Origin of the sequence: Streptomyces sp. NPDC059371, from assembly GCF_042751995.1 — a bacterium.
Lineage (GTDB): Bacteria > Actinomycetota > Actinomycetes > Streptomycetales > Streptomycetaceae > Streptomyces.
On the sequence record NZ_JBHYXD010000050.1, the window covers coordinates 1 to 56,952 of the forward strand.

49 protein-coding genes, 1 tRNA gene and 3 pseudogenes (1 of these 53 only partly in view) are annotated in these 56,952 nt (G+C 70.6%); 26 read left to right on the forward strand and 27 right to left on the reverse strand.

Going from position 1 to position 56,952, the window contains the following annotated elements:
* Window positions 1-110: 110 nt before the first annotated feature.
* Window positions 111-482 (forward strand): annotated as a pseudogene (locus ACFXGX_RS25415) (methylated-DNA--[protein]-cysteine S-methyltransferase); the annotation flags it as partial.
* A 56-nt stretch (window positions 483-538) separates the two neighbouring features.
* On the opposite strand, the gene ACFXGX_RS25420 reads toward ACFXGX_RS25415, so the two are convergent.
* Complete coding sequence (locus ACFXGX_RS25420; protein ID WP_384795250.1) at window positions 539-901, reverse strand: cupin domain-containing protein; 363 nt, start codon at window positions 899-901, stop codon at window positions 539-541.
* 315 nt (window positions 902-1,216) lie between these two features.
* Here ACFXGX_RS25420 and ACFXGX_RS25425 point away from each other — a divergent pair, with 315 nt between their 5' ends.
* Window positions 1,217-2,122: a pseudouridine-5'-phosphate glycosidase gene (locus tag ACFXGX_RS25425; RefSeq protein ID WP_384795252.1), complete on the forward strand. Its 906-nt coding sequence runs from the start codon at window positions 1,217-1,219 to the stop codon at window positions 2,120-2,122.
* 71 nt (window positions 2,123-2,193) lie between these two features.
* Entirely contained in the window at window positions 2,194-3,117 is a 924-nt protein-coding gene (locus ACFXGX_RS25430; protein ID WP_384795336.1) for a carbohydrate kinase family protein, read from the forward strand.
* A 66-nt stretch (window positions 3,118-3,183) separates the two neighbouring features.
* Here the strand turns inward: ACFXGX_RS25430 and ACFXGX_RS25435 are convergent, their stop codons facing one another.
* Entirely contained in the window at window positions 3,184-3,978 is a 795-nt protein-coding gene (locus tag ACFXGX_RS25435; RefSeq protein WP_384795254.1) for a class I SAM-dependent methyltransferase, read from the reverse strand.
* A gap of 223 nt (window positions 3,979-4,201) precedes the next feature.
* Here ACFXGX_RS25435 and ACFXGX_RS25440 point away from each other — a divergent pair, with 223 nt between their 5' ends.
* Window positions 4,202-5,329, forward strand: a complete 1,128-nt coding sequence (locus ACFXGX_RS25440) for a magnesium and cobalt transport protein CorA (protein ID WP_355765321.1) — start codon at window positions 4,202-4,204, stop codon at window positions 5,327-5,329.
* Between the two features lie 32 nt (window positions 5,330-5,361).
* On the opposite strand, the gene ACFXGX_RS25445 is transcribed toward ACFXGX_RS25440, so the two are convergent.
* Window positions 5,362-5,802, reverse strand: coding sequence for a CBS domain-containing protein (locus tag ACFXGX_RS25445; protein WP_384795256.1), 441 nt, complete (start codon window positions 5,800-5,802; stop codon window positions 5,362-5,364).
* A 122-nt stretch (window positions 5,803-5,924) separates the two neighbouring features.
* Window positions 5,925-6,566: a uridine kinase gene (locus tag ACFXGX_RS25450; RefSeq protein WP_384795258.1), complete on the reverse strand. Its 642-nt coding sequence runs from the start codon at window positions 6,564-6,566 to the stop codon at window positions 5,925-5,927.
* A 141-nt stretch (window positions 6,567-6,707) separates the two neighbouring features.
* Between ACFXGX_RS25450 and ACFXGX_RS25455 the strand changes: the two genes are divergently transcribed.
* From ACFXGX_RS25455 to ACFXGX_RS25465, 3 genes are all read left to right on the forward strand, one after another.
* Entirely contained in the window at window positions 6,708-7,403 is a 696-nt protein-coding gene (locus tag ACFXGX_RS25455) for a DUF2293 domain-containing protein (RefSeq protein ID WP_384795260.1), read from the forward strand.
* A 284-nt stretch (window positions 7,404-7,687) separates the two neighbouring features.
* Entirely contained in the window at window positions 7,688-8,161 is a 474-nt protein-coding gene (locus ACFXGX_RS25460) for a DUF1772 domain-containing protein (RefSeq protein WP_384795262.1), read from the forward strand.
* Between the two features lie 190 nt (window positions 8,162-8,351).
* Window positions 8,352-9,845, forward strand: coding sequence for a glutamate synthase subunit beta (locus ACFXGX_RS25465; RefSeq protein ID WP_384795264.1), 1,494 nt, complete (start codon window positions 8,352-8,354; stop codon window positions 9,843-9,845).
* Window positions 9,846-9,952: 107 nt separating this feature from the next.
* Here ACFXGX_RS25465 and ACFXGX_RS25470 read toward each other — a convergent pair whose 3' ends face one another.
* Both ACFXGX_RS25470 and ACFXGX_RS25475 read right to left on the reverse strand, forming a co-directional pair.
* Window positions 9,953-10,231: a DUF397 domain-containing protein gene (locus tag ACFXGX_RS25470; protein ID WP_355765303.1), complete on the reverse strand. Its 279-nt coding sequence runs from the start codon at window positions 10,229-10,231 to the stop codon at window positions 9,953-9,955.
* The gene (locus tag ACFXGX_RS25475) at window positions 10,232-11,092 is read right to left on the reverse strand and encodes a helix-turn-helix transcriptional regulator (protein WP_384795266.1); all 861 of its coding nucleotides are present in this window, start codon (window positions 11,090-11,092) and stop codon (window positions 10,232-10,234) included. It abuts the gene before it with no gap.
* A 260-nt stretch (window positions 11,093-11,352) separates the two neighbouring features.
* Between ACFXGX_RS25475 and ACFXGX_RS25480 the strand changes: the two genes are divergently transcribed.
* Window positions 11,353-12,042, forward strand: coding sequence for an ATP-binding protein (locus tag ACFXGX_RS25480; RefSeq protein WP_384795268.1), 690 nt, complete (start codon window positions 11,353-11,355; stop codon window positions 12,040-12,042).
* A complete protein-coding gene (locus tag ACFXGX_RS25485) occupies window positions 12,039-12,485 on the forward strand; it encodes a hypothetical protein (RefSeq protein ID WP_384795270.1) in 447 nt (148 codons plus the stop codon). Before ACFXGX_RS25480 ends, ACFXGX_RS25485 begins: the two co-directional genes overlap by 4 nt.
* Window positions 12,486-12,561: 76 nt before the next feature.
* On the opposite strand, the gene ACFXGX_RS25490 is transcribed toward ACFXGX_RS25485, so the two are convergent.
* The 3 genes from ACFXGX_RS25490 to ACFXGX_RS25500 all read right to left on the reverse strand — a co-directional run bounded on the left by ACFXGX_RS25490 (window position 12,562) and on the right by ACFXGX_RS25500 (window position 16,222).
* The gene (locus tag ACFXGX_RS25490; protein ID WP_384795272.1) at window positions 12,562-12,735 is read right to left on the reverse strand and encodes a hypothetical protein; all 174 of its coding nucleotides are present in this window, start codon (window positions 12,733-12,735) and stop codon (window positions 12,562-12,564) included.
* Window positions 12,736-12,868: 133 nt separating this feature from the next.
* Entirely contained in the window at window positions 12,869-14,755 is a 1,887-nt protein-coding gene (locus tag ACFXGX_RS25495) for an FUSC family protein (protein ID WP_384795274.1), read from the reverse strand.
* A 729-nt stretch (window positions 14,756-15,484) separates the two neighbouring features.
* Window positions 15,485-16,222: a hypothetical protein gene (locus ACFXGX_RS25500; RefSeq protein WP_355767892.1), complete on the reverse strand. Its 738-nt coding sequence runs from the start codon at window positions 16,220-16,222 to the stop codon at window positions 15,485-15,487.
* A gap of 237 nt (window positions 16,223-16,459) precedes the next feature.
* On the opposite strand from ACFXGX_RS25500, the gene ACFXGX_RS25505 reads away from it, so the two are divergent.
* A complete protein-coding gene (locus ACFXGX_RS25505; protein ID WP_384795276.1) occupies window positions 16,460-16,897 on the forward strand; it encodes a RidA family protein in 438 nt (145 codons plus the stop codon).
* Window positions 16,898-16,911: 14 nt separating this feature from the next.
* On the opposite strand, the gene ACFXGX_RS25510 is transcribed toward ACFXGX_RS25505, so the two are convergent.
* From ACFXGX_RS25510 to ACFXGX_RS25520, 3 genes are all read right to left on the reverse strand, one after another.
* Window positions 16,912-17,790 carry a uracil-DNA glycosylase gene (locus ACFXGX_RS25510; RefSeq protein ID WP_384795278.1) on the reverse strand — a complete coding sequence of 293 codons (879 nt, stop codon included), beginning with the start codon at window positions 17,788-17,790 and terminating at the stop codon, window positions 16,912-16,914.
* A 64-nt stretch (window positions 17,791-17,854) separates the two neighbouring features.
* Window positions 17,855-19,387, reverse strand: a complete 1,533-nt coding sequence (locus ACFXGX_RS25515; RefSeq protein WP_384795280.1) for a YfcC family protein — start codon at window positions 19,385-19,387, stop codon at window positions 17,855-17,857.
* Window positions 19,388-19,406: 19 nt separating this feature from the next.
* Complete coding sequence (locus tag ACFXGX_RS25520; protein ID WP_384795282.1) at window positions 19,407-20,765, reverse strand: M20/M25/M40 family metallo-hydrolase; 1,359 nt, start codon at window positions 20,763-20,765, stop codon at window positions 19,407-19,409.
* A 135-nt stretch (window positions 20,766-20,900) separates the two neighbouring features.
* Here ACFXGX_RS25520 and ACFXGX_RS25525 point away from each other — a divergent pair, with 135 nt between their 5' ends.
* Window positions 20,901-21,746 (forward strand): RNA-binding S4 domain-containing protein, encoded by an 846-nt coding sequence (locus ACFXGX_RS25525; RefSeq protein ID WP_384795284.1) that lies wholly within the window; start codon window positions 20,901-20,903, stop codon window positions 21,744-21,746.
* A gap of 170 nt (window positions 21,747-21,916) precedes the next feature.
* Here ACFXGX_RS25525 and ACFXGX_RS25530 read toward each other — a convergent pair whose 3' ends face one another.
* From ACFXGX_RS25530 to ACFXGX_RS25540, 3 genes are all read right to left on the reverse strand, one after another.
* Window positions 21,917-22,366 carry a DoxX family protein gene (locus ACFXGX_RS25530; protein WP_384795286.1) on the reverse strand — a complete coding sequence of 150 codons (450 nt, stop codon included), beginning with the start codon at window positions 22,364-22,366 and terminating at the stop codon, window positions 21,917-21,919.
* Window positions 22,367-22,493: 127 nt separating this feature from the next.
* Complete coding sequence (locus tag ACFXGX_RS25535) at window positions 22,494-23,171, reverse strand: class I SAM-dependent methyltransferase (RefSeq protein ID WP_384795288.1); 678 nt, start codon at window positions 23,169-23,171, stop codon at window positions 22,494-22,496.
* A gap of 117 nt (window positions 23,172-23,288) precedes the next feature.
* Window positions 23,289-24,275 carry an acyltransferase domain-containing protein gene (locus tag ACFXGX_RS25540; RefSeq protein ID WP_384795290.1) on the reverse strand — a complete coding sequence of 329 codons (987 nt, stop codon included), beginning with the start codon at window positions 24,273-24,275 and terminating at the stop codon, window positions 23,289-23,291.
* Between the two features lie 96 nt (window positions 24,276-24,371).
* Here ACFXGX_RS25540 and ACFXGX_RS25545 point away from each other — a divergent pair, with 96 nt between their 5' ends.
* Window positions 24,372-24,683, forward strand: coding sequence for a DUF6343 family protein (locus tag ACFXGX_RS25545; protein ID WP_384795292.1), 312 nt, complete (start codon window positions 24,372-24,374; stop codon window positions 24,681-24,683).
* A gap of 68 nt (window positions 24,684-24,751) precedes the next feature.
* Here ACFXGX_RS25545 and ACFXGX_RS25550 read toward each other — a convergent pair whose 3' ends face one another.
* The 4 genes from ACFXGX_RS25550 to rpsA all read right to left on the reverse strand — a co-directional run bounded on the left by ACFXGX_RS25550 (window position 24,752) and on the right by rpsA (window position 28,609).
* On the reverse strand, window positions 24,752-25,132 hold the full coding sequence (locus ACFXGX_RS25550; protein WP_355767867.1) for a tetratricopeptide repeat protein: 381 nt from the start codon (window positions 25,130-25,132) through the stop codon (window positions 24,752-24,754).
* Between the two features lie 50 nt (window positions 25,133-25,182).
* The gene (gene coaE / locus ACFXGX_RS25555; RefSeq protein WP_384795294.1) at window positions 25,183-25,791 is read right to left on the reverse strand and encodes a dephospho-CoA kinase; all 609 of its coding nucleotides are present in this window, start codon (window positions 25,789-25,791) and stop codon (window positions 25,183-25,185) included.
* Window positions 25,792-25,869: 78 nt separating this feature from the next.
* Complete coding sequence (locus ACFXGX_RS25560) at window positions 25,870-26,808, reverse strand: PAC2 family protein (protein ID WP_384795296.1); 939 nt, start codon at window positions 26,806-26,808, stop codon at window positions 25,870-25,872.
* Window positions 26,809-27,100: 292 nt separating this feature from the next.
* Entirely contained in the window at window positions 27,101-28,609 is a 1,509-nt protein-coding gene (rpsA, locus tag ACFXGX_RS25565; protein ID WP_384795298.1) for a 30S ribosomal protein S1, read from the reverse strand.
* 319 nt (window positions 28,610-28,928) lie between these two features.
* Here rpsA and ACFXGX_RS25570 point away from each other — a divergent pair, with 319 nt between their 5' ends.
* Entirely contained in the window at window positions 28,929-29,789 is an 861-nt protein-coding gene (locus ACFXGX_RS25570; protein ID WP_384795300.1) for a class I SAM-dependent methyltransferase, read from the forward strand.
* A gap of 36 nt (window positions 29,790-29,825) precedes the next feature.
* A complete protein-coding gene (locus tag ACFXGX_RS25575; protein ID WP_384795302.1) occupies window positions 29,826-32,615 on the forward strand; it encodes an ATP-dependent RNA helicase in 2,790 nt (929 codons plus the stop codon).
* Here the strand turns inward: ACFXGX_RS25575 and ACFXGX_RS25580 are convergent.
* The 3 genes from ACFXGX_RS25580 to ACFXGX_RS25590 all read right to left on the reverse strand — a co-directional run bounded on the left by ACFXGX_RS25580 (window position 32,605) and on the right by ACFXGX_RS25590 (window position 35,653).
* Window positions 32,605-33,597: a DUF3068 domain-containing protein gene (locus tag ACFXGX_RS25580; protein WP_384795304.1), complete on the reverse strand. Its 993-nt coding sequence runs from the start codon at window positions 33,595-33,597 to the stop codon at window positions 32,605-32,607. The genes ACFXGX_RS25575 and ACFXGX_RS25580 overlap by 11 nt on opposite strands.
* A 25-nt stretch (window positions 33,598-33,622) precedes the next feature.
* Window positions 33,623-33,757: an SPW_0924 family protein gene (locus ACFXGX_RS25585; RefSeq protein WP_361695378.1), complete on the reverse strand. Its 135-nt coding sequence runs from the start codon at window positions 33,755-33,757 to the stop codon at window positions 33,623-33,625.
* 165 nt (window positions 33,758-33,922) lie between these two features.
* Window positions 33,923-35,653, reverse strand: a complete 1,731-nt coding sequence (locus ACFXGX_RS25590) for a lytic transglycosylase domain-containing protein (RefSeq protein WP_384795307.1) — start codon at window positions 35,651-35,653, stop codon at window positions 33,923-33,925.
* 240 nt (window positions 35,654-35,893) lie between these two features.
* Here ACFXGX_RS25590 and ACFXGX_RS25595 point away from each other — a divergent pair, with 240 nt between their 5' ends.
* A complete protein-coding gene (locus ACFXGX_RS25595; protein WP_384795309.1) occupies window positions 35,894-36,748 on the forward strand; it encodes a DUF4184 family protein in 855 nt (284 codons plus the stop codon).
* Here the strand turns inward: ACFXGX_RS25595 and ACFXGX_RS25600 are convergent.
* Together ACFXGX_RS25600 and polA are read right to left on the reverse strand one after the other, a co-directional pair.
* Window positions 36,669-37,394: a hypothetical protein gene (locus ACFXGX_RS25600; RefSeq protein ID WP_384795311.1), complete on the reverse strand. Its 726-nt coding sequence runs from the start codon at window positions 37,392-37,394 to the stop codon at window positions 36,669-36,671. The two genes, ACFXGX_RS25595 and ACFXGX_RS25600, sit on opposite strands and share 80 nt — an antisense overlap.
* A 254-nt stretch (window positions 37,395-37,648) precedes the next feature.
* Window positions 37,649-40,375, reverse strand: coding sequence for a DNA polymerase I (polA, locus tag ACFXGX_RS25605; protein ID WP_384795313.1), 2,727 nt, complete (start codon window positions 40,373-40,375; stop codon window positions 37,649-37,651).
* A 170-nt stretch (window positions 40,376-40,545) separates the two neighbouring features.
* Here polA and ACFXGX_RS25610 point away from each other — a divergent pair, with 170 nt between their 5' ends.
* The 7 genes from ACFXGX_RS25610 to ACFXGX_RS25640 all read left to right on the forward strand — a co-directional run bounded on the left by ACFXGX_RS25610 (window position 40,546) and on the right by ACFXGX_RS25640 (window position 50,611).
* Window positions 40,546-42,825, forward strand: coding sequence for an FdhF/YdeP family oxidoreductase (locus tag ACFXGX_RS25610; RefSeq protein WP_384795315.1), 2,280 nt, complete (start codon window positions 40,546-40,548; stop codon window positions 42,823-42,825).
* 62 nt (window positions 42,826-42,887) lie between these two features.
* Window positions 42,888-43,349 carry a hotdog fold thioesterase gene (locus ACFXGX_RS25615; RefSeq protein WP_329299091.1) on the forward strand — a complete coding sequence of 154 codons (462 nt, stop codon included), beginning with the start codon at window positions 42,888-42,890 and terminating at the stop codon, window positions 43,347-43,349.
* Window positions 43,350-44,658: 1,309 nt separating this feature from the next.
* On the forward strand, window positions 44,659-45,864 hold the full coding sequence (locus ACFXGX_RS25620; protein ID WP_384795338.1) for a branched-chain amino acid ABC transporter substrate-binding protein: 1,206 nt from the start codon (window positions 44,659-44,661) through the stop codon (window positions 45,862-45,864).
* A gap of 196 nt (window positions 45,865-46,060) precedes the next feature.
* Window positions 46,061-46,993: a branched-chain amino acid ABC transporter permease gene (locus ACFXGX_RS25625; protein ID WP_384795317.1), complete on the forward strand. Its 933-nt coding sequence runs from the start codon at window positions 46,061-46,063 to the stop codon at window positions 46,991-46,993.
* Between the two features lie 5 nt (window positions 46,994-46,998).
* Window positions 46,999-48,780 (forward strand): branched-chain amino acid ABC transporter permease, encoded by a 1,782-nt coding sequence (locus ACFXGX_RS25630; protein ID WP_384795340.1) that lies wholly within the window; start codon window positions 46,999-47,001, stop codon window positions 48,778-48,780.
* A 5-nt stretch (window positions 48,781-48,785) separates the two neighbouring features.
* Window positions 48,786-49,898 (forward strand): ABC transporter ATP-binding protein, encoded by a 1,113-nt coding sequence (locus ACFXGX_RS25635; RefSeq protein WP_384795319.1) that lies wholly within the window; start codon window positions 48,786-48,788, stop codon window positions 49,896-49,898.
* The gene (locus ACFXGX_RS25640; RefSeq protein ID WP_355768140.1) at window positions 49,895-50,611 is read left to right on the forward strand and encodes an ABC transporter ATP-binding protein; all 717 of its coding nucleotides are present in this window, start codon (window positions 49,895-49,897) and stop codon (window positions 50,609-50,611) included. Before ACFXGX_RS25635 ends, ACFXGX_RS25640 begins: the two co-directional genes overlap by 4 nt.
* A 102-nt stretch (window positions 50,612-50,713) precedes the next feature.
* On the opposite strand, the gene ACFXGX_RS25645 is transcribed toward ACFXGX_RS25640, so the two are convergent.
* Window positions 50,714-51,370, reverse strand: coding sequence for an ANTAR domain-containing response regulator (locus ACFXGX_RS25645; protein ID WP_037624717.1), 657 nt, complete (start codon window positions 51,368-51,370; stop codon window positions 50,714-50,716).
* A 101-nt stretch (window positions 51,371-51,471) separates the two neighbouring features.
* Here ACFXGX_RS25645 and ACFXGX_RS25650 point away from each other — a divergent pair.
* Window positions 51,472-51,555: transfer RNA gene (locus ACFXGX_RS25650), tRNA-Leu, on the forward strand.
* Between the two features lie 87 nt (window positions 51,556-51,642).
* Window positions 51,643-52,431 (forward strand): transposase, encoded by a 789-nt coding sequence (locus ACFXGX_RS25655; RefSeq protein ID WP_384795322.1) that lies wholly within the window; start codon window positions 51,643-51,645, stop codon window positions 52,429-52,431.
* Window positions 52,432-52,483: 52 nt separating this feature from the next.
* Here ACFXGX_RS25655 and pyk read toward each other — a convergent pair whose 3' ends face one another.
* A complete protein-coding gene (pyk, locus tag ACFXGX_RS25660; protein ID WP_384795324.1) occupies window positions 52,484-53,920 on the reverse strand; it encodes a pyruvate kinase in 1,437 nt (478 codons plus the stop codon).
* Window positions 53,921-54,229: 309 nt separating this feature from the next.
* Window positions 54,230-54,337 (reverse strand): annotated as a pseudogene (locus tag ACFXGX_RS25665) (IS5/IS1182 family transposase); the annotation flags it as partial.
* Between the two features lie 764 nt (window positions 54,338-55,101).
* On the opposite strand from ACFXGX_RS25665, the pseudogene ACFXGX_RS25670 reads away from it, so the two are divergent.
* Window positions 55,102-56,123, forward strand: a pseudogene (locus ACFXGX_RS25670) (glycoside hydrolase domain-containing protein); the annotation flags it as partial.
* Window positions 56,124-56,544: 421 nt separating this feature from the next.
* A protein-coding gene (locus ACFXGX_RS25675) for a hypothetical protein (protein WP_384795326.1) crosses the window boundary here: on the forward strand, window positions 56,545-56,952 show its 5' portion. The gene runs 207 nt beyond the window's last position; 408 of the gene's 615 nt are visible here — the first part of the coding sequence; its start codon is at window positions 56,545-56,547; its stop codon lies beyond the right edge, outside the window.

Here is a 56,952-nt window from a genome sequence, read left to right on the forward strand (position 1 = left end):
CGACAGCGACACACCCGCGCTCTCCTCCTGTGTGAGTCCCGGCCCCCCCGCGCGCGACACACGGGCCGCCCCCGCGGCGGGGGCGGGGGGGGGGGGCGCGCGGGCCCCCGGCGCCCGGGTCCCCGTTGCTGGCCGAGGCGATACGTCAGGTGGAGGCCTACTTCGCGGGCGAGCGGCAGGCTTTCGACCTGCCGCTCGACTGGTCGCTGATCTCGGGGTTCAACCGCCAGGTGCTGCGCGAGCTGAACTCCGGCGTCCCGTTCGGATCCGTCGTGGCCTACGGCGACCTGGCCGGGCGGGTCGGCGCGCCCGGGGCGGCCCAGGCCGTGGGGGTGGCCATGGGCTCGAACCCGCTGCCGGTCGTGGTCCCCTGCCACCGGGTGGTCGAGAGCGACGGCGGCATCGGCGGTTTCGGGGGCGGTCTGGAGACCAAGCGAAAGCTGCTGGCCCTCGAAGGCGTCCTCCCGGAGCCGCTGTTCTGAGGCCGTGACGGGAGCCGGCGGCCGTGCGTGCGGTGGCGTGACCGGTCCGGCGATCGTCAAAGACTGATGTGGTACGCCTTGCGCAGCGTCTCGTGGACGGTCCACGTGGTGCGGTCGCCCTCGCGCAGGAACGCCGCGTCGCCGGGGCCCACCTCGATGACGTCACCGCCCTCCACCTCGATGGTGGCGCGCCCGCTGACGACGACGAAGAGTTCGTCGGCCTCGGTGTCGGTCACTACTCCGGGCGTGATCTGCCAGATGCCCCGCACCTGCTTGCCGTCGGCGGACTCCCACAGCACCTTGCCCGTCACGACGGGGTCCCCGGAGACGATCTGGGCCGGGTCCAGCGGCTCGGGATCGAGCTCGGCGTCGGGAATGTGGACGGCGAACGACGGCGTGGCCTGGGGGTACATGGTCATGAGCGGACACCCTAAGGGCTCGTCCTCCACCCGGGGCACCGAGGGTCCCCACGCCGGCCATGCCGAAGCCACGTCGGGAATGTCCCACCGCGCACGATGCCCGGACCGCGCTGCCGACAGCAGACTCCGCCGTACGAACAGCTCCCGGCATCTGACAGGAGCTCCCACGCGCACGGAGTGCCCCTTCTCGTACCGAGTTGTCCCTCCCGCCCCAGAGCTGGTGGCGTATGCCGCAGGTGGCGAGGGTTTGGCCGGGCGCGCCGCTCGCCAGAGATCCAGGGAGGGGAACGTCGACCGACGACAGGAGGCAGGCGCGTGATCGTGACGTCCGAAGAGGTGCGGGAGGCGCTCGACGCCCACCGGCCGGTGGTGGCCCTGGAGTCCACGATCATCGCCCACGGGCTGCCGCGCCCACGCAATCTGCAGGTCGCCCTCGAACTGGAGGAGGTCGTCCGCGAGGAGGGCGCCGTCCCCGCGACGATCGCCGTGCTCGACGGCCGGCCGCACGTCGGCCTGGACAAGGGGCAGCTCGAACGGGTCGCGAACGAGGACGGCATCCGCAAGCTGGGTCACCGTGATCTGCCGCTCGCGGTGGCTTCGGGGGCCAGCGGGGCGACGACGGTGTCCGCGACCGCGCTGCTGGCGGCCCGCGCGGGGGTGCGGGTGTTCGCGACGGGAGGGCTCGGCGGTGTGCACCGGGAGTGGACGGTGACCCAGGACGAGTCCGCCGACCTGGGCCTGTTGGCACGCACCCGGATCACGGTGGTGTGCGCCGGCGTCAAGTCGATCCTGGACGTGCCCGCGACACTGCAGCGCCTGGAGACGCTGGGCGTGGCGGTGGCCGGGTACGGCACGGACCGCTTCCCCGGCTTCTACCTGTCCGACTCGGGGCACCCCGTGGACTGGACCCTCGACTCCCCAGAGCAGGTCGCGGAGGTGATGCGGGCCCAGGACGCACTGCACACCCCCGACTCGTCGCTCGTCGTCGCGAACCCCGTCCCCGAGGAGGAGCAGCTCGATCCCGCGCTGCACGCGCGCGTGCTCGCCGAGGCGCTGCGCGCGTGCGAGTCCGAGGGTGTGACCGGACAGGCGGTGACACCGTTCCTGCTCGCCTATCTGGTTCAGCACACGGACGGTGCCTCGCTCGCCGCCAATCTGGCGGCGGTTCGCGGCAACGTGCGCCTCGCGGGACGGATCGCGGCGGCCTGGGCGGGGACGTGAGCGACCCGGACCGGCGTGCCGAGGCCGGCGGGGCCGAGGCGGCCGACCGGGGCGGTCTCGCCGGGGGCGCCCTGCTCGTCGTCGGGGACGTGGTCACGGATGTCGTCGCCCGGCATCGGGGCCCGCTGGCGGCCGGCACCGACACGGCCGCCACCGTCCGGACCGTACCCGGCGGCGCGGGCGCCAACGTCGCCTGCTGGGCCGTGCACGAGGGCTGCGCCGACGTACGGCTGCTCGGCCGGGTGGGCCTCGACGCAGCGGAGTGGCACGAACGCGAACTCACGGCGAGTGGCGTACAGCCCCTGCTGGTGACCGATCCGGAGGCACCCACCGGGACGGTGATCTGCCTGGTGGACGGTGGCGCGTCGGCGGAGCGTACGTTCCTCACGGACAGCGGGGCGTCGCTGCGGCTGGGACCGGACGACTGGTCGCCCGCGCTGCTCGACGGGGTCGCGAGGCTGCATCTGTCGGGCTATCTGTTCTTCTCCGGACCGAGCCGGGCGCTGGTGTCGGTGGTGCTGGAGTCGGCACGCGCGCGCGGTGTGACGGTGAGCCTGGATCCGGCGTCGGCGGGATTCCTCACCGAGCTGGGCGTGGACCGCTTTTTCAGCCTGTGCGCGGGCGTCGACGTCCTGCTGCCCAGCCGTGACGAGGCGTGTCTGCTGACCGGGCTGCCCGATCCGGCCGACGCGGCCGCCAAACTGAGCCGCCATTTCCCCCTGGTCGTCGCCAAGCTGGGCAGTGACGGCGCCCTGGTCGCCCGTTCCGGATCCGTCCGGGCCCACGTCCCGGCGCTTCGGGCGACGCCGCGGGACACGACGGGCGCCGGCGACGCGTTCACCGGCGCGTTCCTCGCCGCACTGCTCGGGGGCGCCGGCCCCGAAGAAGCGGCGAGGGCGGGGTGCGCGGCCGGGGCCAGGGCCGTGGAACGGATCGGAGGAAGACCGCCCGCGGCGATTACCCGCCGGGGCGAGGGAGAGTCGCGGGCCCACTGAACGCCTCAGCCACGTGACGACGTGCGCGGAGGGACCGACCAGGTGCCCTGTCCCTCACGCCCCCGGTCAGTTCTTGCGCCCCCAGGCCGAGATCATCGGCGCGGTCGCCAGGTCCATGGACCCGGTGGCGACGTTCACGAGGTGCTGCTCGATCTCCTCCTGGGTGGCCAGGCCTGCGGTCACGAGCTGGTCGCGGATCTGCCGGACCGTGGCGTCCTCCAGCGCCGTGCACGCGGGTGAGGCGACGGGAAAGTACGCGTCGGCCTCGACGCCCCGCAGGCCCGCGTCCCGGAGCAGCCGCGGAAGCTTGCGCCCGTAGGCGAGGTCGGCACCGCGCTCCGCGAGCAGTTTGCGGAAGCCCTGGCGCAGCCGGTTCGCGAGCCGCTGTTCGGGACCGTACTCCTCGGGGCAGAGCAGCGGCTGGAGGGCGGGATCGGCGTCTTCGACGAGGAGCCTGCCGCCGGGCCGCAGGGACTTGATCATCGACTGCAACGCACGCTCCCGGTCCGGCACATGGACCAGTACGAGCCGGGCGTGCACGAGGTCGAAGCCCTCCCCCGGCGGTTCCTCGGCACCCACGTCGTGGACACGGACCTCGACGGGCGAGCGTGCCACGGAAGCCGCCCACGAGGTGTCGATGTCGGTCGCGACGATCTTCCCCGTCGGCCCCACCTTCTTGGCGAGCCAGGACACCACGGATGTGCCGCCCGCCCCGACCTCCCAGCAGCGCCAGCCGGATCCGACGCCGAAGCGCTCCATGTGCCGGAACGTCGTGGGATCGAAGAGAGCGGCGAGGGCCTCGAAACGCCGGCCCGCCTCCGTCTGCTGGTTGTCGAGGAGATACCCGTCGGCTCGCGTCATGCGGAGATCATCCCAGTTGCCCCGCCCATCGCGGATGGTCGACGCTCCCGTCGTCGGCACGGAGGTCGTGCGGGGGTCAAACCCGCCACGTCCGGCCGAGCCGCCAGTACAGCGGAACGGAACGCTCCGTTCCCACAGCCTTTTCCGGTGTCCGACCAGGCCTGGCAGACTGGCCCGCCAGGCGCAAAGTGCGGCCCGAGGAGATCCACGCGAGGAGATCCAGATGTCCATGGCAGGGAATTTGCGGAAGGTGACGGCTCTCGGCGCGGTCGACGGCCTCCGCAGAGTGGCGCGGCTGACACGGCGGAGCCGTCGTGTCGACCTGAGTCACCCCGCCCGGTCGCCGCTGGGTTCCTCGGTGGTGAACTGCGTGGCGTACCGGGACGGCGTGCGGCTCCCCGAGAGCAGCGATCTGGTCGACACCGTGCGGCGGATCCGCAAGCGCGACGACGGATTCGTCTGGCTCGGGCTGCACGAACCGACCGACGTGGAGTTCGCGGGCATCGCAGAACTCTTCGACCTGCATCCGCTGGCCGTCGAGGACGCGGTCGAGGCGCATCAGCGTCCGAAACTGGAGTGGTACGGCGACACGCTGTTCGCGGTGTTCAAAACGGTCTGCTACGTGGAGCACAAGGAGCTGACGGCCACCAGCGAGGTGGTGAACACCGGCGAGATCATGGTGTTCGTCGGTCCGGACTTCGTGATCACCGTGCGGCACGGACGGCACGGATCCCTGGGCCCGCTGCGCGAGGAGCTGGAGTCCGACACGCAGCAGTTGTCCAAGGGGCCGGCCGCGGTCCTGCACGCGATCGCGGACCATGTGGTCGACGAATTCGTGAGCGTCACGGACTCGGTCCAGGCGGACATCGACCAGGTCGAGGCCGACGTGTTCGCCGAGAACGGCGCACGCGCCGACGCGGGCCGCATCTACCAGCTCAAGCGGGAACTTCTCGAACTGAAGCGGGCCGTGATCCCGCTCGCCAGGCCCGTCCAGGAGCTGGCGACCCGGCCGACGCGCGTGCTCGCGCCGGAGATACAGGCGTACTTCCGTGACGTCTCCGACCATCTCCTACGGGTCACCGAGCAGATAGCCGCCTTCGACGAACTGCTCAACTCGATCCTGCAGGCGCATCTCGCGCAGGTGACGGTGGCGCAGAACGAGGACATGCGGAAGATCACGGCATGGGCGGCGGTCATCGCCGTCCCCACCATGGTCTGCGGCGTCTACGGGATGAACTTCGACAACATGCCCGAACTGCACTGGAGGTTCGGCTACCCCATCGTCATCGGCGCCATATCCATCGGCTGTCTCGTCCTGTACCGAGGGTTCCGGCGCAACGGCTGGCTCTGACGCGATCCTCGCCCGGCACGCCCGGCGGCCGGTCAGCCCGTCGCGCTGCCCGAGCCGCCCCTCGCGTAGACACTCTCGACCCAGGCGGCGAGTTGTTCGTCGCTGAGGTGCTGGGCGAGGTCGGCCTCGCTGATCATGCCGACCAGTCGTTTGTCCTCGATCACCGGAAGCCGGCGGATCTGGTGCCCCTTCATCTCCTGGAGCACTTCGCCGACATCGGCGCCGGCGTCGATCCAGCGCGGTGTGCCCTGGGCCATCTCGCCCGCGGTGATGTGCGCGGGATCATGGCCCATGGCCACGCAGCCGACGACGATGTCGCGGTCCGTGAGAATGCCGCAGAGGCGTTCGTCCTGGTCGCTGATGGGCAGCGCGCCCACGTTGAGCTCGCGCATGAGCTGGGCCGCGCGGTCCAGGGTCTCGTGGGCGGGGATCCACTGCGCACCCCGGTGCATGATGTCTCCGGCGGTGGTCATGAGGTACCTCCTGATGCCGGACGGCCGGCGCGGCGCGGAACGCACCGCTAGTCCCGGCGCCCTTCATTCTTGCCGCGCCCCATGAGCCACGCACCCGGAGATCCGTGGATCGGGGCCCCCAGTCAGCCGTTCCAGGCCGGGTGGCGGGGGTCGTCAGCCCGTACGAGGAGGTCGGCGGCGGTGTCCGGACCCACCTCGCTCTCGTAGCGGGAGAACGCGGGGAGGGTCCAGTGCTCCGCCTCGGGAGTACGGCGGCGGAGGGCGCCGGGAGACAGGAGTACGTGGACGCTGAGGTCGAACGGGAACCAGTGGCGCAGGAGGAGGGGGCCGTGGAGCAACAGGATTCCACCGGGAGGGAGTTGGACGTACGGGCTGCGGGTGGCCCGGTCGGTGGCGGGGTCGCGGAGGTCGGGCAGGACCCTGCCGTCGCCGCCGGGTTCGAGGGGACCGAAGACCTCGCGCCACAGAGCGCCGGTGTCGAACCAGCCGTCGTAATAGGCGTCGACGTCCTGGTGACCGTATTCGAGCCGGAGCGAGGCGGGGCGCAGGAAGCCGTGCGCGTCGACGACCAGCGCGGGACGGCCGCGTATCCGCAGCGCCTCGAAGACGCGCTGCGCGAGTTCGCCGGGGCGGGCGGCCGGTGCTCCGTCGAAGGCGACGCGGGGCCAGGGGCTGCCGTCCTGCGGCTTCAGGTCGAGCAGACGGTCCGCGAGGTGGTCGCCGAGCCGTTCCCAGGTGATCGCTTCGAGTCGCACAGGACCCATGATGCCGCGCGCGTGGAGGGACCCGGGCGGTGCGTCGGGCCGCGGGCGGGCGCCGGGGGCATCGGGCCGCCGTCGTGTGGGTCGCGTGGGGGCATCGCCCGACGACGTAGATGTGGCGCCGGTCCGGGGAAGGAACCGCGTATGGCACCGATCGCTGACCCCCCGCGCCGGAACGGACTTCTCGTCGTCCAACCGCTCAGGAAGCGGCACTGCGTCGAGTGCCGGAGCGGGCCGCTCCCGCTGCTGGTGCTGGAGGAGGGGGCGCCTCGGTGCCTGGACTGCGCGGATCTCGGACACCTGGTGTTCCTGCCGCGCGGCGACACCGCGCTGACGCGCAGATCTCGGGAGAGCGGCACGCTGTCGGCCGTGGTGGTGCGGTTCAACCGGCGGCGCGGGCGCTATGAGCGGCAGGGTGTCATGGTCGAGGAGGCGGCGCTCGCCCTGGCCGAGGAGCGGTGCCTGGCGGACGCGGAGGCGCGGCGGCGGCGCCGGGCACGGGACGCGCGGCGCCGGGAGGCGGAGGACGTCCGGTTCACGGAGGCGTTCGCGCGGGAGATATCCCGGCTGTTCCCGGCCTGTCCTGCCGACCGGGCACAGGCGATCGCCGCACACGCCTCGGTGCGCGGCAGCGGGCGCGTCGGACGGAGCTCGGCGGGCCGCGCGCTGTCCGAGGCGGCGGTGACCGCGGCGGTCCGCGCGTCGGTTCGGCACACGGAGACTCCGTACGACCAACTGCTGATGAGCGGCGTCTCGCGGTACGAGGCGCGCCGCCGGATCTCGGCCACGGTGGACACGAGGCTCTGGGAATGGCGCGACGACATCACCGCGCAGGCGTGAGCGAAGGGACCGGCCGGAGGGACCGCGAGGAGCGGTCGGCGCGAGTGTGAGTGGCGGAGCAGGGGTGTGCGGGGCGGACGAGCGGGAGCGCGAGGAGCGGATGGCAAGGGTGTACGGGGCGGACGGCGGGAGTGTGCGGGGCGGTCGGCGGGACGGGCGGAGACGGTCGCGCATGGGGGCGCGCCGCTCGGCCATGGCCGCCGGCGCGGTGAGGGATTTGGCTTGAGATGACGGCCGGCACTGTGCAGGATCTTGGGTTCGGCCGGTTCGACACGGGAGTGGACATGATCGATGGACCGTATTTCGTGCTGACCCTGCTGGGGGTGCTCGGCTGCGGGCTGGTGGCCGGAGTGTTCCTCGGCTTCTCGACCTTCGTGATGAGAGCCCTCGCCCAGTTGCCGCCGGCGCAGGGGGTCGCCGCGATGAACGCGATCAACGTCGCCGCGGTCCGCCCTCCGTTCATGCTCGCGTTCGTCGGGTCGGCGGTGCTGTGCTCGGTGCTGGCGGTGGTGACGTTCGTGGTGCTGCCGGACGACGGGACGGTGGAGTTGCTGCTCGGCAGCGCGCTGTATCTGTTCGGGGCGTTCGGGGTGACCATCGCGGCGAACGTGCCGCGCAACGACGCACTGCTGAAGCTGGATCCCCCGGAGGCCACCGCCTACTGGCCCATATTCGTGCGCCAGTGGACGACGTGGAATCACGTCCGCACCGTGGCCTCGGCCGCGGCGGCGGTGTCGTACGCGCTCGCCCTCACCTGAGCCGTACGCGCCTTCGCCCTGTGTGTGGCTGCCCTGGTCCGGGCACTCGGCCCGCTGTCGTCCGGAGCGGCGACAGACGCGTGGGAGACGTATCGTGGCGGGAAAGGGGTGCTGCCCGGATTCCGTGGCCGACCAGGGCCGGTGTCCGCGCGGTCGTGCCCCCTCGTACGCGTACATGAGGGAGACGGCCATGGCCGATCCCAAGGGTTTCATGAACACACCCCGGCAGGAGTATCCGCGCCGGCCGGTCCGGGAGCGGGTGCGGGACTGGAACGAGGTGTACGTTCCCGGAGGCCTGCTGCCGATCATCGAGAAACAGGCCGACCGCTGCATGGACTGCGGCATTCCCTTCTGCCATGACGCGTGTCCCCTGGGCAATCTGATCCCCGAGTGGAACGACCTCGTCTCGCGGGACGACTGGCGGGCGGCGAGCGACCGGCTGCACGCCACGAACAACTTCCCCGAGTTCACCGGGCGGTTGTGCCCCGCCCCGTGCGAGGCGGGCTGTGTGCTGGCGATCAACCAGCCGGCGGTCACCATCAAGAACGTCGAGGTCGCCATCGCCGACCGTGCCTGGGAGGACGGGTTCACACCGCCGCGTCCGCCGGACCGCCTTTCGGGCCGGACGGTCGCGATCGTCGGATCGGGGCCCACCGGGCTCGCCGCGGCACAGCAGTTGACCCGGGCCGGTCATACGGTGGCCGTGTTCGAACGGGCGGACCGGGTCGGTGGTCTGCTGCGGTACGGCATCCCCGCGTTCAAGATGGAGAAGCGGCAGCTCGACCGCCGGCTGACGCAGATGCGCGCGGAGGGAACCAAGTTCCGTACGTCGACGGCGATCGGCAGCGACATCGGGGCGGCCGAGCTCAAGGCCCGCTACGACGCCGTGATCCTCGCGCTCGGCGCCACCGCCTGGCGCGAACTGGATGTTCCAGGAAGGCAGTTGTCCGGGATCCATCAGGCGATGGAGTACCTTCCGCTGGCCGACCGGGTGTGCGAGGGGGATCTGGAGGTCTCCCCGTTGTCGGCGGCGGGCAGGCACGTGGTGATCGTCGGCGGTGGTGACACCGGCGCCGACTGTCTGGGGACGGCGGTGCGCGAGGGCGCCGCCTCCGTGACACAGCTCGACATCTACGCGCAGCCGGAGGCCGAGCGCGACGAGGACGCCGAACCGTGGCCGACGTATCCGAAGATCTACCGGCTCTCCGCCGCGCACGAGGAGGCCGGCGCGCTGGGCACGGCGCCCGCGGCGGACGCGGACGCCCGGCTCTTCGCCGCGTCCACACTCCGGTTCGAGGGGGACGCGGACGGCCGGGTGCGCTCACTGCGTCTCGTCGAGGTCGACGAGCGGCGCCGTCCGGTCCCCGGCTCCGGGCGGGCCCTGCCCGCCGACCTCGTCCTCCTCGCCCTCGGCTTCTCCGGCCCGGACCTGCACGACGGACTGATCGACCAACTGGGACTGGAGATCGAGCCGCGGGGCACGCTCGCCCGTGGCGCCGACTTCGGCACGAACGTTCCCGGGGTGTACGCCGCCGGGGACGCGGCGCGCGGGCAGTCGCTGATCGTTTGGGCGATCGCCGAGGGCCGGGCGGCCGCCGCGGCGGTGGACCGGGCGCTCAGCGGGGCGGCTCGCTCGCGTCTGCCGGCACCGATCGGGCCGTACGACCGCCCCATGACCGCCTAGCGGTCGGGGCCTGCCCGGTCATGACGTTCTCCATAAGTCCGCGCCGGGGTAAATGATCAACTCAGAACCAAATTCAGGGAAGTCGTGGAAAAGAGCAAGCACATCGTTCAGGAGAGAAGGAAGTCCGCCTCTCCCGCTTTCGCGCCTTCGATGAAAGCGGTCATCTCGCCGGGCGTGTAGATGAGGGCGGGACCGTCCGGGTCCGCCGACTGCCGTACGGCGATACGGCCGTCGGCGAGTTTCATCGCCTCCAGGCAATTGCCGCCGTTGCCGCCGCTCCACGGTTTGTGCCAGCCCTCGCTGCCCAGTTCACGGGCGGGCATTCCGTTGTAGATGCGCACGTCGCCTATTCGCGGGTTGATGCGTTCCGGCGTGATGCGTTCCATTCACAGCTCCTTGCGGAGATCCCGGAGGATCTCCTTCGTGCGATGTGCCGTGGCGGCTTGGGCCGCCATGCGGTCCATGACCTCCAGGTGGGTCGCCACCTCGGAACGCGCGTCCAGGTAGACGGCGCCGGTCAGGTACTCGCTGTAGACCATGTCCGGGAGTTCCGGCATGGCAAATCGGAACAGCACGAAGGGCCCGTACGTGCCGGGGTGCGGACCCGAGGAGAACGGGATCACCTGCAACGTCACATGGGGCAGCTTCGTGGCCTGAAGCAACTTGTCGATCTGCGCGCGCATCACCTCGGGGCCGCCGATGGTGCGGCGCAGCACCGTCTCGTCCATCACCACCCAGATCCGGGGCGCGTCCTCGCGCGTAAGCAGATCCTGGCGCTGCATACGCAGCGCCACATGACGCTCGATGTCCTCGGGCCTGGTCTGCCCGATGGCTCCGGCCTTCAGGACACCGCGCGCGTAGTCCTCGGTCTGCAACAGGCCGGGGACGAAGTGCGGTTCGTACGAGCGCAGCAGGGAGGCGGCGCCTTCCAGGCTGACGTGCATGGAGAACCAGTCGGGCAGGATGTCGTGGAACCGCTGCCACCAGCCGGGCTTGTTGGCGTCCTCCGCGAGCCGGACGAAGGCTTCGGCCTCCTGGTCGCCGACGCCGTACGACCTCAACAGGAGCTGGAGGTACGGGATTTTGAGGGAGACCTCGGCCATCTCCATCCGGCGGACCGTCGCGGGGGCGACACGCAGGATCCGCGCGGCCTCCTCGCGCTTGAGACCCGCGCGTTCCCGCAGGTCCAGCAGGCGCCGTCCGAGAACGACCTGGCCGACCGTCGGCGCGGACCGCGGTTCGCTCACGTCCCACCTCCCCTGAGTCCGGGCAGCCCGTTCGGCGCCGTCCGGGTTCTTCCTCGTCCACCTCGACGATCCCAACTGGCGCCGCTCGGCTAGCTGTTGCCAGCAGTGTGCCACGCGCCCCCACAGCGTCACACGGCACTCTGCATTTTTCAGAGTGAGTCTTGCCAAGTGTTCGCGGCGACGCGATAGTGGCAAGCGTGATTCCGTCCGCGCCGTTAGGAACAGACGCCGTCGAAGACCGGTTCGGTCTCCGAGCCGCCATGGGGCACCACCCCGGCGCGGCCGCCGAGCGCCGGTTCCGCTTCGAGTTGGCCGCACACCCGGGCTCCGTGGCTCAGGCGAGACGCCTGACCCGGTCCCGCCTGTCCGGCTGGGCGGTGAGCGAGGACACCTGTGACACGGCGACGCTCGTGGTGTCGGAACTGGTCACCAACGCGATCGTCCATGCCGCCGGGCAACGCGTCGTCTGCGAACTGCAGGACGCCGGCGACGTGGTGCGCATAGCCGTGTGCGACGAGGGGTGCGCTCCGGGCGAGCCACACCCCTCCCCGCAACGGCCCGACGAGGAGCACGGGAGGGGATTGCTTCTCGTCGCGGCAGTGTCCAGGGCCTGGGGGGCCCAGGACACCGGGCCCGGTCTGCTGGTGTGGGCGGAGATCGCCCGCCCGGCAGACCGGGCCGAAAACACCTGGCGCGAACCGGGCTCGCCCGAGGCGGACACCGGTCCGCGGGCGGACCTCGGCTGGAGCGCGAAGAAGCCCCCGAACGACGGTCGGGGCACGGGGGCGGAGGGATCCTGGGGGGCGGGAACCGTGGGGAACCCCCGGCTTCCCTCCGCCCCGGGCGGCAGCGGGGACCGGGATCCGAAACAGGATCTGGAACGGAAGCAAGACCGGGATCAGGATCAAGGTCGGGATCGGGATCGGGATCGGGATCGGGAGAGCCTGTGAGCCGTACGTCTGCGGCGGGGCCCGCGGCACGGGTCCTGAGCCTGGACACGCTGGTCCGCGTGAACCGCGGCCGGCGGCAGTCCGGGCCGCCGAGGCATCTCCCCGTCCCCGAGGGCATGAACGTGCCGCTGGGCTGCGACGCGGTGTCGGTACCCGCCGACTTCGGACCGCTGCTGCTGGCGCGACTGCCTCGTGTGGGCTGCGTCTACGCCGACGGGGCGCACTGGTGGTGGATCGTTCCTTCCGACTCCGATGTCGCCCTGGAGTGGCCGGCACCCGCCCACTACGTCACGGGGGCGGTCGTGCCGGACGCGCCTCGGATTCCCGGGCTCATCCACAAACCGGATGGCACGCTTCCGTATACCCCGCCGATCCCCCTCTATCTGGCCCTGTGCCAGGTCACGGGCACGACCCCCGCCTGGTCCCGCCCGATCAGCGCGTGAGCCTCTTCCGCGACCGGAGGTTTCCCACCCCTGTTCGAGAGCGGCCCTGTTCGAGAGCGGCTGGTCCCGCCCGCGCTCACTCGCGGCCGTCGGCACCGCCCACGACGACCAGGAACGCGTCGGAGGCGAGATCCATGACGACTTCCGCCGCCTGGCCCTCCTGACGGCGCGCCTGCGCGAACTCCTCCGCGGGCCACGACCCGCGTGGTCCTCCGGCGGGGAAACGCTCCAGAACCCTTCGCCCGTTCACGCTCAACCTCCATGTCGTGCCGCTGTGGAGAGTTAAACGCCTGCAATGGGGTGAACGGCTCTGGCAGTGACGGTACTGAGACGAAGCCGACACCGGGCGGCAGAACGACCGCACGGGACCCCAAGGTTCCGATTCAGCAGACGGCGGACACGCGCAGTCCCGCGCGCTCGCGCCGCTCGGCCAGTTCGCCGAGGAGTTCGGCGATCCGCTCGGTGTGCCGGGGCGTGAGCCGGCCGGTGTCGTCGAGCTGCACCGCGCACGCCGTGGTCGTGTCGACGAGCCGTTCCAGGGTGGCCGCGACCGCACCGGTGCCCTCGGAGTGCCGTGCCAGGGCGGGGAGTTCGGCCGCGGCGAGATCGATCGCGGCCCGGGCCTCGGCGAGCGCGCGGTAGGCCTCCCGGCGCAGGACCCAGCGGCCCGTACGGTCGCGGGCCGTGCCGTCGCCCAGCACATGGGCGAGATACACGTCCGCCGCCTCACCGGCCCGGGTGAGCCTCGCCCGCACGGTCCCGCCACGCTGGCCGAGGGTCGGCAGATGCCCGACGAGCAGCACGATCGCGCAGGCCAGCAGCGTCTCCACGATGCGGTTCCAGGAAGCCTGCGGCTCACCGCCGACCATCACGAGGGCGAGGACGAGGACCGTCACGACGGCGGTCTGCGCGGCGAAGTGCCGGGTGGCGACGGGGATGAGGGCACCGCTGACCGCGACCAGGGCGACGAACCCCTCCGGCCGCGGCAGCGCAAGGGCGAGCCCCGCGAAGGCGACCGCGCCGAGGACGGTTCCCGCCGCACGGCACAGCACGCGTGAGGCGAGCGGTCCGAGATCGGGCTTGACGAGGAAGACGGCGGTCGCGGGGAGCCAGTACCAGTGCGGATGGTTGCCGTACCAGCGTGCGTGGTGCAGGGCCTGTGCCACGGCGACGCTCGCGCCGAAGCAGAGGGCGACCCTGATGCCGTACTCCCGTCCGGCGGCACCGAGCGCGGTGCGCACGAGCGAGGCAGCGGTACGCCGTCTCTTGTGCAGCGCGTTCCCGGAGCCCCGGTCGAAGGTCTCGGCGGCGTGCAGCAGGGCGTCGTGGAGGGCGCGCAGCCCGGGAACGACGGGTGTACTCCCCAGCGCGCCCGACCGGGTGCCGGGGACGGCGGGCGCCGGCAGCGGCCCGGTGGGGGCGCCGGTGCGGACGGCGGCCGCGAGCCGCCGTGGGCCTTCCGCGGCCCGTGCGGGCACGGCCTCAGCGGCCCAGGCGAGCGCGGTCGCGGCCTCGGCGAGCGGCAGGGCGGCCGCGTACTGCGCGTGCAGCCGCCGCTCGGCCGCGGAACTGGCGTACCGCCGGAGCCGGGGCCCGTCGAGCGCGTCCTGCGCGTGGTCGAGGGCCGCGGTCAGCGCGACGCGGCGCCGGGTCGCGTCGGGTCCGCCCACGGCGAGCAGCAGCCGGGCGATGGCGTCGTACACACCGCCGACCGCGTCCCGCTCCCCGTCGAAGCGGTAGTCGCCGGTGTTCACCGCGGTCGTCGGCAGCGCCAGCCTGAGCGCGAGCAGCCAGCCGGCCCCGCCGAGGAAGAACAGCGCGCGCACCCAACCCGGTTCGGGCAACGGCATCCCGGCCCCGATCGCCGAGGCGACCAGGAACTGGGTCCCGGCTCCCGAGGCCACGGGCCCTATGGCGCTGACGGCTCCGGCGAGCAGTCCGAGCCCGGTGAGGGCGAGGGTGAGTGCCACGGCGCCGGTGTGCTGTCCGGCGTACGAACCGATGATCAGGCCGGCGGCACCGGCGAGGGCCGGTACCCCGAGCCGTTCGACGGCGACCCGCCGGCTGCCGGGGCGGTCGTTGATCCCCGTCAGCATGGCGCCGAGCGCGGCGATCACTCCGAGGGAGGTACGGCCGCACAGCACGGCCGCGAGCAGCAACGGCCCGGAGGCCAGGGCGCCTCGTACCACCGCGTTCCAGGGGACCGGTCCGCGCTGGGCGCGCAGGGCATGGGCGAACCACGGAGGTACGGCGAGGGGGGCGCGGCGCACGGGGCTCCTGTCGGGCGAGGGCGGGTGCCTTCGGGCGACGTCGGCCGGGCTCTGTCGTACTCAGGGTAGTGCGCGTCGACGGCGGACGACGAACGCGCGGATTTCAACGGTGTGACATCTCAGGGGAGCGAGCCCCCGTGCTGAGAGCCTCACATCTCGCGGGAGCAAGCCCCGTACCGAGAGCTTCGCATCTCACGGAAGCAAGCCCCGTACCGAGGACTTCACGTCTCACGGAAGCCGCATACAGGGGACTTCACATCTCACCGGAGCCGGATGCGAAGGGATTCGGGCTGCGGGAAGTGGGAGGAGGAGCGGGTCCGAGGGCGTAGCCGGCCCCCGGACCCTGAGATGCCACCATGTCGCACGCCGGCACACTTGAGAACCCAGGTCAGTCGTTATGTCGCCGCGTCCTGCCTTTGGACCACCACGCATCGAGCTGCGCGGACTGGACTTGAACCAGCATCTCGGCGTACTGGGGCCTGGGCCCGGTCGATCCGGCGATCGGTGGCGAATGCTGAGTCTGGAGCAATAGTCTGAGATTGATCGCGGTCTGCCTCTGCCGGATTGGGCTACCGCGGCGTGTGGCACTCCCTCGGCGGGAGTGCTCTTTTGTGCCGCGGGGAGGACTCGAACCTCCACTGGAACCGCGCATTCACGACAAGCCTCAGGTTCAGCTTGCGCTCCTCGCGCACCCCGGCCGTGGTGCTTTGTGGCCGGGGAGTTCAAAGGCTACCCCTGTGCGAACAGGTAGCCGAAAACCGCGTCGCCGACGCGCTGGTCGACGACATCCGCGCCGTTGGCCTCCTCGCGGGCGAACTTGACCGCCTGCTGCAACTTCTCGACCCGGTCGAGGAGTTCGTTCACACGGCGCGCGGGCAGGGCCCCGGAGAACTTGACGGTCGTCCAGTAGCCGACGGGGATGTCCTCGTAGTACACCTCGACCTGGGCCGGGTGCTTCTCGGTGGCCTCGGCCTTGACGTGGTTCCGCGGGACCTTCTTCGTACGAAGGGTCCGCACCGGTTCGGTCTTCCAGGCGTCGGTGGACGGGTCCCGCACCCAGGACTCGGAGGCGTCGAGGACGGGCAGCTTCCTGACGAAGGTGTTGAGATCGGTGAGCTGCTTCTCGAGGAAGAGCAGATAGGACACCGGCGCCTCGGCGACGAGCACGCGCCCGTCCACCACCACATCGGCTCGCGCCGTGCAGTTGGCCCAGTCCTTGGTGGCGGTCACGTCGAACAGCCGCGTCAGGGTCGCCGCGGTGTCCCGCAGCACGTCCTCGGCCTGCACCTGGACCCGGGTCGACTCGGGCGGGAGCTGCTCGCCCTCCTCGTCCTTCGGCTGGTACGTCCGCGAGATGCCGGCGAGCAGCGCCGGCTTCTGCAGGCCATGATGAGCAGCCGTCAGGTCCTGATGGGACTTGGACTTGATGCCCTTCTCCACTGCGATGATCTGATTGAGTTTCGCCACGTCGGTGACGGTAGCAGCGACGGCGCGAATCGTTCGAAACATTTTTCGCCCAGGACGGGCGGCAGACACAGCGCCCCCGTCCCGACCACCGTCCGTCAGACACGCCGAACTCGCCCGGCACGCCCGGCACGCCCGGCACGCCGTCGACGGTAATGAGAGTGCGCGGGCCGGCGTCGGACCCGCATCATCGGCAGGTTGTCCGTCACCCGTCGGCGGACCCCGTCCTCAGGAGCCCCCATGGTCCAGCGCGTCACCGTTCCCAGCCTCTTCACGCCGCCCGTCTACGCGCACGCGTCCGTCGTCGAGGCGGGGACGAAGCTGGCCTTCCTCGCCGGGTCCGTCCCGCTCGACGCCGACGGGAATCTGGTCGGCGCGGGTGATCCCGTACGCCAGGCCGAGCAGGTGCTGGCCAACCTCGACGAGCAACTGCGTGCCGTGGGCAGCGACATGGCCCATGTCGTGTCGACCGACGTGTACGTCGTCAGTGGTGAGCCCGCGGTGCTGTCCGCGGTCTGGAACGTCGTCGAGGCCTCGGGGCTGAGCATCGGCCCGCACTCCTCGACCCTTCTGGGGGTGGCCTGTCTCGGGTACACCGGACAGCTCGTGGAGATCACGGCGACCGCCGTCGTCCCTGAGGCCGAACCGGCGGCCGGGAGCGGGTCCGAGCGCGCCTGACATGCGCGGGGCGCCTACGGAAAGCGCGTCGTCAGCCCCGCGGACTCCGCCGCCGCGGCCAGGACCTGCCGCAGCATCTCCGGTGTGAGCCGCCCGGTGAAGGTGTTCCGCTGGCTGACGTGGAAGCACCCGAAGAGCTCTACGGAAGCGGGACCGGGGCCCGGGCCAGGGCCGGGGTCGGACCCTGACCCGGAATCGGACCCGGAATCAGCGGGACCGGAGGCGGACTCGGAAGCGGCCGCCGACGCGGACCCGGTGCCGGTACCCGGTTCGTCCGGTTCCGGCCGCCGTACGAGCGTCACCCGCGCTCCGTGCGCGAATGCCGGACGCGGCCGGGGCACCGTCCACCCCGCCTCCGCGAAGGCCGGCAGGGCGGCCTGCCAGCCGAAGGCCCCGAGGACGACCACCGTGCGCAGGGTGGGCCGCAGCAGTCCCAGCTCTCTGACGAGCCAGGGCCGGCAGGTGTCCCGCTCCTCGGGAGTCGGTTTGTTGGCGGGTGGCGCGCAGTGCACCGGAGAGGTGACGCGGACCCCGTACAGCTCCAGTCCGTCGTCCACGCTCACCGAGGTGCCCTGCGAGGCGAGCCCGACGTCGTGCAGCGCCGCGTACAGCACGTCGCCCGACCGGTCCCCGGTGAACATCCGGCCTGTCCGGTTGCCGCCGTGCGCGGCGGGGGCGAGCCCGACGAGGAGGAGGGACGCGTCGGCCGGCCCGAACCCGGGCACCGGACGCCCCCAGTACGACTGGTCGGTGAAGGCGGCACGCTTGGTGGCGGCCACCTCCTCGCGCCACGCGACGAGCCGCGGGCAGGCCCGGCAGCCGGCGATCCGCTCGTCGAGCACGGTGAGATCGGCGGAGCGGGCCGCGCCTTCCGCCGGAGCGCTGCTGTGCACATCACCACCGTACGACCGGCCCGACCGCCGGCCGCACTCCCACCCTGCCCGCTTCCCACCGGCGTCACGTCATCTCCGCCCCCAGCGCCAGGAACCCGCAGATCAGCAGGAAGAGGATCGCGAGGAGGGGCCAGATGAAGCGGAGGTACTTGTCGTAGCCGACCTTGGCGAGGGCGACGCCTCCGATGGTGACGGCGGTGGTGGGGACCCAGAGGTTCATCCAGCCGCTGGCGGACTGCCAGGCGGTCACGACGACGGCACGGGAGACGCCCGCGAAGTCGGCGAGCGGGGCGAGGATCGGCATGGCGAGGGTCGCGTGGCCCGAGGTGGAGGGGATGAGGAAGGCCAGCGGCAGGTTCACGATGAAGACGATGATCGCGAAGAGGCTGGAGGAGGTGCCCTCGACGATGCCCTCGATGGAGTGCAGCACTGTGTCAGTGATCTTCGAGTTGTTCATGATCACGGTGACTCCGCGGGCCAGCACGATCACCAGGGCGGGCGAGATGAAGTCCGCGGCGCCCTGGACGATCGTCGCGCTCAGCTTCTGCTCGCCCATCCGCGCCACCACCCCGACCAGCACCGCCGCGCACAGGAACAGCGCCGCCAGCTCGGGGAAGGACCAGCCGAGCTCGAACCCGTACGGCCGCGCGTCCGCCTTGCCGGTGAGCGCGCTGGACCACGGCACGACGGAGAAGATCATGAAGGCGAAGACCAGCGCCGTGGTGACGAGGACCGCCTTGTGCAGACCGGTCAGCTCGGGAACCTCGCCGGCCGCGTCCTGGGCGTGCTCGCGGTCCCCCGGCAGGAACCCGGTGATCGAACGGTCGGGGCTCCGCTGCACCCGGCGCGCGTAGCGGATGACGTACCCGATCGTGACCGCCGTCAGCACGACCCACATCACGAACCGCAGCACGATGCCGTCGCCGAGCGAGATGCCCGCGGCGGAGGAGGCCACGCCCGTGGCGAACGGGTTCACCGTCGAGCACAGCACCCCGATGCCGGCGCCGAGGATGATCGTGCCGACCGCCACCATCCGGTCGTAGCCGAGCGCCAGCATCAACGGCACGATCAGCCCGTAGAACCCCAGTGTCTCCTCGGCGAAGCCCTCCACCGTGCCGAGCACCGAGAACACCAGCATGATGCCCGCGATGAGCAGCGCGCCGCGGGTCCTCAGCCGGTGGGCGAGCAGGCCGATGCCCCGGTCGAGCGCGCCTGTCGCGAACACCACCGTGATGAACGCCCCGATGGCGAGCACGAAGAGGAACACGCCCGCGCTGCCGTACAGTTCACCGGCGAAGTCCGGCCCGACCTGCGCGGTCTTCTCGTCCAGGATCCCGTAGAGGCCGTTGACGGGCGAGAGGAAGAGGTCGTTGAGGCGGTCGACGAAGCTCTGGCCGGAGTCGACGCGGTGATACGTGCCCTGGATCGGCCTGCCCTCGGGCGTGCGGTCGTACTGCCCCGCCGGGATCAGGAACGCAAGGGCCCATACGGCGATCGTGACGATCGCGAGAACGGTCAGCGCACTCGGGAACGTGAACCTGCGCTGGTGCGGCGGCTCCTCGGTGCCGGGGGCCTCGGTGCCGGTCGGCGTGGTCACCGGACCGTCCCGTCCGCGCTCACGTGTTCTCCCCGGCTCCCGCGCGGAAGCCGGCCGCGTACTCCCGTACGAAGGCGCACATCGCCACCACCGTGTTGCGCAGCTCCGAGAAGAGGACGCGCTCGTTGGGGGCGTGCAGGTTGCACATGCTGTCCTGCGCCCCGAAGAGCAGCACCTCGGCGTCGGGTGCGGCGCGCGCGAGGCCGTTGACCAGCGGAATCGAACCACCGGTCGCGATGTACGACGCCTCCTCGCCCCATGCCTCGCGCAGCGCGGTGAGCGCGGCGCGATAGGCGGGGCCGCCGGTCGAGGCCCGGTAGCCGGGGCCCGTGTCGCCCGGTGTGACGGTGAGCGGGACGCCGAGGGGCCGCAGCGAGCGCAGATGGTCGACGAGCGCGGCCTGCGCCTCCTTCGCGTCCTGGCGCGGATGGAAGCGGAGGTTGAGCTTGGCACGCGCGTACGGGACGACGGCGGAGGCCGCGTGGTCGACGCTCGGGGCGTCCAGGCCGATCACCGTGATCGCGGGCCCGCTCCACAGCCGTTCGCCCAGGCTCCCGCTGCCGATCAGCGGGATCCCGTCGCGGACACCGGCGAGTTCGCGGAACTCGTCCTCGGTGTACGTCGTTCCGCGCCACTCCTCGCGGCGCAGCCCCGCCACGGCGACATCGCCCTCCACGTCGTGCAGCGTGGACAGGGCGGTCAGCAGCACGATCAGGGCGTCCGGCGCGGCACCGCCGAACTCCCCGCTGTGCCGGGGCTCGTCGAGGGTGCGCACCTCGACCTGGACCTCGGCCGCGCCACGCAGCGCGGTGGTCAGGGTGGGGGTGCCGGGGCGGAGGTTGCCCAGGTCGGCGATGACCATCGCGTCGCACGCGAACCGCTCGGGATCGCTCGGTGGATAGTCGTCGAAGGGGCTGCCGTACTCCTCCTGCCCCTCGAAGACGATCTTCACACCGACCGGTGGCCGCCCCTCGTACGCCCTGAGCATCCCCAGGTGAGCGATCACGTTGGACTTGTCGTCCGCGATGCCGCGGGCCCGGAGACCGCCCTCGACGGGTGTCGGTTCGAAGGGCGGCGACAGCCACAGCTTCTCGTCACCGGGGGGCTGCACGTCGTAGTGCGAGTAGAGGAGGACCGTCGGCGCGTCCGGGTGCGGCGGCGGGATCTCCCCGAAGATCACGGGGGCGGTGCCGGGAAGATCGATGCTCTCGACCCGCTCCACTCCGGCGTCCCGCAGCAGACCCACGAGGAGGTCGTGGGCTTCTCGAACCGGCTCGGCCGGGAATCCGGGGAACGCGACGGAGGGGATGGCGGCGAGGCGTTCCAGATCGGCGCGGAGGCCGTCCATCAACAAATCGACCTTCGCTGCTGTCGTCACCCTCGGTCCCCTTCTCCTGTTCCCCGGACGGCTTCACCGACAGCCTCCGCCCGCACCGGGGGCCACGCATCCGGTGTGGTCCGTGCGACGGAAAAGGCATGCGGTGTCCCGGGCCGGGGGCATTAGAGTCGGGTCATGGCTTCTCAGGGTGCTGACGGGGAGATGAACGACGCGAGGACCGAAGGCGAGCGCGGCGCGGACGACGGGCAGACCGCCAGGTCCGGCTCAAGGGCCGGGTCCCGGACCGTCGCCGGAACCGACTCCGCGTACGACTCCGGAACCGCCTCCGGTGCCGGCACCGAAGCCGATGCGCCGGCTGCTTCCGCGAGCGCTGCCGCCGTCAGGGCCGCCGTCGCCGCGGGGCCCGCCGGGGGCGAGAGCGTGCGGGTCGACGCCTGGATCTGGTCCGTCCGTCTCGTCAAGACCCGCTCGATCGGTGCGACGGCCTGCAAGGGTGGCCATGTCCGGGTCAACGGGGAGCGCGTCAAGCCTGCGTACTCCGTCCGCGTCGGCGACGAGGTACGCGTGTGGCACGAGGGCCGCGAACGGGTCGTCGTCGTGAAGCGTGTGATCCGCAAGCGGGTCGGCGCACCCGTCGCCGCCGAATGCTATGTCGACAACAGCCCACCGCCTCCGCCGCGCGAGGCCGTGGCTCCGGCGGGTGTCCGGGACCGGGGCGCGGGGCGCCCGACCAAGCGGGACCGCCGCGACATGGAACGCCTGCGGGGCATGCAGACGGGATCGTCGGGCCCCGTCCGGACCTCGGGCCCCTCCGCGGGACCGACCGGCTCGACCGGCTCGACCGGGGCCAAGGGCACGACCAGGTCCTCGAGCAAGGGAACAACCGGGTCCAAGGGCGCGAACGGGTCCAACGGAACGACCGGGTCCTCGGGCGCGAACGGGGGCAAGGGCACGACCAGGTCCTCGGGTGCGACCGGGACCAAGAGAACGACCGGGTCCAAGGGCTCCTCCGGCCGCTGAGCCCCTCCCCGCAACTGGTGCCTTCCTTTCTCTCCCCCTCCCCCGCCCCTCCCTCCCCTCGCCTTCCTCCCCCCTCCCTCACCTCGCCGTGATTCCCGGCCGGCCCCGGACCTACATATGTATCGAGGGCTCCCCCGGTCCCGGAGGAGCCCTGCGTCCTTGCTGCGCCGTCACGCCCGGCGTCCCACCCGTCGCCGTACCAGGCGGAGCAGTTCGGTCGTGTGGCCGCGCCTGGACCAGGCGATCAGGCCGAGCGGCGGCATCAGGATGAGCGGGGTCGCCACGTACGGACCGTGGACGACGGTGACGTTGACGATGAACGCACCGACCATCAGCGCGCTGAGCGCCACCGCGGCCACCGAGTCCAGCAGCGGGATCAACAGGGCGAGACCTCCGGCGAGTTCGAGCGCGCCGATGACGTACATGCCGCCGTGACCCCAGCCCAGCTTGTCGAACGCCTCCGTCGCCGAGGGGTGGGCGATCAGCTTGGGAAGAGCGCTCGCGAACGCGTAGAAGAGGCCGAGGACGATCTGCAGTGCGGTCAGGGAGATCCGGGCCGCGCGGGAGCGGGGGGTGACGGCGGCGCGGGTGGCGGTGAGGGGGAAGGCGGTCTCGGACACGGTGGGTCTCCTGTGGGAAGCGGTGGTTGCTTTCACAGAGACAGACCTGGGGACTACGAAGAACTCATCGGCGCCGGACGGGATTTGTCGCGCACGGCCCCCGTCACTCACCCCCGGCGGCCGTCGCTCACCCCTTCACGGCCCTCACCCAGATTCCGTCGTCCGTCAGATAGCGGTCGACCCTGAGCCCCGACTCCGCCAGCGCCTCCTCGAAGGCGTCCTTCGTCAAAGGGCGGGACAGGAACGTCTGGGTCCACGTGGCATCCGGGAACGTGTACTCCGCGCGCACCGAGTCGGCCCCGTCCCCGACGGGGTCGGCGGACAGGATGCGCACGACGAATCCTGAAGGATCGGTGCGCTCGCGGGGCACATCGGTGTGGTAGTTCTCGCCCTCGCGCTGGATCAACACGCAACCGTCGTCGGCGACATGGCGGGCGCAGGTGTCCAGGAGCGCCCGCCGCACCCGGACGTCCCCGGCGTGCACCAGGAACGACGCCAGCAGCACGACGTCGAACGTCTCACCGAGGTCGAGGTCCTCGATGCTGCCGCGTATCCGCCGCGCCCCTCGGACGTGCTCCAGCATCTCGGCGGACTCGTCCACCGCCGTGACCGCGAACCCGAGCTCCAGGAGCGGATGGGTCATCCGGCCGACCCCGCTGCCCAGTTCCAGGATCTGCGCGGCGGCGGGCACGGCCGCGGTGATGATGTCCGGTTCCGTTCCGACGGGCAGACGGGTGTAGAGCTCGACCGCGCAGCCGTCCGGCGTGATCGCACCCGGTCCCGTGCCCTCGTATCCCTGACGCATCTCGGTCCTCATACCCGTCCAACGGACGGCTTCCGCAAGCCCGTTCCCTTCCCCCATCACTCATTCGGGTGACATGTTCGAGGGACATGTGTCCGAGTCCGAATCCGGTGGGCCAGCCTACAGCGCGAACCAGCCCCGTCCTCCGTACCAGTGGCCGCCCGCGAGCAGGTGGTCGACCACGGCGCGCTCGACGCTGTTGCGCCGCGGCAGTTCGCCGGGCGGGAGCTCCGGATCACCGAAGACGAAGCCGATGGGCATCGTGTCGTCCAGGGTCCTGTCCTCGGGGACCAGGTGGAAGCGGTCCTGGAAGCGGATGATGTTGGAGTCGGCCGGCAGATACCGCTTGAGCTGCGGGTCGAGCAGCCATGAGTCGCAGACGGCGATCCCGTGGCGCTCTTCGGGGTAGTGGTGTGCGAAGAACTCCCGCGCCAGATCGAGCGAACGGTCGCACGCGGCCGGGGAGAGCGGGCCGCGGAAGTCGGTGACGTGCAGGCTCAGACAGGGCGCGCCGGGGTGCGGGGCCGGTCCCGCCGACTCGGCGGCCTCGGCCGTACGCCGCCCCAGCAGGGCCCGCTGGAACTGGAGGCGGCCGAGCTGGAACAGCTCGCCGTGGAAGTGCAGGGCGATCCACCAGGGGAACAGCAGCCCGGGGCCGCCGGCCCTCCTGTGGTGCACGGACACATGACGGCCGAGGTCGGCGAGCGTGCGCCGCGACACGTCCTCGGGCACCCCGCGCTCCCGGTGATGGGCGCGGACGTACGGAAGCGCGGCGATGAAGACGTACAGGTGGAAGCAGCGTCCGAGCAGTCCCGTCGTCGCGGGGAAGGCGGGCGGCTCCCAGCTCTTGCCTATGTCTCCCATGTCCCGCACGAAGCGGGTGACGCAGCGCGCGAGGAGGGTCATGGCCTCCGGGTCGGCGGCCAACCGGGCGCGCAGTGCGACGAGTTCGTTGATGTGTTCGTGGGGCACGGACAGGTCGAGCAGGATGTCGGGCAGCGCGTCGGCGTCCGGGAGCACCGCCTCGCGCGGGACGGAACGCTCGCTTTCCAGGTCTCTCAGCCACTCGGCGGTCCTCGCGTCCGCCCGCAGCGCCGTCAGCAGCACCGTCGCCTCCCCCGGCGGCCGTGGTCCGACCGCTCGCTCTCCCTTGGTGAACGTGCACCACGAAGAGTACGTTTTCTCGTAGGAGTGGTGATCCTGATGCGTACGGGCAGTGAACCGGTGACAGCGCGCAGTGCTCTGCGGATGCGCTTGTGGCTGAGCGTCTGGGGGCTGATCTGGGCCATTTTCGGAACAGTCGCGTTCATCCTGGTCGGGCGGCCGGGCTGGGCCGCCGCGTGTGCCGTGCTGTGGGTGATCGTCACGGTCGACATGACCATGATCCTTCGGCACATCAGGGAGGGCCCGCACTACCAGCCGGGCCGTGACGTCCCGCCGTACGAGCCCGTGGACGACCGGCGCGGCTACCGGCCACCGGAGCGCCGTCGGCCGTCGAGGCCGTCGCACCCCTGACGCGGCAGCACGGCCGCGTCCCCTCGCACAGCGCTTCGGTGCTTCGGGCGGCGCCCCGCGAGCCGGCGCTACAGGTCGAACCGCGCGGCTTGCAGATACTGCGGCTTCGGGTCGAGCGCGGCCGCCAGTCTGAAGTGCCGCTTCGCCTGCTCGGGGCGCCGCTGGCGCTCATAGGTCCGGGCGAGCGCGAAGTGCGCGAACGCGTTGTCCGGCTCGCGTTCCAGGACGATCGTGAACTCCAGTTCGGCGGGCCGCAGTTGCGCGGCGGCGAAGAAGGCACGCGCGCGCAGCAGCCGGGCCGCCGTGTTCTCCGGGTGGGCGGCGATGACAGAGTCGAGCAGCTTCACCGCACCCCGCGGGTCGCGCGCGGCGAGCAGTTGCTCGGCGGCACGGAAGTCGATGACGTGCGTCTCGGGAGTTCGTCCGGTCGATCCGCTGGTCTCGGGCACGGCAGAGTCCTTCCCTCGCTGCAAGGGTTCAACGCCCCTCCGGAGGGGCCCTATTCCTGGGGTGTGCGGGCCCTGTGCGTGAGATCGGCCCAGACGTCCGCCACGCGCCGCTCCAGTACGTCCAGGGGCACGTCGTTGTCGATGACGATGTCCGCGATCGCCAGACGCTTGTCGCGCGAGGCCTGCGCGGCCATGCGGGCGCGGGCGTCCTCCTCGGTCATGCCGCGCAGGCGGACGAGGCGGTCGAGCTGGGTCTCGGGGCGGGCGTCGACGACGATCACGAGGTCGTACAGCGCGGCCAGGCCGTTCTCCGCGAGCAGGGGCACGTCGTGGACGACGACGGCGTCCTCCGGGGCCGCCTCCTCGAGGTCGCGCGAGCGGGCGCCGACCAGGGGGTGCACGATCGCGTTCAGGACGGCGAGCTTCTGCGGGTCGGCGAAGACGATCGAGCCGAGCCTGGGCCGGTCCAAGCCGCCGTCACCGGTGAGGACGTCCGCGCCGAAGGCGTCGACGACCGCCGCCAGCCCGGGAGTTCCGGGCGCCACGACCTCCCGCGCGATCCTGTCCGCGTCGATCAGCACCGCGCCGTGCTCGACGAGCAGCCGTGACACTTCGCTCTTGCCGGCGCCGATACCACCGGTCAGGCCCACCTTCAGCATGCCTCGCAGCTTAGGCCCTGCCACCGACAACCCCTCCGGCCGGGAGCCCGGAAGCTCCGGGAGCCCCGTGAGGAGGGGTCAGGCGTCGCCTTCGCGTTCCGCCAGGAACCGCTCGAACTCCTGGCCGATCTCGTCCGCCGAGGGGATGTCCACCGGCTCCGCGAGCATGTTGCCGCGGGTGTCGGCGCCCGCTGCGGCGTCGTACTGGTGCTCAAGGCCCTGGACGAGCGCGACGAGCTCCTCGTCGCCCTCCTGGATCTGGCGGTCGATCTCGGTCTGGGTGCGGTGCGCCTCGGTCCGCAGGGCGTGTGCTATCCCCGGAAGCACCAGGCCGGTCGCGGCCGTGATGGACTCCAGGACGGTCAGCGCCGCGTCCGGGTACGAGGAGCGCGCGATGTAGTGGGGCACATGGGCGGCGACACCGAGAACGTCGTGGCCGGCCTCCATGAGGCGGTACTCGATGAGCGATTCGGCGCTTCCGGGCACCTGCGCCTCGTCGAAGGGGCTGCGGTGGCCGGGCACCAGGTCGGTGCGGTTGCCGTGCGGGGTGAGACCCACCGGGCGGGTGTGCGGGACGCCCATGGGGATGCCGTGGAAGTTCACGCAGAGGCGGACCCCGAGCCGTTCCACGATCTGCTGGACGGCGGCGGCGAAGCGCTCCCACTCGGTGTCCGGCTCGGGGCCCGACAGCAGCAGGAAGGGCGCGCCCGTGGCGTCCTGCACGAGCCGTACCTCGAGGGTCGGTTCCTCGTACTCGGCCCAGCGGTCGCGCTTGAACGTCAGCAGCGGACGGCGGGCGCGGTAGTCCACGAGCCGGTCGTGGTCGAAACGGGCCACGACCTGGTGGGGCAGCGAGTCGAGCACCCGGTCGACGATCTGCTCGCCGGTTTCGCCCGCGTCGATGTATCCGTCGAAGTGGTAGAGCATGACAAGGCCCGCCGACTCCTGGGCGAGCGCCATGTCGACCACGGCCAGGCCCTTCGGCTCCCATGCGTACAAACCCTGCGGATCAAGCACTGTGACCGCTCCTCCTCGTGTTCGTACTGCACAACGTGGCCTGGGGCACGGACATTCCCGTCCCGGGCCGGTACCGCACAGCAAAGTGGGGCCGCACCCCCACCCGGGCGGCCCCCCTCTATAACCCACGAAGGAGGCGCGGGCGTTTACCACTAGGCGCCCCCCCGCGGTCACCGGGGGGGGGGCGGCGCCGGGCCGCCGCGGGGGCGGCGCCCGGGCCGGGCGGGCGCGCGCCGCGGCCCCGCCCCGGCGGCGCCCCCACTTCTCTCAGCTACTTGCTAGCGGTGAGCTTTCAGCTCTGGCCGCCGGCGAGCTTCTCGCGGAGGGCGGCGAGCGCCTCGTCCGACGCCAGGGCGCCGGAGTTGTCGTCCGACTCCGAGGAGTAGGAACCGCCGCCGCCACCACCGGAGGCAGCCGGAGCCGCGCTGGAGGTGCTGGCACCCTCAGCCTCGGCCTGCGCGTCGGCCTCGCGGGACTTGATGACCTGAGCCTGGTGCTGCTCGAAGCGCTGCTGCGCCTCGGCGTACTGGTTCTCCCACACCTCACGCTGGGATTCGAAGCCCTCGAGCCAGTCGTTGGTCTCGGGGTCGAAGCCCTCGGGGTAGATGTAGTTGCCCTGGTCGTCGTACGACGCGGCCATGCCGTACAGGGTCGGGTCGAACTCGACCGAGGCCGGGTCGGCACCGAAGGACTCGTTGGCCTGCTTCAGCGAGAGGCTGATGCGACGACGCTCGAGGTCGATGTCGATGACCTTGACGAAGATCTCGTCGTTGACCTGGACGACCTGCTCCGGGATCTCCACGTGGCGCTCGGCCAGCTCGGAGATGTGGACCAGACCCTCGATGCCCTCGTCCACGCGGACGAACGCACCGAACGGGACGAGCTTGGTGACCTTACCCGGGACGACCTGACCGATCTGGTGCGTCCGGGCGAACTGCTGCCACGGGTCTTCCTGCGTCGCCTTGAGCGACAGGGAGACGCGCTCGCGGTCCATGTCGACGTCGAGGACCTCGACGGTGACTTCCTGGCCGACCTCGACAACCTCGGAGGGGTGGTCGATGTGCTTCCAGGAGAGCTCGGAGACGTGCACCAGGCCGTCGACGCCACCCAGGTCCACGAAGGCACCGAAGTTGACGATCGAGGAGACGACGCCGGAGCGGACCTGACCCTTCTGGAGGGTCGTGAGGAACGTCTGGCGAACCTCGGACTGGGTCTGCTCCAGCCAGGCGCGGCGGGACAGGACCACGTTGTTGCGGTTCTTGTCCAGCTCGATGATCTTGGCCTCGAGCTCCTTGCCCACGTAGGGCTGGAGGTCGCGGACACGGCGCATCTCGACGAGAGAAGCCGGCAGGAAGCCACGGAGGCCGATGTCAAGGATGAGACCACCCTTGACCACCTCGATGACGGTGCCGGTGACGATGCCGTCCTCTTCCTTGATCTTCTCGATGGTGCCCCAGGCGCGCTCGTACTGGGCGCGCTTCTTCGAGAGGATCAGGCGGCCTTCCTTGTCCTCCTTCTGGAGAACAAGGGCTTCGATCTCGTCGCCGACCTTGACGACCTCGTTCGGGTCGACGTCGTGCTTGATCGAGAGCTCGCGGCTCGGGATGACACCTTCGGTCTTGTAACCGATGTCGAGCAGGACCTCGTCCCGGTCGACCTTCACGATGACGCCGTCGACGATGTCGCCGTCGTTGAAGTACTTGATCGTCTCGTCGATCGCGGCGAGGAATGCTTCCTCGTTACCGATGTCGTTGACCGCTACCTGCGGCGTGGTAGAGGTGGTCTCGGTGCTGCTCGTCATGTGGGAAAGGGCTCCGGTACGGACAGTGAGTCGTAGGTACTGCTTACGCCGGGAGCCCGTTTCGCCCTGTAGAAGCCGGACAGTGAAGGAAGCGCCCGACCCGGCACAGCCGGAGGCGCCTCGAAAACCGAGGGGACATACATACAGATGCGAGCACAGCCTGCTACGTCTGAGGAGCGCAGGCCCGCAGCGCAACTTGTAGCATACGGGGGCAGCCGGGCAGGGTCAATGCGCGAAGGCGCACACCCGGGGCGGATCGCCGCAATCCCGGCACAAGACCTGTCTCACAAGGCCACGCAGGCGGTAGGAAGCCTCTGCCGTGACACGCCCGAGACGGGTTGAACGGAAGAGTACGACGAGGGAGCCGATCATCCAAGAGCCCGAACCGTTCGAACCGGAAGCCACCCGGCGTGACTCGGATCTCATCGAGAGTTCCCGCGCGAATCGGGGCTGGTGGGACCGGAACGCGGACGACTACCAGATCGAGCACGGCACGTTCCTCGGCGACGACCGGTTCGTGTGGTGCCCCGAGGGCCTCGACGAAGTGGAGGCCGAGCTGCTCGGCCGCCCGGAGGACCTCAAGGACAAGGACGTCCTGGAGATCGGAGCCGGCGCGGCACAGTGCTCGCGCTGGCTGGCCGGGCAGGGCGCGCGCCCGGTGGCCCTGGACCTCTCCCACCGCCAGCTCCAGCACGCACTGCGCATCGGGGGCACCGTGCCCCTCGTGGAGGCGGACGCGAGCGCGCTGCCGTTCGTGGACGGCTCCTTCGACCTCGCGTGCTCGGCGTACGGCGCACTGCCCTTCGTCGCCGATCCCGTGCTGGTGCTGAGGGAGGTCCACCGGGTGCTGCGCCCCGGCGGCCGTTTCGTCTTCTCCGTCACGCACCCGGTCCGCTGGGCGTTCCCCGACGAGCCGGGCCCCGAGGGTCTCTCGGTGTCCGCGTCCTACTTCGACCGCACCCCGTACGTGGAACAGGACGAGGACGGCCGCGCGGTCTACGTCGAGCACCACAGGACGCTCGGCGACCGGGTGCGTGACGTGGTGGCCGGCGGCTTCCGCCTGGTCGACGTCGTCGAGCCCGAGTGGCCCGCCTGGAACACCCAGGAGTGGGGCGGCTGGTCCCCGCTGCGCGGCAACCTCATTCCGGGCACGGCGATCTTCGTCTGCGAACGGGACTGACGTACGCCCGTCCGGCGCTCGTACGAGACTGGGGTCGTGATCCGTTACGAAGCCCTGGACGAGCTGCCCGTGCGCGGCGCCCTGCCCTCCGTGGACGACGCCCTGGAGGGACACGGCGCCGCGGTCCTGGTGGCACCCCCCGGCACCGGCAAGACGACGCTGGTGCCGCTCGCCCTGGCCGGTCTCCTGGACGACGGGCGCCCGGCGCGCCGGGTGGTGGTGGCCGAGCCGCGCCGGATCGCGGCCCGCGCGGCCGCCCGGCGGATGGCGTGGCTGCTGGGCGAGAAGGTCGGGGAGAGCGTCGGCTTCACGGTGCGCGGGGAACGCGTGGTCGGCCCCCACGGGCGCGTGGAGGTCGTCACGACCGGGGTCCTGCTCCAGCGGCTCCAGCGGGACCAGGAGCTCGCGGGCGTCGACGTGGTCGTGCTCGACGAATGTCACGAGCGGCATCTGGACGCCGACACGGTGGCCGCGTTCCTGCTCGACGTGCGGGCCGCCCTCCGTCCCGAACTGCGGCTGGTCGCCGCGTCCGCGACGACGGACGCCGGGGGCTGGGCCCGGCTGCTGGGCGACGCGCCGGTCGTCGAGGCGACGGGGGTCTCGTATCCGGTCGAGACGGTCTGGGCGCCGCCCGCGCGCCCCGTACGGCCCCCGCACGGGATGCGGGTCGATCCGGCCCTGCTGACCCATGTGGCGTCCACGGTGCGGCGGGCGCTGGCCGAGCGCTCGGGTGACGTCCTGTGCTTCCTTCCCGGGGTCGGGGAGATCGCGCGGGTGGCCGGGCAGCTCGGCGGTATCGGGGACGTCGACGTCCTTCAGGTGCACGGCCGGGCTCCGGCGGCGGTGCAGGACGCGGTGCTCACGGCCGCTACGCGGCGCCGGGTGGTCCTCGCGACCTCGGTCGCCGAGTCGTCGCTGACGGTTCCGGGAGTGCGGGTGGTCGTGGACTCCGGGCTCGCGCGCGAGCCGAGGGTGGACCACGCGCGCGGGCTGAGCGCCCTGGCGACCGTACGGGCCTCGCAGGCGGCCGGGCGGCAGCGGGCGGGGCGCGCGGGCCGTGAGGCCCCGGGCGCGGTCTACCGCTGCTGGGCGGAGGCGGAGGACAGCCGTCTGGCACGGTTCCCGGACCCCGAGATCAAGGTGGCCGACCTGACGGCGTTCGCGCTCCAGGCGGCCTGCTGGGGTGATCCCGGGGCGACGGGGCTGGCCCTGCTGGATCCGCCGCCGGGCGGGGCGATGGCGGCGGCGCGGACCGTCCTGTCGGCCGTGGGCGCGGTCGACGCCGCGGGGCGCGCGACGGAACGCGGTGTGCGCATGTCCCGTCTGGGTCTGCACCCCCGGCTGGCGCGCGCCCTGCTGGACGCGACCCCGCTCGTCGGCGCGGCCCGGGCCGCCGACGTGGTCGCCCTGCTGAGCGAGGAGCCCCCGCGCGAGTACGGCGACGACCTGGCCGCGGCCTGGCGCACCGCCCGGCGCGGCGGCGACGCCTACGCGGCCCGCTGGCGCGCCGAGTCCCGCCGCCTGCGCTCGTCTGCGGCCGGCCTCGCGGACGCCTCGGTCCCCTCAGGTTCGGCCTCCTCCTCCGCCGCCGCCGCCTCGGCTTCGGCTTCGGCCTCCGCACCCGGTGCTGACACCGGCACCGGCTCCGGCTCCGGCTCCGGCTCCGGCTCCGGCTCCGGCTCCGGCTCCGGCCAAGCGTCCCCTTCGGGCTCCCCTTCCCCCGGCTCCTCCTCTACTTCCTCTGCCTCCCCTACCTCTCCCGTCTCCTCTGCCTCCCCTACCTCTCCCATCTCCTCTATCTCCTCTGTCCCACCTTCCTCTCCGGGCGGGCGTGTCGGGGAGCCGCATCCTGGGGACGACCGGGCGGTCGGGCTTGTGGCCGCTCTGGCGTTCCCCGAGCGTGTCGCGCATCTGCGGGGCGGCTCTCACCTCATGGTCAGCGGGACCCGCGCCGACGCCGGCGAGGGTTCCGTCCTGCGCGGTGCCTCCTGGCTCGCGATCGCCGTCGCCGACCGTCCCGTCGGCAGGGGGCACGCGCGCGTGCGGCTCGCGGCGGTGATCGACGAACCGACGGCACGGCGGGCCGCCGCCGGCCTGTACGACGAGGGCGACGAGGTCCACTGGGCCGGGGGCGACGTCGTCGCCCGGCGGGTGGAGCGGCTCGGGGCGGTGGAGCTGGCCGTGCGGCCGCTGCGCGACGCGAACCCCGGCCTCGTACGAGAGGCGCTGCTCGAGGGGCTGCGGGAGGAGGGCTTCGGTCTGCTGCGGTGGTCGGCGGACGCCGAGGTGCTGCGGCAGCGGCTCGCGTTCCTGCGCCGGCGGCTCGGCGACCCGTGGCCGGACGTCTCCGCGGAGGCCCTCCACGCGCGCGTGAGCGAGTGGCTGGAGCCGGAGCTGAGCCGTGCGCGGCGGCGCGCGGATCTGGCGCGGATCGAGGCCGGACAGGCGCTGAACCGGCTGCTGCCCTGGGCCACGGGGGAGGCGGCCCGGCTGGACGAGCTGGCGCCCGAGCGGATCGAGGTGCCGAGCGGGTCGAGGATCCGCGTCGACTACGCCGATCCGGCGCAGCCGGTGCTCGCCGTGAAGCTGCAGGAGATGTTCGGGCTCCAGGCGTCTCCGGCGGTGGCCGGTGTGCCCGTACTCGTGCATCTCCTGTCTCCCGCGGGGCGGCCCGCCGCGGTGACCGCCGATCTGGCGTCCTTCTGGAAGGACGGCTACAAGGGCGTACGGGCCGAGCTGCGCGGCCGCTATCCCAAGCACCCGTGGCCCGAGGACCCGGCGACCGCCGAGGCGACGCGGTACACGAACGCGCGGCTCAGGCGCTGACGGGCTCGGGGTCGGCGGCGGGGGCGGGCGCGGGTTCGCCGGGCCTGCGGCCGCGGGCCTCCAGGTACAGCGAGAGCGACAACAGGACCGCGCCCAGGAACAGGAAGCCCCAGGGGAGGTACGAGGTCATCATCAGGACCAGGGTGCGGTTGGACTTGACGAGGTCGACGGTGTGCCGGATGTAGTCCTCGCGCATCTTCACGTCCCCGGAGAACGCGGTCACCTTGTCGCGGCCGCCCAGGAGTGTGCCGCCGCGGAGCTCCTCCTTGTGGATCTCCTCGCCGTTGACGGGCGCTCCGGTGACCGGTTCGACCCAGAACTTGCGGACCGTGGTGTACCAGCGGGTGGTGCCGGTCTTGTCGAGGGACTCGGGGGTGACGCCCTGGACGGGCATGACCTTGGGGAACTTCACCTTCGTCCAGGGGATGGTCTGCTCGAAGTAGTAGACCTTGACGCCCCGGAAGGTCGTGGTGCCCTTGTAGTGGATGGGCGCCGAGGTGCGGGTCTGCGCGTCGAAGTACTCGTAGTCCCGTTTCTCGGTCCTGAAGGGCCACTTGAACTCGATGCCCTGGCGGGTGACCGGGTCGCCGTCGACGGACTCGCCGGTGGCGTGGACGGGCTCCTGGCTGTGCGCGTCGAAGATGTAGCGCTCGGGGAGCTTGGAGACCATCTTCCCGTCGGGGCCCCGGACGTAGGAGAGGGAGTCCCAGACGACGACGTCACGGCCGGCGGTCCGCTCGATCTTCTCGGAGGCCTCGACGTTGCCCTTGAGGGTCTGGACGACGGTGACCTTGGAGACCTTCCTGGCCGTCATGGTGCCGTAGTCGAGGAGGGTCGCGTCCTTCGCCTCCAGGACCATGTCCTGGTACTGGCCGGCGGGGATCTTGGCCAGGCGCGGGAAGGCGTACCAGCGCAGCAGCGGGGACAGCGCCGCGAAGAACACGGCGAGCGCGAGCAGGATCAGGCTTGCCTTGCGGCGCATCTCGACGGCCCTCCCGGTGCGTGCGTCAGGGGTGCTTGGGGACGGTGGTGAGCAGCGGTTTCGGCGAGGTGTGTCCGGCCGGCGAGCCCATGGCCGTGACGGTCAGGACCAGCGCGAGTGCCGCGGCGAGACCGGTCGCGGCGGCGATGAGGGCACGCATGCGGGCCTCCCGGGGCCAGGAGCTGATACATCGTCAGGTCCGGCACCGTAGCAACGGCGGGGCGAGATGAGAACACGTCGTGCACACAACGGATCAGGGCGCCCCCGCGGCGTGAGCCGGGAGGCGCCCTGGAGGCGAGCTGTGCCGCGCGGTGGCGGCTCGGTTCTAGGAGGCGGTGGGGGAGGCGCTGGGCGTGGCGGTGGCGGGAGCTGCGGCCACCGTCAGTTCGACGGTCAGGGTCGCCCCGCCCGTGGTGGTGACGCGGAGCAGGAAGGTGCCGGTGGTGTCGTCGGCGTACAGCTTCGGCAGCTTGAGCAGGCCGTCCGCGTCGGTGGTCAGGGCGCCGAGGGTGCGTACGGGCTTGCCGTCCGCGTCCTTGAAGTAGGGGCCCGTGTCGTTCTCGCCCGCGTCGTCGGCCGACTTGACCAGGGTGGCGGTCGCGGCGACCTTGCCCGCCGCCGCACCCTTGTAGGTGGCCTTCACCTCGACCTGGTCGGCGAACTCGCCGCCCGGCACGCAGGTCAGCGCGGTGTCGGCGGTGCGGGCCAGGGCGTCGGCCTGGCGCGCGGTGACGCTCGCCGTGTAGTCGAGTCCGGCCATGACGCGGCCCACGACGGTGACGCGCACGGTGAAGTCGCCCGTCTTCTCACCCGCCACGAGCGCGGGCGCGGTGGCCATGCCGAGTCCGTTGGTGACCAGCGTGGCGACACTCTCGCCGCCGGTGAAGGTCGCGTCGGTGTCGCCGACGATGGTGAACCGCACCCGGACCTTCGCCACCGGCTTGTCGGCCTTGTCGTCGGTGCGCACGGCGACCTTCTGCGCGAACGTGTCCCCGGCGGTCGCCGTGAGCTTGCCCGCGCCCACGTTCGTCAGGTGGTCCACCGTCTCGGTGGGTGTCGGCGTGGACGTGGGCGGAGTCGTCGGGGGCTGTGTGGCCGGCGGGGTCGGGGTGGCGGGAGGGGTCGGCTTCGGAGCGGGGCTCGACGGGCCGCCACCCGGGCCGGGGCTGCTCGGCGAGGACGGCTCCGTGGGACCGGGGCTCGGCGAGGTGGGCTCGTCGCTGTTGTGCGAGGGCAGCGATCCGGTGCCGTCCGGCACCTCGTGCGTGCCCTTGCGGTAGTACTCCAGCCACGACAGGACGGTGTTGAGGTACGCCGTCGACTTGTTGTAGCTGAGGATCGCCGCGTTCATCTGCGCCTGGACCGCCATGTCGTGGTCGAAGCGGCACAGGTAGTGCCCGGCGGCCAGCGCCGCGTCGTAGATGTTGTTCGGGTCCTTCTTGCCGTCACCGTTGCCGTCACGGCCCGCCCACTCCCAGGTGGAAGGGATGAACTGCATCGGCCCGACGGCACGGTCGAAGGTGCTGTCGCCGTCGTACGCGCCGTTGTCGGTGTCCTTGATGTTGGCGAATCCGTAGCCGTTCAGGACCGGGCCGAGAATGGGCGACAGGGTCGTGCCGTTCGCGTCGACACGGCCGCCGCGGGCCTGGCCCGACTCGACCTTGCCGATGGCGGCGAGGAGCTGCCAGGGCAGGTTGCAGGTCGGCTTGGACTCGCGCAGCGACGCCTCGGCCTGCTTGTAGGCGTCCAGCACGGTGGCGGGGATGCCCGCCTCGGCGGCGCCCGTGGCGGCGGGCGTGTCGCTTCCCGTGGTCGGCGCGGGGTTGGGGCTCTGCAGCGGCGGAAGGTCCGTGAAATAGCGGCCGTTGCCGGTCGCGGTGCCGTCATCGCCCGCGTCGCCGGTACCCAGGCCGAGGTCGGCGCCCGCCGACTGCCGGCCGTGGTCGTCGGTGATCGCTCCCGGGCCCTGGGAGGCGGACAGAGCCGCGACCGCGAGCGCGGCCACAGCGGTGGTTGCCGCGCCCTTGCGCAGCCTCCTGCCGAATTGCGCCGCCATCGAGTGACCCCTCCCACGGACGACCGGTGTGACCCCGTCGCCTCTCCGTCCTGCGCTGCCGCTGTCCGCAGCCGTGCTCCCCGCACGGCAACCCAAGCGACCCTACGACAACTTCCGTCGCCCAGAGACCTGTTCGCGCCCGATATTCACCAGTTGGCCATGAGCCGTCGTCCCGCATACTGGCCTCCGGTGATCAACCGGCCGACCATAGCCGGTCAACAGGAGACGCAGGGGGACGATTTGCCCTTCACTCTCAGTCACGCGGCCGCCGTGCTGCCCGCGATCCGCAGGAACGGAAACGGCCGCGGGCGATTGATTCCCGCCGTTCTCGTGGCAGGTTCCTTCGCTCCCGACATGACCTACTACGCGGCGAGCGCGGTACCCGGGGCGATGGAGTTCGGTACGTTCACCCACACGTTCACCGGCGTGTTCACGGTCGATGTGGTCATCGCATGGGCACTGGTGGGAGCCTGGCTGGTGCTGCGCGAACCGCTGGTGGCGTTGATGCCCGCGGCACGACAGGGGCGCACGGCACAGCTTCTGCGCTGTGGAGCCGCGCGTGAGCCGGTGTGTGCGCCGACCGTTCTCCGCTGGTACGCCTCCGCGGTGCTCGGCGCGCTGACGCATGTCGTATGGGACGCGTTCACCCATCACGACCGGTGGGGCGTGGAGCTCTTCCCCGTCCTCGGACACACCCTCGCGGGCTCGCCGCTCTACTGGTACGTCCAGTACGGCAGTTCGGCGGTCGCGGCCGTCGTGATCGTGACGTGGGTGCTGCTCGCGCTGCGCCGCGCCCCGAACGGTCCCGCCGTCGCCGTGCCCGTCCTGTCCACCGCCGACCGCCGGCTGGCCGCGACGGTGATCGGCGGCCTCGTACTGGCCGCCGCGGTGCAGCGGGCGGTGCGCTGGTGGGCGTACTGGAAGTCCGTCGCGAAGCCGTGGGAGCTCATTCCGGCGCTGTGCTTCGGCGGGGGCGCCGGACTGGTGATCGGCCTTTTCCTGTACGTCCTCGCGGTCAGGATCTGGCGTCCCGCTCCGGCTCGTCCCGCCCCTGAGGCGGCGCGTACGGAACCGAGCCGTCCCGCCGCCCGCTGACCGCCCCGCCCGCGGTGAGACCCCGGAGCAGCCCGCGCCCCCGGCCGATGCCCCGGTGCACGGCCCGGGCGACCCGCTCGACGACACGGGCGCGGTACGGCACCGTCGGATGGTCGTACGACAGGACGACGACCCGGTAACTGCGGGCCGGGCCGGTGAAGGAACCGACGCCGTGGACACGGCCGCCGTTCGCGGCCCGGGGCAGCCGGCCGGTCGAGATGTGCGCCCCCGGACGGCGCGACGGGCCGGGGAACGCGCCGCGAGGGCGGCCGTCGCGGAGCCGCGTGAACTCCCGCAGGCGCCGCGCGCCGGCCCTGCAGAACGCGCGGGCGCCGGACACCACCACCGCCGGCCACCGCCTCGGCCGGTCGCGGGCCTGGCCGCCTGCCTCGTCGTCGGGCACCGACACCAGGACCGTGCCCGGGCGCGCGGACAGCGCCGCCTGAAGATCGCGGGACAGCCGGGCCCCGAAATCCTCGTCACGAGAGGAACCGCCGGACCCCAGGAGCTGGGCGGTGCCCGCTCCGGCCGCGACCGCGGGTACCGGCGCGAGCAGCACCGGGACGACGGCCGCGGCCACCGTCGCGGTCGCGACCACCACGGTCGTGGCCACGGCCGTACGGCGGTGCAGCGTGCGTATACCCATGCCCGCATCCTTACGTCGCCCTCCGGCCCGGGGCTCCCTGTGAGAGCCACGCGAGTGACGCGCCCGCACAAGCACCCGAGCCGCCCGCACCGCGGCCGGAGACGCCCGAGGGCCGCGGGTCCCGCACCTCGTAGTGCCGGACCAGCGGCTCTCGGAAGCAGGCGCCCCGTACCCAGGGCCTGCCGTTTGGATCATGCGGCCGGACGCGGGACAGGGCACCTCACCTCGGCGCCACCTGCCCCAGACGACAAGCCCTAGTGCGCGGCCGACTCCCAGTCCCGGCCCACGCCGACGGAGACGTCCAGCGGGACATCGAGCCGCACCGCCGACGCCATCTCGTGGCGCAGCAGCTCCTCGGTCCTCTCCCGCTCACCGGGAGCGATCTCCAGGACGATTTCGTCATGGACCTGGAGCAGCATGCGGGAGTCCAGCTTCGCCTCGCGCAGCGCCCGGTCCACGTTGAGCATCGCGATCTTCACAATGTCGGCGGCCGTGCCCTGGATGGGCGCGTTCAGGGCCATGCGCTCGGCCGCCTCACGGCGCTGACGGTTGTCGCTGTTGAGATCCGGCAGATAGCGGCGGCGCCCGAACAGCGTCGCCGTGTAGCCCGTGGCCCGGGCCTCGTCGACCGCACGGCGCAGATAGTCCCGTACACCGCCGAAGCGCTCGAAGTACGTGTCCATCAGCCCACGGGCCTCGCCCGCCTCGATGTTGAGCTGCTGGGACAGACCGAACGCCGACAGCCCGTACGCGAGGCCGTACGACATCGCCTTGATCTTGCGGCGCATCTCGGCGTCGACCGCGGACCGCTCCACCGAGAACACCTGGGAGGCGACGGTGGTGTGCAGGTCCTCACCGGAGGTGAACGCCTCCAGCAGCCCCTCGTCCTCGGACAGATGGGCCATCACCCGCAGTTCGATCTGGCTGTAGTCCGCGGTCATCAGGCACTCGAAGCCCTCACCGACGACGAAGCCGCGGCGGATCGCCCGGCCCTCGTCCGTGCGCACCGGGATGTTCTGCAGGTTCGGATCGGTCGACGACAGCCGGCCGGTCGCCGCCACCGTCTGGTTGTACGTGGTGTGGATACGGCCGTCCGCGGCGATCGACTTGATCAGCCCCTCGACGGTAACGCGCAGCTTGGCCTGCTCACGGTGACGCAGCATGATCACGGGCAGTTCGTTCTCGGTCTGCGCCGCCAGCCAGGCCAACGCGTCCGCGTCCGTCGTGTAACCCGTCTTCGTCTTCTTCGTCTTGGGCAGGGCCAGTTCGCCGAAGAGGACTTCCTGGAGCTGCTTGGGCGAACCGAGGTTGAACTCGTGCCCGGCCGCCGCGTGCGCCTCCTTCACCGCCTGCTGCACCGCGCCGGCGAACGTCTGCTCCATGGTCTCCAGGTGCGCCCGGTCCGCCGCGATGCCGTACCGCTCCAGCCGCGCCAGCAGGCTGGACGTGGGCAGCTCCATGTCCCGCAGCAGATCCGCCGCGCCGACCTCCTTGAGCTTCTCCCCGAACGCCTCCCCGAGATCGAGGATCGTGCGGGCCTGCGCCATCAGCGCGTCGGCCTCGGCCTGCTCGTCCGTACCGAAGGCGAGCTGTCCGTCGGCAGCGGCGGCGGGCCCCAGCTCCCGGCCCAGATACTCCAGGGACAGCGCGTCCAGCGCGAAGGAACGGCGGCCCGGCTTGACCAGATAGGCGGCGAGCGCCGTGTCCATGGTCACCCCCTCGATGGTCCAGCCGTGCTCGGCGAAGACCCGCATCACACCCTTGGCGTTGTGCATGACCTTGGGCCTGTGCGGGTCGGCGAGCCACGCGGCGAACGCGTTCTCGTCGGACTCGTCCAGCCGGGACGGGTCGAACCAGACCGCCGGTCCCGCACCCGCCGCGAGCGCCACCTCGGCGACCGACCCCGAACCCAGCGCCCACGAGTCGACCGTGGACACACCCAGCACCCCGCTGCCGTGTTCGGCGAGCCACGGCTTCAGTTCGCCCGCGCCCAGCACCGTGCCGTCGATCTCGACGCCCTCGACGACGGGCCGCGCCTCCTCGGCCTCCGCGGCCCCCGGGTCCACGGCGAGAAGCCTTTCCCGCAGCGAGGGGTTACGGATCTCCAGGGTGTCCAGGACCATCGCGAGCGCCGTACGGTCGTACGCGGCCCGCTCCAGGTCCGCCACCGTCCGGGGCAGCTCGACGTCCTTGACCATCTCCGTGAGACGGCGGTTGAGCTTCACCGCCTCCAGGTGGTCACGCAGATTCTGCCCGGCCTTGCCCTTGACCTCGTCGACCCGCTCGACCAGCTCCGCGAACGAACCGAACTGGTTGATCCACTTCGCGGCCGTCTTCTCGCCCACACCGGGAATGCCCGGCAGGTTGTCCGACGGGTCACCGCGCAGCGCCGCGAAGTCCGGATACTGCGCCGGCGTCAGCCCGTACTTCTCGAAGACCTTCTCCGGGGTGAACCGGGTCAGCTCGGAGACACCCTTCGTCGGATACAGGACCGTCGTGTGCTCCGAGACGAGCTGGAAGGAGTCACGGTCACCCGTGACGATCAGCACGTCGAAGCCCTCGGCCTCGGCCTGCGTGGCGAGCGTCGCGATGATGTCGTCGGCCTCGAAGCCGTCCACCGCGAAGCGCTGCGCGTGCATCGCGTCCAGCACCTCGCCGATCAGCTCGACCTGCCCCTTGAACTCGTCCGGGGTCTTCGACCTGTTCGCCTTGTACTCGGTGAACTCCTCGGAACGCCACGTCTTGCGGGACACGTCGAACGCCACCGCGAAATGCGTGGGCGACTCGTCGCGCAGCGTGTTCGCCAGCATCGACGCGAAACCATAGATGGCGTTCGTCGGCTGACCCGTCGCGGTGGTGAAGTTCTCCGCGGGCAGCGCGAAGAACGCGCGGTAGGCCAGCGAGTGCCCATCCATGAGCATCAGGCGCGGGCGGCCCGTACCTGCGATGTTCTCGGTCTTCTTCGATGCTGTCTCTGCCACACCCCCGATCCTGCCACGACCCACTGACATCGAGAGCCGTCCCGGCCCGGCACACTCCTCCCCCTCCCGGATTCCCCCGGGCCCACGGCCATCGCCGTCGGCCACGCGTGCGAGGATCCAAGCGGTACGAAGTCACGCACACCGACGTGCGCACGCGAAGGGGTTCAGCGATGGCCAGCAAGCCGCCGAAAAGCGATCCGGTCCAGGACGCGCCGCAGGTATCCGGACCGAAGCACGCCGCGGCCGGGCTCCCCGCCATCGGACACACCCTGCGCATCGCGCAGCAGCAGATGGGCGTCCGCCGCACCGCGCTCACCCTCCTGCGCGTCAACCAGAAGGACGGCTTCGACTGCCCCGGCTGCGCCTGGCCCGAGCCCGAGCACCGGCACGCCGCGGAGTTCTGCGAGAACGGCGCCAAGGCCGTCGCCGAGGAAGCCACCCTGCGCCGGGTGACCCCCGACTTCTTCGCCGCGCACCCCGTCTCCGACCTCGCCGGCCGCAGCGGCTACTGGCTCGGCCAGCAGGGCCGCCTCACCCACCCCATGTACCTGGCCGAGGGCGCCGACCACTACGAGCCCATCGCCTGGGAACGCGCCTTCGGCATCGTCGCCGAGGAACTCGCCGCGCTCGGCTCCCCGGACGAAGCCCTCTTCTACACATCGGGCCGCACCAGCAACGAGGCCGCCTTCCTCTACCAGCTCTTCGCCCGCGAACTCGGCACGAACAACCTGCCGGACTGCTCGAACATGTGCCACGAGTCGTCCGGCTCCGCGCTGAACGAGACCATCGGCATCGGCAAGGGCAGCGTCCTGCTCGACGACCTCTACCGCGCGGACCTGATCATCGTCGCCGGGCAGAACCCCGGCACGAACCACCCGCGCATGCTCTCCGCCCTGGAGAAGGCCAAGGCCAACGGCGCGAAGATCATCACCGTCAACCCGCTGCCCGAAGCGGGCATGGAGCGCTTCAAGAACCCGCAGACACCCCAGGGCATGATCAAGGGCGCCGCGCTCACCGACCTCTTCCTCCAGATCCGCATCGGCGGCGACCAGGCCCTCTTCCGCCTGCTGAACAAACTGATCCTCGACACCGAGGGCGCCGTCGACGAGACGTTCGTCGCCGAACACACCCACGGCTTCGAGGACTTCGCCGAGGCCGCCCGCGCGGCCGACTGGGACGAGACGCTCACCGCGACCGGCCTCACCCGCGACAGCATCGACGAGGCCCTGAAGATGGTCCTCGCCTCACAGCGCACCATCGTGTGCTGGGCGATGGGCCTCACCCAGCACAAGCACTCCGTCCCCACCATCCGCGAAGTCGTCAACTTCCTGCTGCTGCGCGGCAACATCGGCCGCCCCGGCGCCGGCGTCTGCCCCGTCCGCGGACACTCCAACGTCCAGGGCGACCGCACGATGGGCATCTTCGAACGCCCCGCCCCCGCCTTCCTCGACGCCCTGGAGAAGGAGTTCGGCTTCAAGCCGCCCCGCGAACACGGCTACGACGTCGTACGGGCCATCCGCGCGCTGCGCGACGGCGACGCGAAGGTCTTCTTCGCCATGGGCGGCAACTTCGTGTCCGCCTCCCCCGACACTGACGTCACCGAGGCGGCCATGCGACGCGCCCGGCTCACCGTCCACGTCTCCACCAAGCTGAACCGCTCGCACGTCGTCACCGGAGCGCGCGCCCTCATCCTGCCCACCCTCGGACGCACCGAGCGCGACCTCCAGGGCGGCGGCGAGCAGTTCGTGACCGTCGAGGACTCCATGGGCATGGTGCACGCCTCACGCGGCCGCCTGGAGCCCGCGAGCCCCCATCTGCTGTCCGAGCCCGCCATCGTCGCCCGCCTCGCCCGCAGCGTCCTCGGCGAGGCCAGCGGCACCCCCTGGGAAGAGTTCGAGAAAGACTACGCGACCATCCGCGACCGCATCGCCCGCGTGATCCCCGGCTTCCAGGACTTCAACGCGCGCGTGGCCGACCCCGCCGGCTTCGCCCTCCCCCACGCCCCCCGCGACGAACGCCGCTTCCCGACGGCCACCGGCAAGGCCAACTTCACCGCCGCGCCCGTCGAACACCCCGAACTCCCCGAAGGGCGCCTGCTGCTGCAGACCCTGCGCTCCCACGACCAGTACAACACCACCATATACGGACTCGACGACCGATACCGGGGCATCAAGAACGGCCGCCGGGTCGTCCTCGTCAACCCCGACGACGCCCGCGAACTGAAGATCGCGGACGGCTCGTACGTCGACCTCGTCGGCGAGTGGAAGGACGGCGTGGAACGGCGCGCGCCCGGCTTCCGCGTCGTGCACTACCCCACCGCCCGCGGCTGCGCCGCCGCCTACTACCCCGAGACGAACGTCCTGGTCCCCCTGGACTCAACCGCCGACACGAGCAACACCCCTGCCAGCAAATCCGTGGTCGTCCGTCTGGAACAATCGACAGCCGACTGAGCGTTCGCTCAGCAAAGGGACATCCACGACGACGTGGTCCACGACGAACGGAGCCGGGCCCCATGGGCGAACAGCACACCCCGAAGTTCCCGCAAGGGGTCATCGACGAATACGCCGCGCTCGGCGTCGACCTGCCCGCGCTCTTCTCCGCGGGCCACCTCGGCAACCGCATGGGCGTCCAGATCACCGAGGCCTCCGCGGACCGCGTCGTGGGCACCATGCCCGTCGAGGGCAACACCCAGCCCTACGGCCTGCTCCACGGAGGAGCCTCCGCCGTCCTCGCCGAGACCATCGGCTCCGTCGGCGCCATGCTCCACGGCGGCATCACCAAGATCGCCGTCGGCGTCGACCTGAACTGCACGCACCACCGCGGCGTCCGCTCCGGTCTCGTCACCGGCGTGGCCACACCCGTCCACCGCGGGCGCACCTCGGCGACGTACGAGATCGTCATCACCGGCGAGGACGGCAAGCGCGTCTGCAGCGCCCGCCTCACCTGCATCCTCAAGGACGCCCCCCAGAGCTGACCCCGGCTCCCGGGGCGCTCAGGGGTACGCGGATCCCCGGGCGTCTCGGACAGGACGCGGAAGCCCGGGCTCCCGGGGCACGCGGATCCTCGGGGGCTTCGCGGCGCGCGGATCACCCCGGCTCCCGGGGCGCTCCGGGGTACGCGGATCCCGGGCGTCTCGGACAGGACGCGGAAGCCCGGGCTCCCGGGGCACGCGGATCCTCGGGGGCTTCGCGGCGCGCGGATCACCCCGGCTCCCCCGCGGCGAGCAGATCCCGCGAGCCCCCGAAGGCCGCGCCCCGGCGGCCCCTTCACGGGGGTTCACCGGCCCACCGGAGTCACGCGGAGCCCCCGGAGTTCCGGCGGCCCGCCGAAGTCCAACCCCCGGACTCCAGGCTCCCGTTGAGCCGCGGCCCGGCGCGGCCCGCGCGAGCACGGAGAGCCGTCGCGATCGCAATCGGCGGCCCTGCCATCCCCCTCCGCGCCGCCCGTGACCGCCGAGGGGCGGCGCCCCGGTCACAAGTGCCCCGGCGGCACGCGCACTTCCTTCCGCTTCGTGGGCGGCACCGGGCGCCGCACGGCCGGCACCGCCCACCAAGTGGGCTCCGGACCGCCCGAGTTGAGCCCGGCGACCCCGCCTCCGCTGCCACTGACAGTGAGGGCCGGAAACGCCCGCCTCATCACCTTGCGCGGCTTCGTATACAACCGCGCCCGCCCACCGCCCGGCGTCCAGGCTCCCCCGCCCCGACCTGCCCGTACGCGACGACAACGCACAGCAACAGCAAAGCCTCACTTCGGCGGCACCCGGCAGACCGGCGCGAAGACCGCCTCGCGCGCCCCCCGCTTGCCCAACGCGCCCTCCCCCACACCCACTTCACTCGGCCAGGGCACCGCCGACCGCCTCACTCGGCGGTAACACACGGTTACCTCTGCCGCAATAAAGCAATCCCCCCGTCGCGAGACGCGCCGCACCACGCCCCCGAAGGCTCATCGAACCGCCACCGGGCGTACAGCTTCCGGTATCCGCCATCAACCCGGAACAGCGCGTTCTCACCATGCGAACACACAACCGCCTCCGGGGGACACGCCGAAATGCTCCGATCGTCCGCCCCACGCCCCGCAAGGCACCCCCCGGATAACAAGAGCGTCACAGCCTTCCCCACGCTCCTCCCCACCCCCCCAACCTGCGCTTATAGTCACGGCCAGTCACCGCGCCGCCGGGCGCGTCACTGCACGGCCCTGCTTCATCCAGTACGGCCCGGCGAGAAACACGGCCCCCACCCTGGGGTGCCGCGCCAGGGAGAGGATTCAACGTGCGACAGCGTTCCATGGTCATACTCACCGCCGTGCTCACGACAGGAGCACTCACGCTGACCGCCTGCGGCTCGCGCGACGACAGCGGCGACAGCAAGAGCGACAAGAAGACCGAGATCATCATCGGCGTGGACGCGCCGCTGACCGGCCAGAACTCGGCCACCGGTCTCGGCATCCAGGGCGGCGTCCAGATCGCCGTGGACGACGCCAACAAGAACAACACCGTTCCCGGCGTGACCTTCAAGGTCAAGGCGCTCGACGACAAGGCCATCCCGGCCTCCGGCCAGGCCAACGCCACCCAGCTCGTCCAGGACGACAAGGTCCTCGGCGTGGTCGGCCCGCTGAACTCCGGCGTCGCCACCCAGATGCAGCAGGTCTTCGACACCGCCAACCTCGTCGAGATCTCGCCGTCCAACACGGCGCCCGAGCTCACCCAGGGCAAGAACTGGCAGACCGCCAAGACCCGCCCGTTCAAGACCTACTTCCGCACCGCCACCACCGACGCCCTCCAGGGCGGCTTCGCGGCCGACTACGCGTACAACACGCTGAAGAAGCGCAAGGTGTACGTCGTCGACGACAAGCAGACCTACGGTGCCGGCCTCGCCAAGCTCTTCAAGGCGGGCTTCACCAAGGCCGGCGGCAAGCTCGCGGGCGAGGACCACGTCAACACCGGCGACACGGACTTCTCCGCCCTCGTCACCAAGATCAAGAACTCCAAGGCCGACCTCGTCTACTACGGTGGCCAGTACGACGAGTCCGAGAAGCTCACCAAGCAGCTCAAGGACGGCGGAGCCAAGATCCCGCTGTTCGGTGGCGACGGCATGTTCTCCGACACCTACATCCAGACCGCCGGCAAGCCCTCCGAGGGTGACCTCGTCACCTCCGTCGGCCAGCCCGTCGACTCCCTCGCCTCCGCCGCCGACTTCATCAAGAAGTACAAGGCGTCCGGCCTCAAGGGCGACTACGGCACCTACGGCGGCTACTCCTACGACGCCGCCACGGCCATCATCAAGGCCATCGGCGCTGTCGTGAAGGACGGCAAGATCCCGGACGGCGCCCGCGCCAAGATCGTCGCCGAGGTCCAGAAGACGAAGTTCGACGGCATCGCCGGCCCCGTCTCGTTCGACGAGTACGGCGACACCACGAACAAGCAGCTCACCGTCTACCAGGTCGTCGACGGCAAGTGGAAGGCCGTCAAGAGCGGTACGTTCAACGGCTGATCAGCAACACCCGGGACACTCCGGTGGATCGGTTCACCGCCAGGCGACGGCGCCCCGAGCGGCACCACACGCCCGGTCCGATCCACCGGACAGGCCCTCCGCACAACCTCAGGGCCGCGCGGCCACGACCACACGTCACCGCGCGGCCCGCTCCATACGCCCTGATCAACTCTCCCCACCACATGGAGGCCACGCGGTGAACACCCTGCCGCAGCAGCTGGCCAACGGGCTGTTCCTCGGCTCGATGTACGGGCTGATCGCCATCGGCTACACGATGGTGTACGGCATCGTCCAGCTCATCAACTTCGCCCACGGCGAGATCTTCATGACCGGCGGCTTCGGCGCACTCTCGGTCTACCTGTACGTTCTGCCAAACGGCACATCCATGTGGATAGCCCTCCCAGCGATGCTGATAGGCGGCGGAATCGTCTCCGTCCTCATCGCCGTCGGGGCCGAACGCTTCGCCTACCGACCACTGCGCGGAGCACCACGCCTCGCCCCGCTCATCACCGCCATCGGTCTGTCCCTGGCCCTCCAGCAGATCGTCTTCAACACCTACCCCGACGCCAAGACCGACCTGACGTTCCCCCAGCTTCCCTTCGGTCCCTGGCACATCGGCTCCGTCAGCATCCAGAGCGGTTCGGTCTTCGTCATCGTCGCCGCCCCCCTGTGCATGGCGGCCCTCGCCCTCTTCGTCAGCCTCTCCCGCACCGGCCGCGCCATGCAGGCCACCGCGCAGGACCCTGACACCGCACAGCTCATGGGCATCGACACCAACCGCATCATCGTCATCGCCTTCGCCATCGGCGGCTTCTTCGCCGCCGTCGCGGCCGTCGCCTACGGACTGCGCTACGGCACCGTCAAGTACGACATGGGCTTCCAGATGGGCCTCAAGGCCTTCACCGCGGCCGTCCTCGGCGGCATCGGCAACATCTACGGCGCCATGATCGGCGGCCTCGTCCTCGGCCTCGCCGAGACCATGGCCACCAGCTACATCGACGGCATCCCCGGCATGCAGCAGCTCGGCGGCGGCGGCTGGTCCTCCGTCTGGGCCTTCGTACTCCTCATCCTCGTACTGCTGTTCAGGCCACAGGGCCTCGTCGGCGAACGCGTCGCGGACAGGGCGTGAGCACCATGGCAACCACCGAGACCACCACCCCCCAGCGCGGCCTGATCGCGCTCCCCGAGAGCGCGGCCCGCGTCCTCGTCACGGTCGGCGCCATCGCCACCATCGCCAGCACCTTCATGTCCTGGACCTACACGTCCGACTTCCCCGGGGACCTCACCTACTACGGCTCCCCGGCCGGACTCCAGGTCCTCGACATCGTCGCCGGCGTCCTCACCCTGCTGTTCGCGCTGACCCTCTGGAACGTCCGCGGCCTCGGCTGGCTCAACCCGGCGGGCGCCACCCAGCCCGTCGTCCTCGCCGCCGCCTCCGCGTTCGCCGTGAGCTGGTTCAGCGCCATCGCCATCGCCGTCGACCTCAAGGGCCTCGTCGCACTCGACCCCGGCGCCTACGTCGCCGCCGTCGGCTCCCTGATCGCCCTCCTCGGCACCCTGGCACTCCCCAAGCCCGGTGACACCTTCAAGGACTACGTCACCAAGCCCGGCCTCATCCCGCCGGCCGCCAAGCTGCCCGGCTGGGTCGAGCGCCTCGTCATCACCGGCGCCACCGCCGTCGCGCTCACCGCGTTCACGTACGGCATCGGCGTCGACCCCGACGCGAGCGAAACGTTCCTGGGCTACCTGCTCCTCGTCGTCTTCGGCACCTGGGCCCTCCAGACCGCCGGACTCTTCGACCGCTTCGCCCAGCTCAACGCCCGCCACAAGGGATTCGCCACCACCATGGCGTTCCTCGCCGCGGCGATCTTCCCCTACTTCGCGAACAACGAGCACAACTCCAACGTCGGTGTGAGCATTCTCGTCGTCGGCACCGTCGCCCTCGGCCTCAACATCGTCGTCGGCCTCACCGGACTCCTCGACCTCGGATACGTCGCCTTCCTCGGCGTCGGCGCCTACGCCGCGGCCCTCGTCTCCGGCTCCGAGTTCTCCCGCTTCTCCGGCGTCCAGTTCCCCTTCTGGGCCGCCATGCTCACCGGCATGGCAGCATCGCTCGTCTTCGGCGTCCTCATCGGCGCCCCCACCCTGCGACTGCGCGGCGACTACCTCGCCATCGTGACCCTGGGCTTCGGAGAGATCTTCCGCATCGCCGTCAACAACCTCGACGGCGCCTCCGGACCCAACCTCACCAACGGCCCCAACGGCATCTCCATGATCCCGGACCTCAACATCTTCGGGTTCGACTTCGGCACCAGCCACGACGTCGCCGGCCACGCCCTCGGCCGCTTCGCCAACTACTTCCTGCTGATGCTGCTCATCACCGGACTCGTCGTCGTCGTCTTCTCCCGCGCCGCCGACTCCCGGATCGGCCGCTCCTGGATCGCCATCCGCGAGGACGAGACCGCCGCCACCGCCATGGGCATCAACGGCTTCCGCGTCAAGCTCGTCGCCTTCGCCCTCGGCGCCTCCCTCGCCGGCCTCGCCGGAACGGTCAGCGCCCACGTCGGCTACAGCGTCAACCCGGCCCCGTACCAGTTCGCCGGCTCCGTACCCCCGAACTCCGCCTTCCTCCTCGCGGCGGTCGTTCTCGGCGGCATGGGCACCGTCAGCGGACCCATCCTCGGCGCCACCCTGCTCTACCTCCTCCCTGAGAAGCTCCAGTTCCTCAAGGAGTACCAACTCCTCGCCTTCGGCGTCGCGCTCGTCCTCCTCATGCGCTTCCGCCCCGAAGGCATCATCGCCAACCGCCGCAACCAGCTCGAATTCCACGAGAGCGACGACAGCGACGAGCCCGTCCACATCCCCGAACAAGGCCTGCCCGACTCCACCGTCGGCGTCACCAAGGCAGGGGCGTAACCAACATGACCACCACCACAGCCCCCAGCCCCGTCCTCGAAGCCACCGGCGTCACCATGCGCTTCGGCGGCCTCACCGCCGTCCGCAGCGTCGACCTCACGGTCAACGCCGGAGAGATCGTCGGCCTCATCGGCCCCAACGGCGCGGGCAAGACCACCTTCTTCAACTGCCTCACCGGCCTCTACGTCCCCACCGAGGGCAAAGTCGCCTACAAGGGCAAGGTCCTGCCCCCCAAGCCGCACCTGGTCACCAGCGCCGGCATCGCCCGCACCTTCCAGAACATCCGGCTCTTCGCCAACATGACCGTCCTGGAAAACGTGCTCGTCGGACGCCACACCCGCACCAAGGAAGGCCTCTGGTCGGCCCTCCTCCGCGGCCCCGGCTTCCGCAAGGCCGAAGCCGCCTCCCGCGAACGCGCCATGGAACTGCTGGAGTTCATCGGCCTCGCCCACAAGGCCGACCACCTCTCCCGCAACCTCCCCTACGGCGAACAGCGCAAGCTGGAGATCGCGCGAGCCATGGCGAGCGAGCCGGGCCTGCTCCTCCTGGACGAGCCCACCGCCGGCATGAACCCGCAGGAAACCCGCGCGACCGAAGAACTCGTCTTCGCCATCCGCGACCGCGGCATCGCCGTCCTCGTCATCGAGCACGACATGCGCTTCATCTTCAACCTGTCCGACCGCGTGGCCTGCCTCGTCCAGGGCGAGAAGCTCGTCGAAGGCACCTCCGACGTCGTCCAGGGCGACGAACGCGTCATCGCCGCCTACCTCGGCACCCCCTTCGAGGGCGCCCCCGGCGCCGACGAACTCGCCGAGGTCGAGGCCGCCGAAGCCGCCGGAGCGGCCGCGGACGCCCAGCCGACGACCGAGGAAGCCGCCGACACCCCGGCAGCCGCCCCGGCCGACGACACCACGGAAGCCCCCGCGGCCGAGGAGGCCGAGGAGACCCCGGCAGCCGAGGACCGCACGGCGACCGAGGACACCACGGACACCGACGAAGCCCCCGAGGCCTCCGAGGAGCCCGCGGACGCCACCCCGTCCGAAGACTCCGACGCACCCACCGCGTCCGACGACTCCGACGCGCAGGGCAGCACCACCAAGGAAGGAAACGCCCAGTGACCGCACTGCTCGAGGTCGAAGACCTCAAGGTCGCCTACGGCAAGATCGAAGCCGTCAAGGGCATCTCCTTCACCGTCGAAGCCGGCCAGATCGTCACCCTCATCGGCACCAATGGCGCCGGCAAGACGACGACCCTGCGCACCCTCTCCGGGCTCCTCAAGCCCAGCGGAGGCCGCATCCTCTTCGACGGCCAGCCCCTCGCCAACATCCCCGCCCACAAGATCGTCTCCCTCGGGCTCGCTCACTCCCCCGAGGGACGGCACATCTTCCCCCGCCTCACCATCGCGGAGAACCTCCAGCTCGGAGCCTTCCTCCGCAGCGACAAGGCGGGCATCGAGAAGGACATCCAGCGCGCCTACGACCTCTTCCCCATCCTGGGAGAACGCCGTAAGCAGGCCGCGGGCACCCTCTCGGGCGGCGAACAGCAGATGCTCGCCATGGGACGCGCCCTCATGTCCCAGCCCAAGCTGCTCATGCTCGACGAACCCTCCATGGGCCTCTCGCCGATCATGATGCAGAAGATCCTCGCCACCATCGCCGAACTCAAGGCGTCCGGCACCACCATCCTGCTCGTCGAGCAGAACGCCCAGGCGGCGCTCTCGCTGGCCGACCAGGCCCACGTCATGGAGGTCGGCAACATCGTCCTCTCCGGCACCGGCCAGGACCTCCTCCACGACGAGTCCGTCCGCAAGGCCTACCTCGGCGAGGACTGACCCCCGCGACCCGCTCGCACGAAAAGGCCCGCACCTCCGTCAGGGGTGCGGGCCTCTTCCGTCCGCGCTTCGACACGGACCAAGCTCTGCTGGGGCGTGGTACTAGCCCTTCGCCGCCTTCTTCTCCGCGGCGTCCTCGATGACCGCCTCGGCCACCTGCTGCATCGACATACGGCGGTCCATCGACGTCTTCTGGATCCACCGGAACGCCGCCGGCTCCGTCAGGCCGTACTCCGTCTGCAGGACCGACTTCGCGCGGTCCACCAGCTTGCGCGTCTCCAGGCGCTGCGTGAGATCCGCGATCTCACCCTCCAGCGCCTTCAGCTCCGCGAACCGGGACACCGCCATCTCGATCGCCGGCACCACGTCGCTCTTGCTGAACGGCTTCACCAGGTACGCCATCGCGCCCGCGTCACGGGCCCGCTCGACGAGGTCGCGCTGCGAGAACGCGGTCAGCATCAGCACCGGGGCGATCGACTCCTCGGCGATCTTCTCCGCGGCCGAGATGCCGTCCAGCTTCGGCATCTTCACGTCGAGGATCACCAGGTCGGGCTTGTGCTCCCGGGCCAGCTCGACGGCCTGCTCACCGTCGCCGGCCTCGCCCACGACGGTGTAGCCCTCCTCCTCCAGCATCTCCTTGAGGTCGAGACGGATCAGCGCCTCGTCCTCGGCGATGACGACACGGGTCGTCAGCGGAGGCACGTGCGACTTGTCGTCGTCGGGCGCGTCTACGGGCTGGGGCGACTCGGGGGCGGTCACGGGGGCTCCTCATTGCGGGCCGGGCAGGTAGTGCTGCTTAAGAAGACTACCTAGCGGCGGCGGGCTGCGATGACCCGGTATGCTTCCGCAGAGCCACTCACGCCGGGTTGGCGCAACTGGTTGACGCGGAGGTCTCAAACACCTCTGTCCGCAAGGACATGTGGGTTCGAATCCCATACCCGGCACAGATCACCGCAAAGCGGAGGTTCACGTTCGCGTGGACCTCCGCTTTTTGCTGCACACGGTAGCGATCAGTGACTCAAGGTGGTCGCATGAACGGCCATAGCACAGAAGTACGACAGCGTGCGATCACCCTGCTGCGTGGCGGCGCCAAGAACGCGGACGTGGCGCGAAGGCTCGGCGTTCCGCTGGGCACGATTGGCTACTGGAAGCATCTTGATCGCGCCAAGCGGGGTGAGTGCCCCGGAAAACACGACCCGAGGTGCCCTCGCTGCCACGGTCGGGAGCTGGACGCTCCCGCCTACAGTTACTTACTGGGGCTGTACCTCGGCGACGGCCACATCAGTCACTACTCCGAGCACCGCGTACCCAACCTCATGATCACCTGTTGCGGGTCGTGGCCGGGCCTCATGGACCTCTGCGAGCAGGCCATGCGCGCCGTCTTCCCTGACAACTCCGTCTGCCGCGTGCGCAAGACCGGCCGCCGCAATGTCAAGGTCTACTCCAAGCATCTGCCCTGCCTGTTCCCCCAACACGGCCCCGGCAAGAAGCACGAACGCCCGATCGTGCTCGAATCCTGGCAGCAGGACATCGTCGACGCCCACCCCTGGGAGTTCATCCGAGGGCTCATCCACTCGGACGGCTGCCGCATCACCAACTGGACGACCCGCGTCGTCGGCGGGGAGCGCAAGCGCTACGAGTACCCCCGGTACTTCTTCACCAATGTCTCCGACGACATCAGGCAACTCTTCACCGACACCCTGGACAGGCTCGGCATCGGCTGGACGCACTGCACCCGGCACGGGAACCCGTACAACATCTCGGTCGCCAGGAAGGCCTCCGTGGCCCTCATGGACGCCCACGTCGGCCCCAAGTACTGAGCAGGAAGGGCCCCTCGGGCGGCTCAGGAGGGGCCCGTCGGACGTGTGGCGGCTACTTGGGGCTGTCGTCCTCGCCCACGTGGTGGACACGGACCAGGTTCGTGGTGCCGGAGACTCCGGGCGGGGAGCCGGCGGTGATCACGACGATGTCGCCCTTGGCGCAGCGGCCGTACTTCAGGAGGAGTTCGTCGACCTGGTCGACCATGGCGTCGGTGGAGTCGACGTGGGGGCCGAGGAAGGTTTCGACGCCCCAGGTGAGGTTGAGCTGGGAGCGGGTGGCGGGGGTGGGGGTGAAGGCGAGGAGGGGGATGGGTGAGCGGTAGCGGGACAGGCGGCGGACGGTGTCGCCGGACTGGGTGAAGGCGACGAGGAACTTGGCGCCGAGGAAGTCGCCCATTTCCGCCGCGGCTCGGGCGACGGCGCCGCCCTGGGTGCGGGGTTTGTTGCGGTCGGTCAGCGGGGGCAGCCCCTTGGCGAGGATGTCCTCCTCGGCGGCTTCGACGATGCGGCTCATCGTCCTGACCGTCTCGATGGGGTATTTGCCGACGCTGGTCTCGCCGGAGAGCATCACGGCGTCGGTGCCGTCGATGACGGCGTTGGCGACGTCGGAGGCTTCGGCGCGGGTGGGGCGGGAATTGTCGATCATCGAGTCGAGCATCTGGGTGGCGACGATGACCGGCTTGGCGTTGCGTTTGGCGAGTTTGATGGCGCGCTTCTGGACGATGGGGACTTGTTCGAGCGGCATTTCGACGCCGAGGTCGCCGCGGGCGACCATGATGCCGTCGAATGCGGCGACGATGTCGTCGATGTTGTCGACGGCCTGGGGCTTTTCGACTTTGGCGATGACGGGGAGGCGGCGGCCCTCCTCGTCCATGATGCGGTGGACGTCCTGGATGTCCTTGCCGCTGCGGACGAAGGAGAGGGCGATGACGTCGAAGCCGGTGCGCAGGGCCCAGCGGAGGTCGTCCTCGTCCTTGTCGGAGAGGGCGGGGACGGAGACGGCGACGCCGGGGAGGTTGAGGCCTTTGTGGTCGGAGACCATGCCGCCTTCGATGACGGTGGTGTGGACGCGGGGGCCGTCGACGGAGGTGACTTCGAGGCAGACTTTTCCGTCGTCGACGAGGATGCGTTCACCGGGAGTGACGTCGGTTGCGAGTCCGTCGTAGGTGGTTCCGCAGGAGTCGCGGTCTCCTTGGGCGCCGTGTTCGACGGTGATGGTGAAGGTGTCTCCGCGTTCAAGGAGTACGGGTCCTTCGGTGAAGCGGCCGAGGCGGATCTTCGGGCCTTGAAGGTCGCCGAGGATTCCGACGCTGCGGCCGGTTTCGTCGGAGGCTTTCCGGACGTGCCGGTAGCGCTCTTCGTGGTCGGCGTGGGTGCCGTGGCTGAGGTTGAAGCGGGCTACGTCCATTCCGGCTTCGACCAGGGCTTTGATCTGGTCGTATGAGTCGGTGGCGGGGCCCAGTGTGCAGACGATTTTCGCTCGGCGCATGATTCGAGCCTAGGCCTTACCGGTCGGTAGAGAATTGGTCGCGCATGACTACTCAACAACCTTTGCGTGAAGGGTTATTGACAACTGTTGAATTGTGCGCCGTGCCGCTCCGATGAGCGGAGCATGGTGCTCAGTGCGGCCGGCGCATTCTTCGACCTGTGCCCGTCCAGTGTGCGCCGGGCTGCGAGGTGGGTGCGCGGAAGAGTCTTGCGGTGACTTTCCGTGATGCTGTCAGGTGCGGCTAGGGCGCGTATCGAGTCGTGCTCAATTGGTGGTCCGGGTGAGGTCTTTGATCCAGATCACCGAGGCTCATAGGTGGAGGCCGGCGAGGTGGCTGTCCGGGGTTTTGTCATATCGGGTGGCGACGCCTCGCCAGGCCTTGAACTTGTTGATCAGGCGTTCGACGGTGTTCCTCTCCGCACCGTCGACACCTGCGGCTGCCACGTACGGGAAGCAGTTCAGCCGCCGGTGAAGTACGACGGCGTGCGCACTCGCATGGTGCCGACAAGCTTTCGGAGAACGGTGTCGCGCACTGGAGGGGTGCGGGCCTGGAAGACTGCGACAGTGTTTCCGACCCGAGTGAAGTGCGAGGGAGTCGAGCGGCATCAGCAGGACCAGGGCGAGGCCCACGGCTGACGACCACGGAGGCGAGCCCGACTCCGGCAGCCCGTGCCGCACGCTTCACATACCGCGGCCGTTTCACGGCTGCCGGTTCGGCCAGCGCAATGCCCACCCTGCCCCCCCCCGATTCGCACCAGAGCGTAGTGAATCAACCGCCGCCGTGGCAGTCGGCCACCTCGTCGTGCAAGACACGATAAGAGTCTCGGCTGGGGGCACGATCAGACTCCCGGGAGCGGGGCTGAGATCCAAAGGGGCCTACTTTCGGCCGATTTGATGCAAGGCGACGCCCGGGCGGCCCTTGCTCTTCACGGGGGATTCTCCGTGACCACAACAGGATCATGATGTCAGCCGACCGGTCGATGTATCGCTTTCGCGCCACAGGAGAGGGGCGATCTGCCCATTTTCTCTTGCGTCTCAGGGTTATCGCCTGCCTACAGTGATCCCACTCTCCTCGAACGCGTCTGACCAGCCGTTCGAAAAGAGGGGGGTATTGGCGCGGACCATGGGGGAGCCGCTTGCCTCTTTGTGTGATTTCCCCTGCCCGAAGAGGAGGGGTGCCGATGGCCGACGAGATGGTGTTACAGGCGCAGAAATTCGTCAACGCGACTTATGGCAGCCGCGTCGGCATGACCGTCAAGGAGGACGGGCAGACCGGCTGGAATACGATGTATGCCCTCACTCGCGCCCCGCAGTGGGAGTTGGGGATCGCTTCCCTGTCCAACAGCTTCGGACCCGGAACATTGTCCGCTCTGCAGACGAAGCATCCGGTTGTCAACGCTTCCACGGCGCCGTCGGCTGACTTCATACGCATCGTTCAGTCTGCCCTGTACTGCAAGGGCTATGACGGCGGCGGCATCGACGGCAAGTTCAGTGACCGGGTCGCTTCTTCGATCTCGCTGCTCAAGCAGCGCATGGGCGTGGACCAGGTCTACCGGGGCAGCGATCTCGTGCAGAAGGTGTTCAAGGGTCTGCTGAACGCCAGGCCTACGTGAAATTGCCGGTCACCGGAGCGGGCGACTTCTCCACGTGGGCCTCGCTGTTGGTCTCCTTCGACGACCAGTCCCGTAAGGGCGAGGCCTGCGACTGCGTCACCAAGATCACTCCGGCGCGTGCGGCGGCGCTCAAGGCGGAGGGCGTCAAGTATGTGGGCCGCTACCTGTACAACCCGGTGGCTGTTCCGACCGGCGACACGAAGGAAAAGGAGATCCAGCCCGGTGAGCTGAAGACCATCGCGGACAACGGGCTGCGCTGCTTTCCCATCTACCAGACCTATGGGCGGGGCAAGGACTCGTTCGGCGCGCCACAGGGAACGGCCGACGCCATTTCCGCTGTGATGCACGCTGAACGACACGGCTTCAAGCCGGGTACCCGTATCTACTTCGCCGTCGATTTCGACGCCGTCGACGATGAGGTCACCAGCAACATCATCCCGCATTTTCAGGGCATCAACGACGGCATCGAGTCGACCGGAGGCAAGTACCTGGTCGGCGTCTACGGGCCCAGGAACGTCTGCTCCCGGCTGTCGGAACTCAAGCTGGCGGACGCGAGTTTCGTCTCCGACATGTCGTACGCGTTCTCCGGACAACGAAGAGGTTCTGATCCGCTATCAGCGGGACCACGGAGGACGCGAAGACGGAGGGGGAAAGCGCGTGGGCCTGTACCGGATCTTCGAGAAGTACTACGCGCCGATGCGTGAACACGTCTGATGAAGAGTCTGCGGACAGCATGGCCCGCGCTGCTGGTCAACCTCCTCGTCGGGATCCCGGCCATGGTGCCCCTGTACAGCCTGTGGTGGCTTTCCGAACGCCGATGGGGCGGAACGGTCATCGACCGCTCCAGCACGCCAAGCAGGCGGCCGTGGTCATGGGCTGTACGGCCACTGCCTTCGCTGTGCGCCTGCACCGGGCACGCAAAAGGTTCAGGGCGGCGCTGCCCCGTTCAGACCGTGCACAGCCGGTCCATGGCGCTCTTGCCCAGGCCCACTTCACCCAAGGGGAGTCAGCATGAAGCAGACCGTCACCAAGCGCAGCCAGGCGTCCGACCTCGACTCCGTCCGCGCCCTGCGCCCCACCGGCGACGGCACCGACGGCTGGGCGGCGTCCGAAGACGGCCAGGCCGTCCTGCGGGAGGTCCTGCCACGTACCGGGCAGCCGCGTGGCACGGCCGGTTCCGGGAGGCGCCGGCACCTGTTCATGGTGGGTGCGGTCACGGCCGTCCTCCTGGGGGGCGCCACCACGGCTGCCGTAGCCACATTCGGGCCATGGGGCGAGGACGGGCGCAATGTCATGTGCGCTCGCACGCTGTCGCCCGAGGCGGACCTGAGCCAGTTGCCGCTCAAAGCCATGAAGGATTTCGATCCGCAGGACGCGGCGCGTTCCTGCGCGGCGGCCTGGGACCGGATGTGGAAGCGG

Excerpts from the sequence above, each read along its gene's own strand:
- ACFXGX_RS25420 (WP_384795250.1), bottom strand. The coding sequence starts at position 901 with ATGACCATGTACCCCCAGGCCACGCCGTCGTTCGCCGTCCACATTCCC.
- ACFXGX_RS25435 (WP_384795254.1), bottom strand. The coding sequence starts at position 3,978 with ATGACGCGAGCCGACGGGTATCTCCTCGACAACCAGCAGACGGAGGCG.
- ACFXGX_RS25440 (WP_355765321.1), top strand. The coding sequence starts at position 4,202 with ATGTCCATGGCAGGGAATTTGCGGAAGGTGACGGCTCTCGGCGCGGTC.
- ACFXGX_RS25445 (WP_384795256.1), bottom strand. The coding sequence starts at position 5,802 with ATGACCACCGCCGGAGACATCATGCACCGGGGTGCGCAGTGGATCCCC.
- ACFXGX_RS25450 (WP_384795258.1), bottom strand. The coding sequence starts at position 6,566 with ATGGGTCCTGTGCGACTCGAAGCGATCACCTGGGAACGGCTCGGCGAC.
- ACFXGX_RS25455 (WP_384795260.1), top strand. The coding sequence starts at position 6,708 with ATGGCACCGATCGCTGACCCCCCGCGCCGGAACGGACTTCTCGTCGTC.
- ACFXGX_RS25460 (WP_384795262.1), top strand. The coding sequence starts at position 7,688 with ATGATCGATGGACCGTATTTCGTGCTGACCCTGCTGGGGGTGCTCGGC.
- ACFXGX_RS25465 (WP_384795264.1), top strand. The coding sequence starts at position 8,352 with ATGGCCGATCCCAAGGGTTTCATGAACACACCCCGGCAGGAGTATCCG.
- ACFXGX_RS25470 (WP_355765303.1), bottom strand. The coding sequence starts at position 10,231 with ATGGAACGCATCACGCCGGAACGCATCAACCCGCGAATAGGCGACGTG.
- ACFXGX_RS25480 (WP_384795268.1), top strand. The coding sequence starts at position 11,353 with ATGGGGCACCACCCCGGCGCGGCCGCCGAGCGCCGGTTCCGCTTCGAG.
- ACFXGX_RS25505 (WP_384795276.1), top strand. The coding sequence starts at position 16,460 with ATGGTCCAGCGCGTCACCGTTCCCAGCCTCTTCACGCCGCCCGTCTAC.
- ACFXGX_RS25525 (WP_384795284.1), top strand. The coding sequence starts at position 20,901 with ATGGCTTCTCAGGGTGCTGACGGGGAGATGAACGACGCGAGGACCGAA.
- ACFXGX_RS25535 (WP_384795288.1), bottom strand. The coding sequence starts at position 23,171 with ATGCGTCAGGGATACGAGGGCACGGGACCGGGTGCGATCACGCCGGAC.
- ACFXGX_RS25545 (WP_384795292.1), top strand. The coding sequence starts at position 24,372 with ATGCGTACGGGCAGTGAACCGGTGACAGCGCGCAGTGCTCTGCGGATG.
- coaE (WP_384795294.1), bottom strand. The coding sequence starts at position 25,791 with ATGCTGAAGGTGGGCCTGACCGGTGGTATCGGCGCCGGCAAGAGCGAA.
- rpsA (WP_384795298.1), bottom strand. The coding sequence starts at position 28,609 with ATGACGAGCAGCACCGAGACCACCTCTACCACGCCGCAGGTAGCGGTC.
- ACFXGX_RS25580 (WP_384795304.1), bottom strand. The coding sequence starts at position 33,597 with ATGCGCCGCAAGGCAAGCCTGATCCTGCTCGCGCTCGCCGTGTTCTTC.
- ACFXGX_RS25585 (WP_361695378.1), bottom strand. The coding sequence starts at position 33,757 with ATGCGTGCCCTCATCGCCGCCGCGACCGGTCTCGCCGCGGCACTCGCG.
- ACFXGX_RS25590 (WP_384795307.1), bottom strand. The coding sequence starts at position 35,653 with ATGGCGGCGCAATTCGGCAGGAGGCTGCGCAAGGGCGCGGCAACCACC.
- ACFXGX_RS25600 (WP_384795311.1), bottom strand. The coding sequence starts at position 37,394 with ATGGGTATACGCACGCTGCACCGCCGTACGGCCGTGGCCACGACCGTG.
- ACFXGX_RS25610 (WP_384795315.1), top strand. The coding sequence starts at position 40,546 with ATGGCCAGCAAGCCGCCGAAAAGCGATCCGGTCCAGGACGCGCCGCAG.
- ACFXGX_RS25615 (WP_329299091.1), top strand. The coding sequence starts at position 42,888 with ATGGGCGAACAGCACACCCCGAAGTTCCCGCAAGGGGTCATCGACGAA.
- ACFXGX_RS25620 (WP_384795338.1), top strand. The coding sequence starts at position 44,659 with ATGGTCATACTCACCGCCGTGCTCACGACAGGAGCACTCACGCTGACC.
- ACFXGX_RS25630 (WP_384795340.1), top strand. The coding sequence starts at position 46,999 with ATGGCAACCACCGAGACCACCACCCCCCAGCGCGGCCTGATCGCGCTC.
- ACFXGX_RS25635 (WP_384795319.1), top strand. The coding sequence starts at position 48,786 with ATGACCACCACCACAGCCCCCAGCCCCGTCCTCGAAGCCACCGGCGTC.
- ACFXGX_RS25655 (WP_384795322.1), top strand. The coding sequence starts at position 51,643 with ATGAACGGCCATAGCACAGAAGTACGACAGCGTGCGATCACCCTGCTG.
- pyk (WP_384795324.1), bottom strand. The coding sequence starts at position 53,920 with ATGCGCCGAGCGAAAATCGTCTGCACACTGGGCCCCGCCACCGACTCA.